The sequence below is a fragment of the Streptomyces brasiliensis genome, assembly GCF_014647875.1.
In the GTDB taxonomy this organism is placed as follows: domain Bacteria; phylum Actinomycetota; class Actinomycetes; order Streptomycetales; family Streptomycetaceae; genus Streptomyces; species Streptomyces brasiliensis.
The window spans coordinates 56,740-111,131 of the sequence record NZ_BMQA01000009.1; the positions used below are offsets into that span (position 1 = coordinate 56,740).

Annotated in this window: 65 protein-coding genes and 1 pseudogene (2 of these 66 only partly in view); 52 read left to right on the forward strand and 14 right to left on the reverse strand. The window is 69.0% G+C overall.

Translation table 11 applies throughout. The features are described from left to right. The 32 genes from IEZ19_RS16295 to truA form a co-directional block, all read left to right on the forward strand. A protein-coding gene (locus IEZ19_RS16295) for a hypothetical protein (protein WP_189311914.1) crosses the window boundary here: on the forward strand, positions 1-187 show its 3' end. The gene continues 281 nt to the left of window position 1, outside the view; only the last 187 of its 468 coding nucleotides appear in the window; its start codon lies off the left edge, out of view; it ends in the stop codon at positions 185-187. A gap of 610 nt (positions 188-797) precedes the next feature. Further along, positions 798-1,106: a 30S ribosomal protein S10 gene (gene rpsJ / locus IEZ19_RS16300; protein ID WP_003948644.1), complete on the forward strand. Its 309-nt coding sequence runs from the start codon at positions 798-800 to the stop codon at positions 1,104-1,106. Positions 1,107-1,123: 17 nt separating this feature from the next. Further along, entirely contained in the window at positions 1,124-1,768 is a 645-nt protein-coding gene (gene rplC / locus IEZ19_RS16305; protein ID WP_062706771.1) for a 50S ribosomal protein L3, read from the forward strand. A gap of 8 nt (positions 1,769-1,776) precedes the next feature. Continuing rightward, positions 1,777-2,433: a 50S ribosomal protein L4 gene (gene rplD / locus IEZ19_RS16310; RefSeq protein WP_189311915.1), complete on the forward strand. Its 657-nt coding sequence runs from the start codon at positions 1,777-1,779 to the stop codon at positions 2,431-2,433. Further along, the gene (gene rplW, locus IEZ19_RS16315) at positions 2,433-2,852 is read left to right on the forward strand and encodes a 50S ribosomal protein L23 (protein ID WP_189311916.1); all 420 of its coding nucleotides are present in this window, start codon (positions 2,433-2,435) and stop codon (positions 2,850-2,852) included. The genes rplD and rplW overlap by 1 nt, the downstream gene beginning before the upstream one ends. Positions 2,853-2,890: 38 nt before the next feature. Then, positions 2,891-3,727 (forward strand): 50S ribosomal protein L2, encoded by an 837-nt coding sequence (rplB, locus tag IEZ19_RS16320; protein WP_189311917.1) that lies wholly within the window; start codon positions 2,891-2,893, stop codon positions 3,725-3,727. 12 nt (positions 3,728-3,739) lie between these two features. After that, positions 3,740-4,021, forward strand: coding sequence for a 30S ribosomal protein S19 (gene rpsS, locus IEZ19_RS16325; protein ID WP_033528345.1), 282 nt, complete (start codon positions 3,740-3,742; stop codon positions 4,019-4,021). Between the two features lie 44 nt (positions 4,022-4,065). Then, positions 4,066-4,413, forward strand: coding sequence for a 50S ribosomal protein L22 (gene rplV, locus IEZ19_RS16330; protein WP_006130776.1), 348 nt, complete (start codon positions 4,066-4,068; stop codon positions 4,411-4,413). Then, on the forward strand, positions 4,413-5,234 hold the full coding sequence (gene rpsC / locus IEZ19_RS16335; RefSeq protein WP_014674374.1) for a 30S ribosomal protein S3: 822 nt from the start codon (positions 4,413-4,415) through the stop codon (positions 5,232-5,234). Before rplV ends, rpsC begins: the two co-directional genes overlap by 1 nt. A gap of 5 nt (positions 5,235-5,239) precedes the next feature. Continuing rightward, positions 5,240-5,659 (forward strand): 50S ribosomal protein L16, encoded by a 420-nt coding sequence (gene rplP, locus IEZ19_RS16340; RefSeq protein ID WP_007494765.1) that lies wholly within the window; start codon positions 5,240-5,242, stop codon positions 5,657-5,659. Beyond that, positions 5,659-5,883, forward strand: a complete 225-nt coding sequence (gene rpmC, locus IEZ19_RS16345) for a 50S ribosomal protein L29 (protein WP_007494763.1) — start codon at positions 5,659-5,661, stop codon at positions 5,881-5,883. Before rplP ends, rpmC begins: the two co-directional genes overlap by 1 nt. Beyond that, positions 5,883-6,161 carry a 30S ribosomal protein S17 gene (gene rpsQ / locus IEZ19_RS16350; protein ID WP_189311918.1) on the forward strand — a complete coding sequence of 93 codons (279 nt, stop codon included), beginning with the start codon at positions 5,883-5,885 and terminating at the stop codon, positions 6,159-6,161. Before rpmC ends, rpsQ begins: the two co-directional genes overlap by 1 nt. A 111-nt stretch (positions 6,162-6,272) precedes the next feature. Next, complete coding sequence (gene rplN / locus IEZ19_RS16355; RefSeq protein ID WP_003998823.1) at positions 6,273-6,641, forward strand: 50S ribosomal protein L14; 369 nt, start codon at positions 6,273-6,275, stop codon at positions 6,639-6,641. Between the two features lie 2 nt (positions 6,642-6,643). Beyond that, complete coding sequence (gene rplX, locus IEZ19_RS16360) at positions 6,644-6,967, forward strand: 50S ribosomal protein L24 (RefSeq protein WP_030685463.1); 324 nt, start codon at positions 6,644-6,646, stop codon at positions 6,965-6,967. Beyond that, positions 6,967-7,524, forward strand: a complete 558-nt coding sequence (rplE, locus tag IEZ19_RS16365; protein WP_189311919.1) for a 50S ribosomal protein L5 — start codon at positions 6,967-6,969, stop codon at positions 7,522-7,524. Before rplX ends, rplE begins: the two co-directional genes overlap by 1 nt. Before the next feature lie 5 nt (positions 7,525-7,529). Further along, positions 7,530-7,715: a type Z 30S ribosomal protein S14 gene (locus IEZ19_RS16370; RefSeq protein ID WP_003956452.1), complete on the forward strand. Its 186-nt coding sequence runs from the start codon at positions 7,530-7,532 to the stop codon at positions 7,713-7,715. Positions 7,716-7,931: 216 nt separating this feature from the next. Continuing rightward, positions 7,932-8,330: a 30S ribosomal protein S8 gene (rpsH, locus tag IEZ19_RS16375; RefSeq protein WP_004984520.1), complete on the forward strand. Its 399-nt coding sequence runs from the start codon at positions 7,932-7,934 to the stop codon at positions 8,328-8,330. Between the two features lie 24 nt (positions 8,331-8,354). Further along, positions 8,355-8,894: a 50S ribosomal protein L6 gene (rplF, locus tag IEZ19_RS16380; protein ID WP_189311920.1), complete on the forward strand. Its 540-nt coding sequence runs from the start codon at positions 8,355-8,357 to the stop codon at positions 8,892-8,894. 3 nt (positions 8,895-8,897) lie between these two features. Then, a complete protein-coding gene (gene rplR / locus IEZ19_RS16385; protein WP_189311921.1) occupies positions 8,898-9,281 on the forward strand; it encodes a 50S ribosomal protein L18 in 384 nt (127 codons plus the stop codon). A gap of 37 nt (positions 9,282-9,318) precedes the next feature. Continuing rightward, complete coding sequence (rpsE, locus tag IEZ19_RS16390; protein WP_015658456.1) at positions 9,319-9,924, forward strand: 30S ribosomal protein S5; 606 nt, start codon at positions 9,319-9,321, stop codon at positions 9,922-9,924. Continuing rightward, entirely contained in the window at positions 9,924-10,106 is a 183-nt protein-coding gene (gene rpmD, locus IEZ19_RS16395; protein WP_095748087.1) for a 50S ribosomal protein L30, read from the forward strand. The genes rpsE and rpmD overlap by 1 nt, the downstream gene beginning before the upstream one ends. A 2-nt stretch (positions 10,107-10,108) precedes the next feature. After that, the gene (rplO, locus tag IEZ19_RS16400; RefSeq protein WP_189311922.1) at positions 10,109-10,564 is read left to right on the forward strand and encodes a 50S ribosomal protein L15; all 456 of its coding nucleotides are present in this window, start codon (positions 10,109-10,111) and stop codon (positions 10,562-10,564) included. 176 nt (positions 10,565-10,740) lie between these two features. Next, positions 10,741-12,054, forward strand: coding sequence for a preprotein translocase subunit SecY (gene secY, locus IEZ19_RS16405; RefSeq protein ID WP_189311923.1), 1,314 nt, complete (start codon positions 10,741-10,743; stop codon positions 12,052-12,054). Beyond that, a complete protein-coding gene (locus tag IEZ19_RS16410; protein WP_189311924.1) occupies positions 12,054-12,719 on the forward strand; it encodes an adenylate kinase in 666 nt (221 codons plus the stop codon). The genes secY and IEZ19_RS16410 overlap by 1 nt, the downstream gene beginning before the upstream one ends. Before the next feature lie 98 nt (positions 12,720-12,817). Further along, positions 12,818-13,654, forward strand: coding sequence for a type I methionyl aminopeptidase (gene map / locus IEZ19_RS16415; protein ID WP_189311925.1), 837 nt, complete (start codon positions 12,818-12,820; stop codon positions 13,652-13,654). 151 nt (positions 13,655-13,805) lie between these two features. Next, entirely contained in the window at positions 13,806-14,027 is a 222-nt protein-coding gene (gene infA, locus IEZ19_RS16420) for a translation initiation factor IF-1 (protein ID WP_003948620.1), read from the forward strand. Between the two features lie 61 nt (positions 14,028-14,088). Further along, positions 14,089-14,202, forward strand: coding sequence for a 50S ribosomal protein L36 (rpmJ, locus tag IEZ19_RS16425; protein ID WP_003998809.1), 114 nt, complete (start codon positions 14,089-14,091; stop codon positions 14,200-14,202). Between the two features lie 190 nt (positions 14,203-14,392). Continuing rightward, positions 14,393-14,773, forward strand: coding sequence for a 30S ribosomal protein S13 (rpsM, locus tag IEZ19_RS16430; protein WP_020135802.1), 381 nt, complete (start codon positions 14,393-14,395; stop codon positions 14,771-14,773). A gap of 65 nt (positions 14,774-14,838) precedes the next feature. Further along, positions 14,839-15,243 carry a 30S ribosomal protein S11 gene (rpsK, locus tag IEZ19_RS16435; protein WP_003956432.1) on the forward strand — a complete coding sequence of 135 codons (405 nt, stop codon included), beginning with the start codon at positions 14,839-14,841 and terminating at the stop codon, positions 15,241-15,243. Positions 15,244-15,389: 146 nt separating this feature from the next. Beyond that, on the forward strand, positions 15,390-16,412 hold the full coding sequence (locus IEZ19_RS16440) for a DNA-directed RNA polymerase subunit alpha (protein ID WP_003966937.1): 1,023 nt from the start codon (positions 15,390-15,392) through the stop codon (positions 16,410-16,412). Between the two features lie 207 nt (positions 16,413-16,619). Beyond that, positions 16,620-17,129, forward strand: coding sequence for a 50S ribosomal protein L17 (gene rplQ, locus IEZ19_RS16445; RefSeq protein ID WP_189311926.1), 510 nt, complete (start codon positions 16,620-16,622; stop codon positions 17,127-17,129). A gap of 89 nt (positions 17,130-17,218) precedes the next feature. Then, positions 17,219-18,064: a tRNA pseudouridine(38-40) synthase TruA gene (gene truA / locus IEZ19_RS16450; protein ID WP_189311927.1), complete on the forward strand. Its 846-nt coding sequence runs from the start codon at positions 17,219-17,221 to the stop codon at positions 18,062-18,064. 6 nt (positions 18,065-18,070) lie between these two features. Here truA and IEZ19_RS16455 read toward each other — a convergent pair whose 3' ends face one another. From IEZ19_RS16455 to IEZ19_RS16480, 6 genes are all read right to left on the reverse strand, one after another. Beyond that, positions 18,071-20,155, reverse strand: coding sequence for an acyltransferase family protein (locus tag IEZ19_RS16455; RefSeq protein WP_229840378.1), 2,085 nt, complete (start codon positions 20,153-20,155; stop codon positions 18,071-18,073). A 35-nt stretch (positions 20,156-20,190) separates the two neighbouring features. Continuing rightward, a complete protein-coding gene (gene manB, locus IEZ19_RS16460; protein ID WP_189311929.1) occupies positions 20,191-21,288 on the reverse strand; it encodes a mannose-1-phosphate guanylyltransferase in 1,098 nt (365 codons plus the stop codon). 15 nt (positions 21,289-21,303) lie between these two features. Next, positions 21,304-22,533 (reverse strand): glycoside hydrolase family 113, encoded by a 1,230-nt coding sequence (locus IEZ19_RS16465; RefSeq protein ID WP_189311930.1) that lies wholly within the window; start codon positions 22,531-22,533, stop codon positions 21,304-21,306. Between the two features lie 19 nt (positions 22,534-22,552). Then, positions 22,553-24,004: a glycosyltransferase family 2 protein gene (locus tag IEZ19_RS16470; RefSeq protein ID WP_229840380.1), complete on the reverse strand. Its 1,452-nt coding sequence runs from the start codon at positions 24,002-24,004 to the stop codon at positions 22,553-22,555. Positions 24,005-24,247: 243 nt separating this feature from the next. Further along, positions 24,248-25,618, reverse strand: coding sequence for a glycosyl hydrolase (locus IEZ19_RS16475; RefSeq protein ID WP_189311931.1), 1,371 nt, complete (start codon positions 25,616-25,618; stop codon positions 24,248-24,250). Positions 25,619-25,701: 83 nt separating this feature from the next. Further along, positions 25,702-26,583, reverse strand: coding sequence for a hypothetical protein (locus IEZ19_RS16480; protein ID WP_189311932.1), 882 nt, complete (start codon positions 26,581-26,583; stop codon positions 25,702-25,704). Positions 26,584-26,936: 353 nt separating this feature from the next. On the opposite strand from IEZ19_RS16480, the gene rplM reads away from it, so the two are divergent. The 3 genes from rplM (at position 26,937) to glmM (ending at position 29,462) form a co-directional block, all read left to right on the forward strand. Next, entirely contained in the window at positions 26,937-27,380 is a 444-nt protein-coding gene (gene rplM / locus IEZ19_RS16485) for a 50S ribosomal protein L13 (RefSeq protein ID WP_189311933.1), read from the forward strand. 42 nt (positions 27,381-27,422) lie between these two features. Continuing rightward, positions 27,423-27,935: a 30S ribosomal protein S9 gene (rpsI, locus tag IEZ19_RS16490; protein ID WP_093905249.1), complete on the forward strand. Its 513-nt coding sequence runs from the start codon at positions 27,423-27,425 to the stop codon at positions 27,933-27,935. A gap of 168 nt (positions 27,936-28,103) precedes the next feature. Continuing rightward, positions 28,104-29,462: a phosphoglucosamine mutase gene (gene glmM, locus IEZ19_RS16495; protein WP_189311934.1), complete on the forward strand. Its 1,359-nt coding sequence runs from the start codon at positions 28,104-28,106 to the stop codon at positions 29,460-29,462. A 151-nt stretch (positions 29,463-29,613) separates the two neighbouring features. On the opposite strand, the gene coaA is transcribed toward glmM, so the two are convergent. Further along, the gene (coaA, locus tag IEZ19_RS16500) at positions 29,614-30,582 is read right to left on the reverse strand and encodes a type I pantothenate kinase (protein WP_189312129.1); all 969 of its coding nucleotides are present in this window, start codon (positions 30,580-30,582) and stop codon (positions 29,614-29,616) included. 211 nt (positions 30,583-30,793) lie between these two features. On the opposite strand from coaA, the gene glmS reads away from it, so the two are divergent. Then, positions 30,794-32,641, forward strand: coding sequence for a glutamine--fructose-6-phosphate transaminase (isomerizing) (gene glmS / locus IEZ19_RS16505; protein ID WP_189311935.1), 1,848 nt, complete (start codon positions 30,794-30,796; stop codon positions 32,639-32,641). Here glmS and IEZ19_RS16510 read toward each other — a convergent pair. Both IEZ19_RS16510 and IEZ19_RS16515 read right to left on the reverse strand, forming a co-directional pair. After that, positions 32,602-32,823 (reverse strand): DUF397 domain-containing protein, encoded by a 222-nt coding sequence (locus tag IEZ19_RS16510; RefSeq protein ID WP_189311936.1) that lies wholly within the window; start codon positions 32,821-32,823, stop codon positions 32,602-32,604. The two genes, glmS and IEZ19_RS16510, sit on opposite strands and share 40 nt — an antisense overlap. A 7-nt stretch (positions 32,824-32,830) precedes the next feature. Next, positions 32,831-33,675 (reverse strand): annotated as a pseudogene (locus IEZ19_RS16515) (helix-turn-helix domain-containing protein). A 137-nt stretch (positions 33,676-33,812) separates the two neighbouring features. On the opposite strand from IEZ19_RS16515, the gene IEZ19_RS16520 reads away from it, so the two are divergent. From IEZ19_RS16520 to IEZ19_RS16550, 7 genes are all read left to right on the forward strand, one after another. Continuing rightward, positions 33,813-34,226 (forward strand): ATP-binding protein, encoded by a 414-nt coding sequence (locus tag IEZ19_RS16520; protein ID WP_189311937.1) that lies wholly within the window; start codon positions 33,813-33,815, stop codon positions 34,224-34,226. Positions 34,227-34,259: 33 nt separating this feature from the next. Further along, a complete protein-coding gene (locus IEZ19_RS16525; protein WP_189311938.1) occupies positions 34,260-34,631 on the forward strand; it encodes a holo-ACP synthase in 372 nt (123 codons plus the stop codon). A gap of 16 nt (positions 34,632-34,647) precedes the next feature. Further along, positions 34,648-36,096 (forward strand): NAD(P)H-hydrate dehydratase, encoded by a 1,449-nt coding sequence (locus IEZ19_RS16530; RefSeq protein ID WP_189311939.1) that lies wholly within the window; start codon positions 34,648-34,650, stop codon positions 36,094-36,096. Between the two features lie 32 nt (positions 36,097-36,128). Beyond that, positions 36,129-37,310 carry an alanine racemase gene (gene alr, locus IEZ19_RS16535; RefSeq protein ID WP_189311940.1) on the forward strand — a complete coding sequence of 394 codons (1,182 nt, stop codon included), beginning with the start codon at positions 36,129-36,131 and terminating at the stop codon, positions 37,308-37,310. A 100-nt stretch (positions 37,311-37,410) separates the two neighbouring features. Then, the gene (locus tag IEZ19_RS16540; protein WP_189311941.1) at positions 37,411-38,646 is read left to right on the forward strand and encodes an alpha/beta fold hydrolase; all 1,236 of its coding nucleotides are present in this window, start codon (positions 37,411-37,413) and stop codon (positions 38,644-38,646) included. An 87-nt stretch (positions 38,647-38,733) separates the two neighbouring features. After that, entirely contained in the window at positions 38,734-39,246 is a 513-nt protein-coding gene (gene tsaE / locus IEZ19_RS16545) for a tRNA (adenosine(37)-N6)-threonylcarbamoyltransferase complex ATPase subunit type 1 TsaE (RefSeq protein ID WP_189311942.1), read from the forward strand. Between the two features lie 135 nt (positions 39,247-39,381). Further along, the gene (locus IEZ19_RS16550) at positions 39,382-39,555 is read left to right on the forward strand and encodes a hypothetical protein (protein WP_189311943.1); all 174 of its coding nucleotides are present in this window, start codon (positions 39,382-39,384) and stop codon (positions 39,553-39,555) included. Positions 39,556-39,573: 18 nt separating this feature from the next. Here IEZ19_RS16550 and IEZ19_RS16555 read toward each other — a convergent pair whose 3' ends face one another. Then, positions 39,574-40,134, reverse strand: coding sequence for a hypothetical protein (locus IEZ19_RS16555; protein ID WP_189311944.1), 561 nt, complete (start codon positions 40,132-40,134; stop codon positions 39,574-39,576). A gap of 113 nt (positions 40,135-40,247) precedes the next feature. Here IEZ19_RS16555 and tsaB point away from each other — a divergent pair, with 113 nt between their 5' ends. The 4 genes from tsaB to IEZ19_RS16575 are packed head-to-tail and all read left to right on the forward strand — an operon-like array spanning position 40,248 to position 42,751. Further along, the gene (gene tsaB, locus IEZ19_RS16560; protein ID WP_189311945.1) at positions 40,248-40,904 is read left to right on the forward strand and encodes a tRNA (adenosine(37)-N6)-threonylcarbamoyltransferase complex dimerization subunit type 1 TsaB; all 657 of its coding nucleotides are present in this window, start codon (positions 40,248-40,250) and stop codon (positions 40,902-40,904) included. Then, the gene (gene rimI, locus IEZ19_RS16565) at positions 40,901-41,407 is read left to right on the forward strand and encodes a ribosomal protein S18-alanine N-acetyltransferase (protein WP_189311946.1); all 507 of its coding nucleotides are present in this window, start codon (positions 40,901-40,903) and stop codon (positions 41,405-41,407) included. The genes tsaB and rimI overlap by 4 nt, the downstream gene beginning before the upstream one ends. After that, positions 41,400-42,497, forward strand: coding sequence for a tRNA (adenosine(37)-N6)-threonylcarbamoyltransferase complex transferase subunit TsaD (tsaD, locus tag IEZ19_RS16570; RefSeq protein ID WP_189311947.1), 1,098 nt, complete (start codon positions 41,400-41,402; stop codon positions 42,495-42,497). The genes rimI and tsaD overlap by 8 nt, the downstream gene beginning before the upstream one ends. Further along, positions 42,494-42,751 carry a hypothetical protein gene (locus IEZ19_RS16575; protein WP_189311948.1) on the forward strand — a complete coding sequence of 86 codons (258 nt, stop codon included), beginning with the start codon at positions 42,494-42,496 and terminating at the stop codon, positions 42,749-42,751. Before tsaD ends, IEZ19_RS16575 begins: the two co-directional genes overlap by 4 nt. 3 nt (positions 42,752-42,754) lie before the next feature. Here IEZ19_RS16575 and IEZ19_RS16580 read toward each other — a convergent pair whose 3' ends face one another. The 4 genes from IEZ19_RS16580 to IEZ19_RS16595 all read right to left on the reverse strand — a co-directional run bounded on the left by IEZ19_RS16580 (position 42,755) and on the right by IEZ19_RS16595 (position 48,249). Beyond that, positions 42,755-45,052 (reverse strand): beta-xylosidase/alpha-l-arabinosidase, encoded by a 2,298-nt coding sequence (locus IEZ19_RS16580; RefSeq protein ID WP_189311949.1) that lies wholly within the window; start codon positions 45,050-45,052, stop codon positions 42,755-42,757. Positions 45,053-45,102: 50 nt separating this feature from the next. Continuing rightward, the gene (locus IEZ19_RS16585; RefSeq protein ID WP_189311950.1) at positions 45,103-46,002 is read right to left on the reverse strand and encodes a carbohydrate ABC transporter permease; all 900 of its coding nucleotides are present in this window, start codon (positions 46,000-46,002) and stop codon (positions 45,103-45,105) included. A gap of 4 nt (positions 46,003-46,006) precedes the next feature. Beyond that, on the reverse strand, positions 46,007-46,822 hold the full coding sequence (locus tag IEZ19_RS16590; protein ID WP_373296992.1) for a carbohydrate ABC transporter permease: 816 nt from the start codon (positions 46,820-46,822) through the stop codon (positions 46,007-46,009). Between the two features lie 95 nt (positions 46,823-46,917). After that, positions 46,918-48,249, reverse strand: a complete 1,332-nt coding sequence (locus IEZ19_RS16595) for an ABC transporter substrate-binding protein (RefSeq protein WP_189311951.1) — start codon at positions 48,247-48,249, stop codon at positions 46,918-46,920. A gap of 106 nt (positions 48,250-48,355) precedes the next feature. Between IEZ19_RS16595 and IEZ19_RS16600 the strand changes: the two genes are divergently transcribed. The 5 genes from IEZ19_RS16600 to IEZ19_RS16620 all read left to right on the forward strand — a co-directional run. Further along, a complete protein-coding gene (locus tag IEZ19_RS16600) occupies positions 48,356-49,387 on the forward strand; it encodes a LacI family DNA-binding transcriptional regulator (RefSeq protein WP_189311952.1) in 1,032 nt (343 codons plus the stop codon). Between the two features lie 272 nt (positions 49,388-49,659). Continuing rightward, entirely contained in the window at positions 49,660-50,721 is a 1,062-nt protein-coding gene (locus tag IEZ19_RS16605; protein WP_189311953.1) for an LCP family protein, read from the forward strand. Between the two features lie 145 nt (positions 50,722-50,866). Beyond that, positions 50,867-51,223 (forward strand): YciI family protein, encoded by a 357-nt coding sequence (locus tag IEZ19_RS16610; RefSeq protein WP_189311954.1) that lies wholly within the window; start codon positions 50,867-50,869, stop codon positions 51,221-51,223. A gap of 43 nt (positions 51,224-51,266) precedes the next feature. After that, positions 51,267-52,517, forward strand: a complete 1,251-nt coding sequence (locus tag IEZ19_RS16615) for an RNA polymerase sigma factor (RefSeq protein WP_189311955.1) — start codon at positions 51,267-51,269, stop codon at positions 52,515-52,517. A gap of 176 nt (positions 52,518-52,693) precedes the next feature. Then, positions 52,694-54,392, forward strand: partial view of a cell wall-binding repeat-containing protein gene (locus IEZ19_RS16620; RefSeq protein WP_229840384.1) — the 5' portion only. The gene runs 335 nt beyond the window's last position; 1,699 of the gene's 2,034 nt are visible here — the first part of the coding sequence; the start codon lies at positions 52,694-52,696; its stop codon lies off the right edge, out of view.

Sequence of the window (54,392 nt, forward strand, 5' to 3'; positions counted from 1 at the left end):
CCCCGAGGGTGTCGCCGGGGACGCCATCGACGACACGCTGACGTTCGTACCGTTCCGCGATCTGCCGCCGTGGTTCAAGTGGAGGTGGGTGCTCAGCACCGTGCGGAACACGCCGGAGGGCTGGTGGCTGCGTTCCGGGGACGCTGTCGCGGGTGCCTGGCGGGCCCTGCGCGGCCGGCGCTCGTGAAGCGGGCACCGTATTGTGGTCCGCGGATACAGAGCTGTGCGATGTGACCTGACCGGGCCGGCGGCATCTTCCGCTGCCGGCGGCACCCGGACGGCACCTGGAACCGAGGCGCCGGGAAGACCGGGTCCGCGGCTTCCCAGAGCCGGTGGCGACACCCTGGCGGCCGGCCCCGTGCCGAGGTCACTTGGGCCATGTGTTTGGCCTGTGTCACGCCCGGGGTAATCTCTACGGCCCGATTGGCCAGCCCCCCGCCCCCTGTGGCAGACTGTCCGAGTTGCTCGGTCGAGTGTTGATGCTGCGCGCCTCCCGCCGGGGGGACCGGAAGCGAGTCCCACAGTACTCGTCGTCCTAACTGCCACCACGGCAGCACTGGGGCGGACGTACGGGAATCTTCCGGGAAGTGTCAGCGCAGCACCGGCCAGGCACCCGGTGGGCCTTCCGCCCCCGGCCTGCGGTTCCACCAGGGCCGTGCGCATTCCCCGCAGGGATGTTCGAGCAAGGGACATTCATGTCAGCGGGGGCGCGACACGCCCGACCGCGTGGGTCGGAGAACGAGAACATGGAACACCGGGTTCCGGAGCGTGAGAAGAGACAGGACTACGGAGTAGCCATGGCGGGACAGAAGATCCGCATCCGGCTCAAGGCCTACGACCACGAGGTCATCGACTCCTCGGCGAAGAAGATCGTCGAGACGGTGACCCGCACTGGTGCGTCGGTCGCGGGCCCGGTGCCGCTGCCCACTGAGAAGAACGTGTACTGCGTCATCAAGTCGCCGCACAAGTACAAGGACTCGCGCGAGCACTTCGAGATGCGCACGCACAAGCGCCTGATCGACATCCTCGACCCGACGCCCAAGACCGTTGACTCTCTGATGCGACTCGACCTCCCGGCCGGTGTCGACATCGAGATCAAGCTCTGAGGGCCGGTGATCTGAGAATGGCTAAGCAGATCAAGGGCATCCTGGGCGAGAAGCTCGGCATGACGCAGGTGTGGGACGAGAACAACCGTGTTGTTCCGGTCACCGTCGTCAAGGCCGGCCCCAACGTCGTGACCCAGGTTCGCACCAACGACGTCGACGGCTACGAGTCGGTCCAGATCGCCTTCGGCGAGATCGACCCGCGCAAGGTGAACAAGCCCCTCAAGGGCCACTTCGCCAAGGCCGATGTCACCCCCCGTCGTCACCTCGTCGAGATCCGCACCGCTGACGCCTCCGAGTACACGCTCGGCCAGGAAGTCACGGCTGAGGTCTTCGAGGCCGGCGTGAAGGTCGACGTCACCGGCAAGAGCAAGGGCAAGGGCTTCGCCGGTGTCATGAAGCGTCACAACTTCAAGGGCCTCGGCGCCGGACACGGCACCCAGCGCAAGCACCGCTCTCCCGGTTCCATCGGTGGCTGCGCCACCCCGGGCCGCGTGTTCAAGGGCCTCCGCATGGCGGGTCGCATGGGCAACGAGCGGGTCACCACCCAGAACCTGACCGTCCACGCCGTTGACGCGGAGAAGGGTCTGCTGCTCATCAAGGGCGCGGTTCCCGGTCCGAACGGCGGCCTCGTCCTGGTCCGCACCGCGGCCAAGGGGGCCTGAGGTAACCGATGAGCACTGTTGACATCCTTTCGCCGCTGGGCGACAAGGCCGGTTCCGTCGAGCTCCCCGCGGAGATCTTCGACGTCGAGAAGATCAGCATCCCGCTGATCCACCAGGTCGTCGTCGCGCAGCTGGCCGCTGCCCGCCAGGGCACGCACAAGACGAAGACCCGTGGCGAGGTCCGTGGTGGCGGCAAGAAGCCGTACCGCCAGAAGGGCACCGGTCGCGCCCGTCAGGGTTCGACCCGCGCGCCGCAGTTCGCCGGTGGTGGCGTCGTGCACGGTCCCGTGCCGCGCGACTACTCGCAGCGCACCCCGAAGAAGATGAAGGCCGCGGCCCTGCGCCACGCCCTCACCGACCGGGCGCGTCACAACCGCATCCACGTCGTCTCCGGCGTGGTCGAGGGCGAGAACCCCAGCACCAAGGCCGCCAAGAGCCTGTTCGGCAAGATCAGCGAGCGCAAGAACCTGCTCCTGGTCGTCGAGCGCGCCGACGAGGCCGCGTGGCTGTCCGCCCGCAACCTGCCCCAGGTCCACATCCTGGAGCCGGGCCAGCTGAACACGTACGACGTTCTCGTCTCGGACGACGTGGTCTTCACCCAGGCCGCGTTCGAGTCCTTCGTGTCCGGCCCGAAGGCCAATGACACCGAAGGGAGCGAGGCCTGATGGCTGTCCGTCACCCGAGCATCGCCTCGAAGGCGGCGAAGGCCGCCAAGGCCGCCCGCCTCGCCAAGGCGAAGCGTCACGCCACCGAGGGCAAGAACACCGTCGAGACCCCGCTGAGCAAGTCGTACACGGACCCCCGTGACGTGCTGCTGAAGCCGGTCGTCTCGGAGAAGAGCTACGCGCTCCTGGACGAGAACAAGTACACGTTCATCGTCGACCCGAACGCCAACAAGACCCAGATCAAGCAGGCCGTCCAGGCGGTCTTCTCGGTCAAGGTCACCGGGGTCAACACGATCAACCGCCAGGGCAAGCGCAAGCGGACCCGCACCGGCTTCGGCCAGCGTGCGGCGACCAAGCGCGCGATCGTGACCCTCGCCGAGGGCGACCGTATCGACATCTTCGGCGGTCCGACCGCGTAAGCGGGTCGGATCGTCCGATATCGGACGAGGACTGAGAAATGGGAATCCGCAAGTACAAGCCGACTACGCCGGGCCGTCGTGGCGCCAGCGTCGCCGACTTCGTCGAGGTCACGCGGTCCACGCCGGAGAAGTCGCTGGTCCGCCCCCTGCACAGCAAGGGCGGCCGTAACAACGCCGGTCGTGTGACCGTTCGCCACCAGGGTGGCGGACACAAGCGCGCCTACCGCGTGATCGACTTCCGTCGTCACGACAAGGACGGCGTGCCGGCGAAGGTCGCGCACATCGAGTACGACCCCAACCGCACCGCGCGCATCGCGCTGCTGCACTACGCCGACGGCGAGAAGCGCTACATCCTCGCGCCGCGCGGCCTGTCGCAGGGCGACCGCGTCGAGAACGGTCCCGGGGCCGACATCAAGCCGGGCAACAACCTCGCCCTGCGCAACATCCCGGTCGGTACGACGCTGCACGCCATCGAGCTGCGTCCGGGCGGCGGCGCCAAGTTCGCCCGCTCGGCCGGTGCCTCGGTGCAGCTGCTCGCCAAGGAGGGCGCCTACGCCCACCTGCGCATGCCGTCCGGTGAGATCCGCCTGGTCGACGTCCGCTGCCGCGCCACTGTCGGCGAGGTCGGCAACGCCGAGCAGAGCAACATCAACTGGGGCAAGGCGGGTCGCAAGCGGTGGCTGGGCGTTCGCCCGTCCGTCCGTGGTGTGGTCATGAACCCGGTTGACCACCCGCACGGTGGTGGTGAGGGCCGGACCTCCGGTGGTCGCCACCCTGTGTCCCCGTGGGGCAAGAAGGAAGGCCGTACTCGTTCGCCCAAGAAGGCGTCGAACAAGTACATCGTCCGCCGCCGCAAGACGAACAAGAAGCGCTAAGGACGGGTTGAGATGCCTCGTAGCTTGAAGAAGGGACCCTTCGTCGACGACCACCTGATCAAGAAGGTGGACGCGCAGAACGAAGCCGGTACCAAGAACGTCATCAAGACCTGGTCCCGCCGCTCGATGATCATCCCGGCCATGCTCGGCCACACGATTGCGGTGCACAACGGCAAGACCCACATCCCGGTGTTTGTCACCGAGTCGATGGTCGGCCACAAGCTCGGCGAGTTCTCGCCGACGCGCACCTTCCGGGGTCACGTCAAGGACGACCGGAAGTCGAAGCGCCGCTAGTCAGCGGGGTGTGAAAGATCATGACAAACACTGAAGGGACAACCATGGAAGCCAGGGCCCAGGCGCGGTACATCCGCGTCACGCCCATGAAGGCCCGCCGTGTGGTGGACCTCATCCGTGGCATGGACGCCACGGAGGCTCAGGCGGTCCTGCGTTTCGCCCCGCAGGCCGCGAGCGTGCCGGTCGGCAAGGTGCTGGACAGCGCCATCGCCAACGCCGCGCACAACTACGACCACACCGACGTCGACAGCCTCTTCATTTCCGAGGCCTACGTCGACGAGGGCCCGACCCTGAAGCGGTTCCGTCCGCGTGCCCAGGGCCGTGCCTACCGGATCCGCAAGCGGACCAGCCACATCACCGTGGTCGTCAGCAGCAAGGAAGGAACCCGGTAATGGGCCAGAAGGTAAACCCGCACGGGTTCCGGCTCGGTGTCACCACGGACTTCAAGTCCCGGTGGTACGCCGACAAGCTGTACAAGGACTACGTCAAGGAAGACGTCGCCATCCGTCGGATGATGACGTCCGGCATGGAGCGCGCCGGCATCTCCAAGGTCGAGATCGAGCGCACCCGTGACCGCGTGCGTGTGGACATCCACACCGCTCGTCCGGGCATCGTCATCGGCCGCCGTGGCGCCGAGGCCGACCGCATCCGCGGTGACCTCGAGAAGCTCACGGGCAAGCAGGTCCAGCTGAACATCCTCGAGGTCAAGAACCCCGAGACCGACGCTCAGCTGGTTGCCCAGGCCGTTGCCGAGCAGCTCTCCTCCCGCGTCTCCTTCCGTCGGGCCATGCGCAAGAGCATGCAGTCCGCCATGAAGGCCGGCGCCAAGGGCATCAAGATCCAGTGCGGTGGCCGCCTCGGCGGCGCCGAGATGTCCCGCTCGGAGTTCTACCGCGAGGGCCGTGTGCCCCTGCACACGCTCCGCGCGAACGTGGACTACGGCTTCTTCGAGGCCAAGACGACCTTCGGCCGTATCGGTGTGAAGGTCTGGATCTACAAGGGCGACGTCAAGAACATCGCCGAGGTCCGCGCCGAGAACGCTGCCGCCCGTGCGGGCAACCGCCCGGCCCGCGGTGGCGCCGACCGCCCGGCCCGTGGTGGCCGCGGTGGCGAGCGGCGCGGTCGCAAGCCGCAGCAGGCTGCCGGCGCCGAGGCCCCCAAGGCCGAGGCTCCCGCTGCCGCTCCGGCTGAGAGCACCGGAACGGAGGCCTGACCGTCATGCTGATCCCCCGTAGGGTCAAGCACCGCAAGCAGCACCACCCGGGACGCAGCGGCGCTGCCAAGGGTGGCACCACGGTTGCGTTCGGCGAGTACGGCATCCAGGCGCTCACTCCGGCGTATGTGACGAACCGTCAGATCGAGGCCGCTCGTATCGCCATGACGCGTCACATCAAGCGTGGTGGCAAGGTCTGGATCAACATCTACCCGGACCGTCCGCTCACCAAGAAGCCCGCCGAGACCCGCATGGGTTCCGGTAAGGGTTCTCCGGAGTGGTGGATCGCCAACGTCAAGCCCGGACGCGTCATGTTCGAGCTGTCGTACCCCAACGAGAAGATCGCCCGTGAGGCGCTGACCCGTGCGGCCCACAAGCTGCCGATGAAGTGCCGGATCGTCAAGCGCGAGGCAGGTGAAGCGTGATGTCGGCCGGTACCAAGGCGTCCGAGCTGCGCGAGCTGGGCAACGAGGAGCTTCTGGCGAAGCTCCGCGAGGCCAAGGAAGAGCTGTTCAACCTCCGCTTCCAGGCGGCGACCGGTCAGCTCGAGAACCATGGCCGTCTGAAGGCGGTCCGCAAGGACATCGCGCGGATCTACACCCTGATGCGCGAGCGTGAGCTGGGCATCGAAACGGTGGAGAACGCCTGATGAGCGAGAAGAACGTGACTGAGACCGAGCGCAACGCACGGAAGACCCGTGAGGGTCTGGTCGTCAGCGACAAGATGGACAAGACCGTCGTCGTCGCCGTCGAGGACCGCGTGAAGCACGCCCTGTACGGCAAGGTCATCCGCCGTACGAACAAGCTCAAGGCGCACGACGAGCAGAACGCTGCCGGTGTCGGCGACCGCGTCCTCCTGATGGAGACCCGGAAGCTGTCCGCCAGCAAGCACTGGCGCGTCGTCGAGATCCTCGAGAAGGCCAAGTAGCAATTCCTGCGGGGCAGTTGCCTCGCAGGACAGTTCCGCCAGGCTCGGCAGGGGCTCCCCTCGGACAGAGGCGGCCCCTGCCGGGAACCGGCAGACAAACAGGAGATAGACGTGATCCAGCAGGAGTCGCGACTGCGTGTCGCCGACAACACTGGTGCGAAGGAGATCCTTTGCATCCGTGTGCTCGGTGGCTCCGGTCGCCGCTACGCGGGCATCGGTGACGTCATCGTCGCCACCGTCAAGGACGCGATCCCCGGTGGCAACGTGAAGAAGGGTGACGTCGTCAAGGCGGTCATCGTTCGCACCGTCAAGGAGCGCCGCCGTCCGGACGGCTCGTACATCCGCTTCGACGAGAACGCCGCCGTCATTCTGAAGAACGACGGCGACCCTCGCGGCACCCGCATCTTCGGCCCGGTCGGCCGTGAGCTGCGCGAGAAGAAGTTCATGAAGATCATCTCGCTCGCGCCGGAGGTGCTGTAAGCATGAAGATCAAGAAGGGCGACCTGGTCCAGGTCATCACCGGCAAGGACAAGGGCAAGCAGGGCAAGGTCATTGCCGCTTACCCGCGCGAGGAGCGTGTCCTGGTCGAGGGTGTCAACCGGGTCAAGAAGCACACCAAGGCCGGCCCGACCGCCAGCGGTTCTCAGGCCGGTGGCATCGTGACCACCGAGGCCCCCGTCCACGTGTCCAACGTTCAGCTGGTCGTGGAGAAGGACGGCAACAAGGTCGTCACGCGTGTCGGTTACCGCTTCGACGACGAAGGCAACAAGATCCGCGTTGCCAAGCGGACGGGTGAGGACATCTGATGGCTACCACCACGACTCCGCGTCTGAAGCAGAAGTACCGCGAGGAGATCGCGGGCAAGCTGCGTGACGAGTTCAAGTACGAGAACGTCATGCAGATCCCCGGCCTCGTCAAGATCGTGGTCAACATGGGTGTCGGCGACGCCGCCCGTGACTCGAAGCTCATGGACGGTGCCGTCCGTGACCTGACCACCATCACCGGTCAGAAGCCGGCCATCACCAAGGCCCGCAAGTCCATCGCGCAGTTCAAGCTGCGTGAGGGTCAGCCGATCGGTGCCCACGTCACGCTTCGTGGCGACCGCATGTGGGAGTTCCTGGACCGCACCCTGTCGCTTGCGCTCCCGCGCATCCGCGACTTCCGCGGCCTGTCCCCCAAGCAGTTCGACGGCCGTGGCAACTACACCTTCGGTCTCACGGAGCAGGTCATGTTCCACGAGATCGACCAGGACAAGATCGACCGCGTCCGGGGTATGGACATCACCGTGGTCACCACGGCGACCAACGACGCTGAGGGCCGCGCGCTCCTTCGTCACCTCGGCTTCCCGTTCAAGGAGGCGTGAGCGAGATGGCGAAGAAGGCTCTTATCGCTAAGGCTGCTCGCAAGCCCAAGTTCGGTGTGCGCGCGTACACCCGCTGCCAGCGCTGCGGCCGTCCGCACTCCGTGTACCGCAAGTTCGGCCTGTGCCGCGTGTGCCTTCGTGAGATGGCTCACCGTGGCGAGCTGCCGGGCGTGACCAAGAGCTCCTGGTAATCCCCGAATCAGGGATTGCTGGGTCTCTCGGTAAGCAACCCGGGTCGGCAGGGGCCCCTCCATCCATGCCTTAGGCTAGGAGGGTTGGGCCTCTGCCGCCCTGGATCGACTTACTACGCCGTAGGTCCCCGCACCGCACCCGTCCCGTCTGCAGAAGTACGGGGAGAGGGATGGCGCATATAGGAAACCCCGGCGAGAAAGGCCACAGGCCAATTCATGACCATGACTGATCCGATCGCAGACATGTTGACGCGTCTGCGGAACGCGAACTCGGCGTACCACGACTCCGTGGCGATGCCGCACTCGAAGATCAAGTCCCACATCGCGGAGATCCTCCAGCAGGAGGGCTTCATCACGGGCTGGAAGGTCGAGGACGCCGAGGTCGGCAAGAACCTCGTCCTCGAGCTGAAGTTCGGCCCGAACCGTGAGCGCTCCATCGCGGGCATCAAGCGGATCTCCAAGCCCGGTCTCCGGGTGTACGCGAAGTCCACCAACCTGCCGAAGGTGCTCGGCGGCCTCGGCGTGGCGATCATCTCCACGTCCCACGGGCTCCTCACCGACAAGCAGGCCGGCAAGAAGGGCGTGGGTGGGGAAGTCCTCGCCTACGTCTGGTAGCGGAAGGGAACGGAGGAAACAGCTATGTCGCGCATCGGCAAGCTCCCCATCGCGGTTCCCGCCGGCGTGGACGTCACCATCGACGGCCGTACGGTCGCGGTCAAGGGCCCCAAGGGTTCGCTGACCCACACCGTCGCGGCGCCGATCGAGGTCGCCAAGGGCGAGGACGGCACCCTGCTCGTGACCCGCCCGAACGACGAGCGTCAGAACAAGGCCCTGCACGGCCTGTCCCGCACGCTGGTGGCGAACATGATCACCGGCGTGACCCAGGGTTACGTGAAGAAGCTCGAGATCAGCGGTGTCGGTTACCGCGTGACCGCCAAGGGCTCGAACCTCGAGTTCGCGCTCGGCTACAGCCACCCGATCACCGTCGAGGCGCCCGAGGGCATCACCTTCAAGGTGGAGGCCCCGACCCGTTTCTCGGTCGAGGGCATCGACAAGCAGAAGGTCGGCGAGGTTGCGGCCAACATCCGCAAGCTGCGCAAGCCCGACCCGTACAAGGCCAAGGGCGTCAAGTACGAGGGCGAAGTCATCCGCCGCAAGGTCGGAAAGGCGGGTAAGTAGGCCATGGCATACGGACAGAAGATCCTCAAGGGCGACGCCTACAAGCGCGCCGCGATCAAGCGCCGGCACATCCGGATCCGCAAGCGGATCGCGGGTACGGCCGAGCGTCCCCGCCTGGTGGTGACCCGCTCGAACCGTCACATCGTGGCTCAGGTGATCGACGACCTCAAGGGTCACACCCTTGCGTCGGCGTCCACCCTGGACACCTCGATCCGCGGTGGCGAGGGCGACAAGTCCGCGCAGGCCAAGCAGGTCGGCGCCCTGGTCGCCGAGCGCGCCAAGGCCGCGGGCGTCGAGGCTGTCGTATTCGACCGTGGTGGCAACCAGTACGCCGGGCGCATCGCCGCCCTGGCGGACGCCGCCCGCGAGGCCGGGCTCAGGTTCTGAGCCGCCGTAGCTAGCGGAAAAGAGAGAGGTAAATCCAATGGCTGGACCCCAGCGCCGCGGTGGCGGTGCCGGTGGCGGCGAGCGGCGGGACCGGAAGGGCCGTGACGGCGGCGCTGCTGCCGCCGAGAAGACCGCGTACGTCGAGCGCGTCGTCGCGATCAACCGCGTCGCCAAGGTTGTGAAGGGTGGTCGTCGCTTCAGCTTCACCGCGCTGGTCGTGGTGGGCGACGGTGACGGCACCGTGGGTGTCGGATACGGCAAGGCCAAGGAGGTGCCGGCCGCCATCGCCAAGGGCGTTGAGGAGGCCAAGAAGCACTTCTTCAAGGTCCCCCGGATCCAGGGCACCATCCCTCACCCCATCCAGGGTGAGAAGGCCGCCGGCGTCGTGCTGCTCAAGCCCGCGTCCCCCGGTACCGGTGTTATCGCCGGTGGTCCGGTGCGCGCTGTGCTCGAGTGCGCCGGTATCCACGACATCCTGTCGAAGTCGCTCGGCTCCGACAACGCGATCAACATCGTGCACGCGACCGTGGAGGCCCTGAAGGGTCTGCAGCGCCCCGAGGAGGTCGCGGCCCGCCGCGGTCTGCCGCTCGAGGACGTCGCCCCCGCGGCTCTGCTGCGTGCGCGTGCCGGGGCTGGTGCGTAATGGCGCAGCTCAAGATCACGCAGACGAAGTCGTACATCGGCAGCAAGCAGAACCACCGTGACACCCTGCGGTCGCTTGGTCTCAAGGGGATCAACACCGTGGTCGTCAAGGAGGACCGCCCCGAGTTCCGCGGCATGGTGCACACCGTCCGCCACCTCGTGACGGTCGAGGAGGTCGACTGATCATGGCGGAGCAGAACCCGCTGAAGATCCACAACCTCCGTCCCGCCCCGGGCGCCAAGACCGCCAAGACCCGTGTCGGTCGTGGTGAGGCGTCGAAGGGTAAGACGGCCGGTCGTGGTACCAAGGGCACCAAGGCCCGTTACCAGGTTCCGGAGCGCTTCGAGGGTGGCCAGATGCCGCTCCACATGCGCCTCCCGAAGCTGAAGGGCTTCAAGAACCCGTTCAAGACCGAGTACCAGGTCGTGAACCTCGACAAGCTGGCCGCGCTCTACCCCGAGGGTGGCGAGGTCACGGTCGAGGGGCTGGTGGCCAAGGGTGCCGTTCGCAAGAACAGCCTCGTCAAGGTCCTCGGCCAGGGTGAGCTCTCCGTGGCGGTGCAGGTGACGGTCGACGCCGTCTCCGGCTCCGCCAAGGAAAAGATCACCGCAGCCGGCGGCACCGTCACCGAGCTCATCTGAGTTCCGTGGCGTAGACGATCCCGACCGGGGATACCTCACAATGAGGTATCCCCGGTTGGTCGTTCCGGGGGAGGCATGGTCGCCGGTAAGGTGGCCTCCACTGTTCCTTTTCTGTATCCGTCGAACCTCAAGACCGTCACCCTTGACGCAGTTGCGTGGGGGTCGCAGGAGGCACCGTGCTCACCGCGTTCGCCCGGGCGTTCAGGACGCCCGACCTGCGCAAGAAGCTGCTCTTCACGCTGGGCATCATCGTGGTGTACCGGGTCGGTACGCACATTCCGATCCCGGGCGTCAACTACAAGGCCGTCCAGCAGTGCGTGAACGAGGCGTCGGGGAACCAGGGCCTCTTCGGTCTCGTCAACATGTTCAGTGGTGGCGCACTGCTGCAGATCACGGTGTTCGCGCTCGGCATCCTGCCGTACATCACTGCGAGCATCATTCTTCAGCTGCTGACCGTCGTCATCCCGCGTCTGGAAGCCCTCAAGAAGGAGGGCCAGGCCGGTACGGCGAAGATCACGCAGTACACCCGCTACCTGACCCTGGCCCTGGCCATCCTGCAGGGCACCGGCCTCGTGGCCACGGCTCGCAGCGGCGCGCTCTTCTCCGGCTGCACGGTCGCTTCGAGCATCGTTCCGGACCAGGCCATCTTCACCACCATCACCATGGTCGTCACCATGACCGCCGGTACCACCGTCGTCATGTGGCTCGGTGAGCTGATCACCGACCGCGGTATCGGCAACGGCATGTCCATCCTGATGTTCATCTCGATCGCCGCGAGCTTCCCGTCCGCGCTGTGGGCCATCAAGAAGCAGGGCACCCTCGCCGGCGGCTGGATCGAGTTCGGCACCGTCCTGGTCGTCGGTCTGGTCATGGTCGCGCTGGTCGTCTTCGTCGAGCAGGCCCAGCGCCGTATCCCCGTGCAGTACGCGAAGCGCATGATCGGCCGTCGTTCCTACGGCGGTACGTCGACGTACATCCCGCTGAAGGTGAACCAGGCGGGTGTGATCCCCGTCATCTTCGCCTCGTCGCTGCTCTACATCCCGGCACTGATCGCCCAGTTCTCCGGAGGCAACTCGGGCTGGAAGGCCTGGGTCCAGCAGAACCTCACCAAGGGTGACCACCCGATCTACATCACCGCGTACTTCCTGCTCATTGTTTTCTTCGCGTTCTTCTATGTGGCGATCTCCTTCAACCCCGAGGAAGTCGCCGACAACATGAAGAAGTATGGTGGCTTCATCCCGGGCATCCGGGCTGGCCGACCGACCGCTGAGTACCTGTCGTACGTACTCAACCGGATCACCTGGCCGGGTTCGCTGTATCTGGGCCTGATCGCTCTCGTACCGACATTGGCGTTGGTTGGCTTCGGGGCAAGCCAGAACTTCCCGTTCGGTGGCACCAGCATCCTGATCATCGTGGGTGTGGGTCTCGAGACGGTGAAGCAGATCGAGAGCCAGCTCCAGCAGCGCAATTACGAAGGGTTCCTCCGCTGATGCGAATCGTCCTCGTCGGGCCGCCAGGTGCCGGTAAGGGAACGCAGGCCGTGCGCCTAGCCGAGACGCTGCACATCCCGCACATCTCCACGGGCGACCTGTTCCGCGCAAACATCAGCCAGCAGACGGAGCTCGGGAAGCTCGCGAAGTCCTACATGGACGCCGGCAACCTCGTCCCCGACGAGGTCACCATCGCGATGGCCAAGGACCGCATGGAGCAGCCGGACGCCGAGAACGGCTTCCTGCTGGACGGCTTCCCGCGCAACGTCTCGCAGGCCGAGGCCCTGGATGAACTGCTCGAGACCGAGGGCATCAAGCTCGACGCCGTGCTGGACCTCGAAGTCCCCGAGGACGAGGTGGTCAAGCGCATCGCCGGCCGCCGTATCTGCCGCAAGGACTCCAGCCACGTCTTCCACGTGACGTACAGCCCGCCGAAGAAGGAAGGCGTCTGTGACGTCTGCGGCGGCGAGCTGTACCAGCGTGACGACGACTCCGAGGACACCGTCCGCAAGCGGCTCGAGGTCTACCACACGCAGACCGAGCCGATCATCGACTACTACAAGGCGCAGGGCCTGGTCGTCACGATCTCCTCCCTGGGTCCGGTGGACGAGATCACGCGGCGGGCGCTGGAAGCTCTGAAGCGCGACGAGGATACCGAGAAGTAGTTCTCGGGCCGTTCCGGCCGCGGTGCCCTCGTGGGGCGCCGCGGCCGTACTGTTGTGTAAGTCCGACCGACGTGAGTGACGGAGAGCGCAGGCCCCCCATGGTGCAGATCAAGACCGCCGAGCAGATCGCGAAGATGCGTGAGGCGGGGCTGGTCGTCGCCGCCATCCACGCGGCGACCCGGGAGGCCGCGGTGCCGGGTGCCACGACGAAGGATCTGGACCAGGTGGCCCGCAAGGTCCTCGCCGAGCACGACGCCAAGCCGAACTTCCTCGGGTACGGCGGCTTCCCGGCCACCATCTGCACGTCGGTCAACGAGGTCGTCGTCCACGGCATCCCCTCGGACGAGGTCGTCCTGAAGAACGGCGACATCATCTCCATCGACTGCGGCGCGATCGTCGACGGCTGGCACGGCGACGCCGCGTACACCGCCTTCGTGGGCTCCGGTCACGCTCCCGAGCTGATCGAGCTGTCCCGGGTGACCGAAGAGTCCATGTGGGCCGGTATCGCCGCGATGAAGCAGGGCAACCGCCTCGTGGACGTCTCCCACGCCATCGAGACGTACATCCGCCGCCAGCCGAAGCCCGGCGGAGGTCGCTACGGGATCATCGAGGACTACGGCGGTCACGGCATCGGCACCGAGATGCACATGGACCCGCACCTGCTGAACTACGTCGAGCGCCGCCGCGGCAAGGGGCCCAAGCTGGTGCCCGGCTTCTGCCTCGCGATCGAGCCGATGGTCTCCCTGGGCACGCCGAAGACCGAGGTCCTCCAGGACGAGTGGACGGTCATCACGACGGACGGCACCTGGTCCTCGCACTGGGAGCACTCCGTCGCTCTGACGGAGGAGGGCCCGCTGGTCCTCACTGCACCCGACGGCGGCAAGGCGAAGCTTGCGGAGCACGGCATCACGGCCGCTCCGGACCCGCTGGCTTAATGATCTGCCCCGTTGGGCAGGATTCCTCGATTCGTCTTTCCGGGTGCGCTGACGTAGACTGACTCGTCGGCTCTCGTGCACCCGCATGTCCGCATGCGCCCGCAAGGGACGCGAGGAAGTCGATCAAGGTAGTCGATTCGAAGGGCGAAGCGTGGCCAAGAAGCAAGGTGCCATCGAGATCGAGGGCACTGTCGTCGAGTCTCTTCCGAACGCCATGTTCAAGGTCGAGCTCCAGAACGGCCACCAGGTCCTGGCACACATCAGCGGCAAGATGCGTATGCACTACATCCGCATCCTCCCTGACGACCGGGTCGTGGTGGAGCTGTCTCCGTACGACCTGACGCGTGGCCGGATCGTCTACCGCTACAAGTAGATCTTGCCCAGGCCCCGCGCGAGCGGGACCGCCGGCAACTGACCCGGAGAACCTCAATCCCATGAAGGTCAAGCCGAGCGTCAAGAAGATCTGCGACAAGTGCAGGGTGATCCGCCGTCACGGTCGGGTCATGGTCATCTGCGAGAACCCGCGCCACAAGCAGCGCCAGGGCTGACGCACGACCGATCCCTCTGCACCAACCGCAGAGATTCGCGCGACGCAAGCTGAATATGTTCATACGCAGGACCCGAGCCGATCATGGCTCGACACCCCCGGTTCGGAGGCCGGGGACCCAGTTCGTACCTGGTACGGCGGCTGGGAGCCGGTTCTGCGGAAGACCTCCGAAGATCACCAGGAGCCATTGAATGGCACGCGTTTCCGGTGTTGACATCCCGCGCGAAAAGCGCGTGGAGGTCGCCCTCACCTACGTGTTCGGCATCGGCCGAACCCTCTCCCAGCAGACGCTGGCCGAGACCGGCATCGACCCGAACACCCGCGTTCGCGACCTCTCCGAGGAGCAGCTCGTCGCGATCCGCGAGTACGTCGACAACAACATCAAGACCGAGGGTGACCTCCGTCGCGAGATCCAGGCCGACATCCGCCGCAAGGTCGAGATCGGCTGCTACCAGGGTCTGCGTCACCGTCGTGGTCTGCCCGTCCGCGGTCAGCGCACCAGCACCAACGCTCGCACCCGCAAGGGCCCGCGTCGCGCCATTGCCGGCAAGAAGAAGCCGGGCAAGAAGTAGTCCGCAGCGGACCTCTGTCCACGGTCTTCGCTGTAGGACCGACCACCTCCCGTAGGAGTTAGTAGATGCCCCCCAAGGGTCGTCAGGGCGCTGCCAAGAAGGTGCGCCGCAAGGAAAAGAAGAACGTCGCTCACGGCCACGCGCACATCAAGAGCACGTTCAACAACACGATCGTCTCCATCACGGACCCGTCGGGCAACGTGATCTCCTGGGCCTCCGCCGGCCACGTCGGCTTCAAGGGCTCCCGGAAGTCCACGCCGTTCGCCGCGCAGATGGCCGCCGAGTCGGCTGCCCGCCGCGCCCAGGAGCACGGCATGCGCAAGGTCGACGTGTTCGTGAAGGGCCCGGGTTCCGGTCGTGAGACCGCGATCCGCTCCCTGCAGGCCACGGGCCTCGAGGTCGGCTCCATCCAGGACGTCACCCCGACCCCGCACAACGGCTGCCGTCCGCCGAAGCGCCGCCGCGTCTGAGGCACGGCGGATCTGGGTATTCGGGCGGTACCTCCCCGGAAGGGGTCGTACCGCCCGTACCCTTGCAGTACCCGCGCTGTGCAAGCGGCGCGGTTCCGTCGGACGTCAAATAGCGGGCGTCCACGAAAGAAGGATCTGATCCACACATGCTGATCGCTCAGCGTCCCTCGTTGACCGAAGAGGTCGTCGACGAGTTCCGCTCCCGGTTCGTGATCGAGCCGCTGGAGCCGGGCTTCGGCTACACCCTCGGCAACTCCCTGCGCCGCACCCTCCTGTCGTCGATCCCCGGCGCTGCTGTCACCAGCATCCGCATCGACGGCGTCCTGCACGAGTTCACCACCGTGCCGGGCGTCAAGGAGGACGTCACCGACCTGATCCTCAACATCAAGCAGCTGGTCGTCTCCTCGGAGCACGACGAGCCGGTCGTGATGTACCTGCGCAAGCAGGGCCCGGGTCTGGTCACCGCCGCCGACATCGCGCCCCCGGCCGGTGTCGAGGTGCACAACCCCGACCTGGTCCTCGCCACGCTCAACGGCAAGGGCAAGCTCGAGATGGAGCTGACCGTCGAGCGCGGTCGCGGCTACGTCTCCGCCGTGCAGAACAAGCAGGTGGGCCAGGAGATCGGCCGTATCCCGGTCGACTCCATCTACAGCCCCGTGCTCAAGGTCACGTACAAGGTCGAGGCCACGCGTGTCGAGCAGCGCACCGACTTCGACAAGCTGATCGTCGACGTCGAGACCAAGCAGGCGATGCGGCCGCGCGACGCCATGGCGTCCGCCGGCAAGACCCTGGTCGAGCTGTTCGGTCTCGCCCGCGAGCTGAACATCGACGCCGAGGGCATCGACATGGGCCCGTCCCCCACGGACGCCGCCCTTGCCGCCGACCTCGCCCTGCCGATCGAGGAGCTGGAACTCACCGTCCGCTCCTACAACTGCCTCAAGCGCGAGGGCATCCACTCCGTGGGTGAGCTCGTCGCCCGCTCCGAGGCGGACCTCCTGGACATCCGCAACTTCGGTGCGAAGTCGATCGACGAGGTCAAGGCGAAGCTGGCCGGCATGGGCCTGGCCCTGAAGGACAGCCCGCCCGGATTCGACCCGACCGCCGCCGCCGACGCCTTCGGTGCCGACGACGACGCGGACGCCGGGTTCGTGGAGACGGAGCAGTACTGAGAGCTCGGGCCAGACGGTCCGTGCTCGGTGCGGGTGCGCCGTGCTTGATCGCGCCCCCGCGACGGAGTCGCACATCGACACCGCCCCGCGCCCCTTCCGGGCGACGCCCCTTCGGGGCTGTCGTCCGGATCTCCGACAGACAACCGTCTGCTCGGATACTGACCCCGGTACCTGATACGGCCGGGGCAGACACACAGGAGAAGAACAATGCCGAAGCCCACCAAGGGTGCCCGTCTGGGCGGCAGTGCCGCGCACGAGAAGCTGCTTCTCGCGAACCTCGCGAAGTCGCTGTTCGAGCACGGCCGTATCACCACCACCGAGGCGAAGGCCCGCCGTCTGCGGCCGTACGCCGAGCGTCTGGTCACCAAGGCGAAGAAGGGCGACCTTCACAACCGCCGTCAGGTGCTCCAGGTCATCACGGACAAGAGCGTCGTCCACACGCTCTTCACCGAGATCGGCCCGCGGTACGAGAACCGTCCGGGCGGCTACACCCGCATCACCAAGATCGGTAACCGCCGTGGCGACAACGCGCCCATGGCCGTCATCGAGCTGGTCGAGGCGCTGACGGTGGCCCAGCAGGCGACCGGTGAGGCCGAGGCCGCCACCAAGCGTGCGGTCAAGGAGGCCGAGGAGGCCAAGGTCGAGGAGACCAAGGCCGACGAGGTCGTCGAGGAAGCGGCTCCGGTCGAGGCGGCCGAGGAGTCCAAGGACGCCTGAGGCCATACCTCGCGCTGAGCGGGTCCGCCCTTCGGGGCGGGCCCGCTTTCGCGTATCCGAGAGGATCTCGTACTTGAGAGGATCTCCTTGTGAGTGACGAAGCACAGCCCGGTTATGTACGTGTCCGCCTCGACCTGTCCTACGACGGCTCCGACTTCCACGGCTGGGCCAAGCAGGCCGGCGGCCGGCGGACCGTGCAGGGGGAGATCGAGGACGCGTTGCGCACGGTGACGCGGACGAGGGACACGACGTACGAGCTGACCGTGGCCGGCCGGACGGATGCCGGAGTGCACGCCCGCGGCCAGGTCGCGCACGTCGACCTGCCCGAGGAACTGTGGGCAGGGCACGGAGAGAAGCTGCTCAAGCGCCTCGCCGGGCGGCTGCCGAAGGACGTGCGGGTGTGGGCGCTCACTCAGGCGCCGGAGGGGTTCAACGCACGGTTCGCGGCCCTGTGGCGACGCTACGTCTACCGGGTCGGCGACCAGCCCGGGGGAGTCGACCCGCTGCTGCGCAACCATGTGCTCTGGCACGACTGGGAGTTGGACGTCGCCCTGATGGACGCCGCCGCCAAGTCCCTCGTCGGGGAGCACGACTTCGCGGCGTACGCGAAGAAGCGTGAGGGAGCGACGACGATCCGCGAGATCTTCGATTTCGGGGTGCGCCGGAGCGTGGACGGCATCGTCGAGATCGAGGTCCGCGCCGACGCGTTCTGCCACAACCAGGTGCGGTCCATGGTGGGAGCGTTGCTGTTCGTGGGGGACGGGCACCGGGGGGTGGAGTGGCCCAGGGCTGTGCTGGATGCCGGTGTGAGGGACAGTGCCGTGCATGTCGTACGGCCGCATGGGCTCACGCTGGAGGAGGTCGCGTACCCGGCGGACGAGCTGCTGCTGGAGAGGCAGCGGCAGGCCCGCCGGGTGCGGGTGCGTACGGCCTGAGCGCGGTCAGCCGGCGAGGACCGTCTTGAACCTCGGCTCCAGGTACGGCTCCAGGGACGTGGAATAGCTGCCGGTCATGTGGCTGTAGTCCCAGTAGACGACGTGTCCGCCGATCACGGCCGGGCAGTAGCCGTCGGCGCAGAAGGCGGGGATCGTGTCGATGACCTTGAACCCGTACTTCTCCGCCGTCTCCCGTTCCAAGAGGCGGTACTCGGCGCGGTCGATCACTTCCGTGGACTTGGGGCTACAGGTACCGATTTCGGCGCCCTTGGTGGCCAGGCAGTCCGGTATGGAGCGGTTCGGGTACGGCGTGTCCGTGAGGTAGACCAGTTTCGCGCCGGTGGCCTTCAGCCGCTCGAAGGTCTGGTCCGCGCCCTGACGGGTGGCGGTCGCCTGGGCGCGGTTGGCGACGACGAGCACGTCCGGGTGGAGCTGGTCGATCTTGTCGAGGGCCGTCTTCCGCCAGCTCGTGCACTCGGTGTAGTCGCGTCCGAGATCCTCGCGGGTGATCTTGTACACCTCGGGGCTGCAGCCACTCTTGATCACGGTGATGACCTTGACGTGCAGCTTCTTGCCGAGCTTGTCGAACGCGTTGCCCCACTGGTAGGCGTGCGAGTCGCCCAGCAGCACCATCGTCCGCTTGGACGTGGTGTCGCCGATGACGCACTTGTCCTGGAGTGAGTAGCCGGTGATGAGCAGATCGTCGATGCAGCCATGGTCGCCGCGGTCGTGCGGGGCCTTGAGCAGGGCATCCTCGCTGATCCGGGGGTGGTCGCGCTCCTTCACGGCCTGCTCGACGGAGGCGATGCCCCCGAAGCCGTTCGCCGCGGCGCCGGCGGCCGTGGTGACCGACAGGTTGAGCGGTACCACCCGTATGGCGAGGGTCATGGCGACGGCCGCGGTGGCGGTCAGGGTCAGACCGGTCAGGATGCCGCGCCACGGGATCTGCACGAGCCTGACGTTGGCCTTCAGGCGCCGTTCGATCACATAGTGCCCGGCGACGGCCAGCACGAAGGAGCCCGCGGCGACGCGGAAGCGGTCGGAGTAGGTGATTTCGTGGCCGACGATGTCCGACCAGAGGATCAGCATCGGCCAGTGCCAGAGGTACCAGCCGTAGCTCGCGTTGCCGACGAAGTTGAAGACGGGGTTGTCGAGGAGCCGCTCGGCGCCGAGGCGGGGGTTGGCACAGCCGGCCGCCATGATCAGGGTGGCGCCCAGCACGGGGCCGCCAACGGCGTAACCGGGCAGGGGGGTCTGCTCGGTGATGAGGGACGCGGTGACCAGTATGGTGCCGAGTCCGACCCAGCCGAGGACGGCTGCGAGGCCCTGGTACATGCGGGACAGGAGCCGGGCGTTGAGGGCGACGAAGACGCCGATGGCCAGTTCCCACACTCGGGTCGGGGTGCCGAAGTAGGCGAGCGGCTGGTTCGTCTGGGTCGTCGTGATCGACAGATAGAGCGAGCCGCTGATCACGGCGGCCAGGAACAGCCCGACCAGGAAGCGGTTGCGGAAGATGGCCCGGCTGAGCCAGGCGACGATGACGAGCGCGATCGGCGCGAGGACGTAGAACTGCTCCTCGATGCTCAGCGACCAGAAGTGCTGGTACGGCGACTGGCTGCCGTCGTCGGCGAAGTAGTCGGTGCCGTTTTCGGCCTGGCGCCAGTTGATGAAGCTGAGCGAGGCGGCGAAGCCGTCCTGCATGTAGCCGCGGAATTTGAACGGGCTGGCGTAGATCCAGGCCACCACGGCCGTCACGACGATGGTGAGGGCGGCCCCCGGTGCCAGCCGCCGGAACCGGCGGGCCCAGAACTTGCCGAGCGACACCTTGCCGGTCTTGTCGATCTCCGCGAGGAGCTGGCTGCCGATGAGGAAGCCGCTGAGCGTGAAGCTGACGTCGACGCCGCCGTGGATGTCGAGGATGCCCGTGTGCACGAAGACGACCATCGTGATCGCGACGGCGCGCAGGCCCTGAAGGTCGGGCCGGTACTTGCGCAGCCGGTCTTCCTTCGGGGCTTTTCGGCGGTGCTGCTCCGGCCGGTGCTCGGGCGGCCGCGTCGGGTCGCCTATCGCGGTGGCTTGATGGGTGGTCACGTCTCTCCCGTGGCTGTCCGGTCGGGCCGGATCTCTCAGTGGACCGTCAGGCAGGCGGTGGCGGTGCCGCTCACCCGCACCCCCAGGGAGGGGATACGGATGCCGCACGCCAGCCGCAGCTGGGCGGGCAGCTCGTTCTCCGCGCCGATGTGTGCGTGGCAGCCGACCACGACCTCGCGCAGGAGGCAGTCGGCGCCGATGGAGGAGTCGTGGTCCACCACGGACTCGTGGATGCCGGCGCCCTCGGCCACGGTCACGCGCGCGCCGACGATGGAGCGGTCGACGACCACACGCGGGCCGATGACGGCGTGCGGGCCGATCGTCGAGCCGCCGGTGACGCGGGCGGTCGTATCGACGACGGCCGTGGGATGGATCAGGGCCTCGGCCGGCTGCTTCACGAGGGGGGAGGTCACGTTGCCGATGACCAGGTCGGCGGAGCCGTGCACGAAGGCCAGCGGCGTACCGAGGTCGCGCCAGTAGTCCTCCGTGGTGTGGCCGAACACGCGCCGCCCCTGGGCGACGAGCTGCGGGAAGGTCTCCTGCTCGACCGAGACCTCCCGGTCGGCCGGGATGGCGTCCAGGACGGACCGGCTGAAGACATAGCAACCGGCGTTGATCTGGTCGGTGACGCACTCCTCGGGCGTCTTGGGCTTCTCGAGGAAGGCCAGCACCCGGTCGGATCCGTCGGTGGGGACCAGACCGAAGGCACGCGGGTCGGGGACCCGGGTGAGATGGAGGGTCACGTCCGCGTCCCGCTCCCGGTGCTGGTGCAGGACGGCGCGCAGGTCGACGCCGGAGAGGATGTCGCCGTTGAGGATCAGGACCGGCGCGCCGGCCGGTCCGCGCAGCAGGCGCCCGGCGTTGCGGATCGCTCCGCCGGTGCCGAGCGGCACCTCCTCGACGGCGTAGGAGATGTCGAGGTCCTGGGCGAAGTCCTTGAACTCCTCCTCGAAGAGGTCGGCGAGGTACGAGGTGGCGAACACCACGTGCCCCACGCCCGCGTCCATCAGCTTGGCCACCTGGTGCCGGATGAAGGAGGTACCCGCGACGTCGAGGAGCGGTTTCGGGGTGTGGTTGGTCAGCGGGCGCAAGCGCGTTCCCTTGCCGCCCACCAGAATAATGGCTTCCTGCATGATTGCCCCGTTCGGTCAGCTCGTGGTGGCGGTCCCGGGACCGGCGTAGTCGGAGGTGAAACAGGCCTTGATGGCCTTCTCGCTCTGGGGGCGCCCGGCGAAGTCGAGGCGAGACTGCTTCTTGTCGTCCGGTGCCTTGTTCGGGTTGTCGTCGAAGTAGATCGACCACCAGTAGACGCCGCTCATCCGGCGCTCCTGGACGACCTGGCAGACCGCGGTGTACCAGGTGGCCTGCACCTTCGGGTTGACGGCCCGCTTGGTGTAGAAGTCGCCGGGGGCGTGGTAGGCGCCGTTCATGGCGGCGATGCCGGCCTCGGCGACGGTGATCTTCGGCAGGGGGCCGGTGGCCTTCTTGTCCAGCCAGTCGTTCCAGCCCTTGACCAGGGTGTTCACCGAGGCGTCGTCACCGACCTTGACGGGGAAGTAGGCGTCGATGCCGAGATGCGTGACCGGCATGGTGATGGGGCCCGCGACGTAGTTGTCCCAGTTGGCGTCGTAGGCGATCTCACCGCCGAACAGCTTCTCCGCGTCGCTCACGAGCGAGTCCCAGTGGGCGTCGCCCTCCAGGGAGTTCAGCTCGGTGGCGATGACGAAGGTGGCCGCCTTCTCCTGGTCGGCGGCCTTCAGATACGGGGTGAGGAACTTCTCGTAGGAGGCGAACCAGGCACCGCGGTCGGCGGGCTTGATGGTGCCGCGCCACTCGAAGTTGTCGATGTCCAGGGTGCCCTCGTCCATGAGGGGCCGCAGGGTGGTGCGCAGCCCCGCCTCGTGGAAGATCCGCAGCACGCGGGCGAGATGGTCGGGGGTCGGCGTCTTGTCCCCGGCGGTGATCTTCGTCGAGGTGATGTCCCCGGTGAAGAACGGGAAGGACAGGCTCACGGAGTTGGCGTGCAGCCCGACCAGGTAGTTGGCCTGCACCCGGGCCTGCTGCTCGACGTACTCCACAGAGTGCTTGGGGTTGTCCTCCCAGTAGAGCTGTACGCCCCACTGGGGCATGCCCTTCTTCCATTCCTTGTCCACCCTGGCGACCTCGGCGGTCCGCGAGGGTGTCGCAGAAGTCCCGTTGCCGCCGATCTTGGAGCCGTCGGGCTGGGTGTGCTCCTTGCCGTCCAGCACCAAGTGGGGCACGAGGGAGCCGGAGGCCCACTGCAGCGGGTGGTCGCCGATCACGAAGGGGACCGCGACCACGAAGGAGATGACGGTGATGGGGAGCACGGCGAGCATGGGCAGGCGTGCGCGCTTCATGGAGTGAGGTCTCTTCCGGTCAGGCGGGCTTGGCGATGACGACGAACTTGTTCTCCTCGCGGCGGATGAACTTCCACAGGCCCTTGATGCCGCCCATCCCCTCGATGAGGGAGAAGTAGGGCAGCAGAACGAGGACGGCCATGGGTTCCCACCACTTGCGCTTGCCGTTCACCGAGGCGATCGCGTTGAGCCGCAGTCCTTCCCAGTACGCCCAGATCACATAGGCGAAGCTGATCGACCACAGGATGACGACGGACTGGGTCACGGGAGAGGTGTTCATGTCGCCGATGAACCAGGCCACGAACACGATCGTGCCGACGTGCTGCAGCGGGCCGAGGATCCAGCTGGTCACACAGATGGTCAGGAACCAGCGGTAGCGCAGCGGCACCTTGCGGTTGAAGCAGAGGGCGACCAGGCCCCAGGCCCAGCGCTCGCGCTGCTTGATGAAGTCCTTGGTATTGACCGGCGAGGCGCCGTAGCAGCGGCCGTTGAACCAGTCGCTGCGGCCCGGGTAGAGGCGGCAGAAGGTGAGGGCCAGCCGGGCGTCCTCGACGATCTCCTTGGGGCCGAAGTCCCAGCCGATCTCGGCTTCGATGGAGGCGCGGATGACGAGGAGTTCGCCGTGCACACCCGCGGCCGGGGTGCCGAGACCGGTGAAGGCACGGAACCGCGCGATGTCATCGGCGGGGCGGATGGCGTCGGCGAACCAGGTGAGCATGCTCACCGCGTTCTCGCGCGGGTAGGTCAGGATGCCCTGCGCCATGTGCTTGACCTCTTCCGGGGTCGCACGGCGCTGACGGTTGATGAACTGGGCGAGGGATGCCGCGGTGTCGGGGCCGACACCGGTGTCGTCGTCCATGTGCAGGACCCACACATAGTCGAGGGCCTCGCCCTCCTCGATGCGCAGCTCGTGGGCGTAGTTGTTGGCGCGGGCCTTGAAACGGGTGCCGTTCTCGGTCTCGTAGGCCTTCGGGACCGTGACCACGCGGATCAGCGGGCTGGTCGCCGCCAGGGCGTCGATCCGCTCGGCAGCCTCGCACCCCTCCTCGGTGAGGACGTCCACGCGCATGTACGGGAACCACTCGGGGAGGTGCTCCACATAGGAGAGGACGGAGCGCTCCAGGGCCGGATAGGTGTCGTGGCGCCCGATGGTCGGCACCAGCACGATCATGAAGTCTTCTTCGACCGGGGCCGGCGGGATCATCAGATGAGCCTTGCGTAGCCGGCGGCGGATGAGCAGGAAGCCTTGGACTGACACGAGTACACCGGGCACTGGGAGTGCCCAGCAGATGGTGATCAGCCATGCCAGCGGCGAGTCGCTGGGTGTGTACGACCACAGGCTGAACAGGGTCAGGAGGACAAGCGGAATCAGGAACGGAAGGATTCCCGGCTTCCAAGCGGAGGTGCGCTTCGCCAGTTTCGCGTTGTGTCGCGAATGCGGCACACCCCCGTCGACCAGTGTCGATGCCATGACGACTGCGGAACTCCCCGTGAGATCGGACGGCGCGTCGAGGCAGCAGCGATCTCTGTCGCGGCACGCTCCGCGAGCCGCGGCATTCACTTCGGGTTCCTGCCCCCGACGCCTTCATCGGCGTCTCGGCCACTCACCGCTCAGATGCCCCCCCAGGCGCCCAAACCACTGGCCGAACAGAATCCTGATCCTTACACGTACATGCAAGGTGAGGAAGTGATGAGAGGGATTCGTGTTCAAATTTTAACCATGCAAGTTCTTGTTCGGTGACTTCCAGTCATCGGCGGTCAACACTCGGTCGGATCCGTAGGTCTGCTTCACGTCGTCCGGAGTGTTCCTGTGGCGCGGCTCGGAGATGTTCTCGTACGACAGCGCTTGGCCCCAGACCGTCCACAGCACCCATGGCGTGCGGGTCAGCGTCCGGGGCTGGTGCGCGTTGAGCGGTACGTGGTACGACTCGGCGAGGATCCGGGGCTTCGGGTACCGCTCCAGACCGCGGTACCAGACTTCGGTCCAGGCGCCGTCACCGAACGGCCGGGCCGGGCTCCCGCTGTAGTCGTCGACGCCCACGACGTCGACACGGTCGTCGCCCGGGTAGTAGTCCCAGGGTGGCCGTCCGTAGGAGCCCTCCCAGGAGTTCGGCGCCCAGACGAAGATCAGGTTGTGCAAGCCCCGGCGGCCCACCAGGAAGTCGTACGTCAGCCGCCACAGCTTCCGGTACGCGGCCGGATCCTGCCCCGCCCACCAGAACCCGTGCCCGGGCGCCGCGTTCATCTCGTGGTACGGCCGCAGCAGCACCGGTACGCCCCGGTCGGCCAGGTAGCCCAGGTGGTCCGCGAGAAACCCCAGGTCGTGCAGTAGCGCCCCGTGCTCCGCCGTGCCCTCGGTGACCACCCGGCCGAACCAGCCGGGGTCCTGCGCGGCGGGTGAGTTGTGCCACAGGGTCTGCGCGAAGCCCTTGACGGCGCTGCCCGGATAGGGCTGGTGGAAGGAGAACCCGACGAAGCCGGCCGGGGCGCCGCCGTTGTGCGGCAGGGCGACCTCGGTGCCCGACGCGCAGTCCGTGTGCGTGCCGGAAGGGTGGTACGAGCCGTCGGCCGGCCTGGGCAGCCCCGCCCACACGCCCACGGCGAGGTCCACGGCGTCGTCGACGTAACCCCACATGCGCCGGCAGCTCGGCCAGGCGCGGGAGTAGGACCGTGCCTCGCCCACCGCCCAGCCCGGCTGCCCGTAGCCCGGCCCCAGATCGAGTTCGACGAAGGCGGGCAGGCGCCCGGTGATGTCGCGGGCCTTGCGGTAGTAATAGCCCGGCGGCTTGGTGCCGCGGTAGTCGCCGTACGCCGCGTTGTACCGCTCGTTCTGCAGCTCCACGTGCTGCCCGATCACCGTCCGGCTCGGCCGGCCCCGGCGTGCGTCGTTCTCCAGTGCGGCCAGCAGCGCGTAGACCTCGCGTGCGGCGGGCGTCGCTTCCGGGTCCCGCTCGCGCAGGTCGGTGGGGACGTGCCGCGGTGTCTGTGGGGAGTCCTCGGGCCAGAGCGCCCACAGCGCCGCCGGGCCCAGCAGCGCGGCCGTCGCGCCCGCCCCGATGAGCCGAAGCCGCCCTCGCATGCGCATACGTCGGTCCCCTCCCTCGCACCCCGTGCAGTGATTCCGCCCCGGTGACGCCTGTACCGGGGCGTTCGAGGGGGCCGGTACGCCTAGCCGTTCGCGGCGGCCGAAGCCTGTGCCTCGCCCCGGCGCCTGATCTGCCGGAACGCGAACTCCGCCAGGTCGTCGCCGGTCGAGAAGACCCGCGTGTCCTTGGTCGTCACGTCCTTGCCGCTGGTGAAGCCCGTGATGGTGAAGTAGGCGTAGCGGCCGTAGGAGTTGGTCGTCGAGCGGCAGATCGCGGAGTCGCAGAAAGCCTTGATCCCCTTGCCTGCGAGCGACTTCACGATGCTCTTCTTGTCGGCCTTGAGCTTGGCCGCGGTCGCCTTGGCCTCGGTGTCGAAGACGGCGACGCCGACGGTCACCGCCACTCCGTCCTTGATGTAGCTGACGCGCAGCAGCCGTGTGCAGCCGTTGGAGGTGAGGACCTTCGGGAGGGTGCCCTGGGCGACCGAGGCGCAGTTACGGGTGTCGGCCGTCGCACCCTTCTTGTAGACGGTCTCGCCCATGGTCAGCTGGGTGCCCGGGAAGAGGGTCTCGGCACTGAGCGGTGCCGTGTCCTTCGTCGCACTGGATATGAAGTCCTTCGGGTCCAGCGGCGGCGGCGCGCTGGTCGGCTCGAAGGACGGCACCGGGTCGGAGGAGTCGCCGGGGATGGATGCGGTCGCGGGCAGGTTGCTCGGATCGCCCGAGGCGTTGTTGTCGCCGTTCGCCGAGACCACGGCGAAGGCGACGGCCGCGCCGATCGCCAGCGTGGCGAGCGCGCCGCCGCCGATGAACAGCAGCCGGCGCCGCCTGTTGCGCGTCTCCGAGGCCTCGGCCAGCGCGGCCCAGTCGGGGGTCTGGCTCCCGCCGCCGCCGTTCCAGGGCTGCTGGGAGTTCGGTTTCCAGGGATCCCACTGGGACTGGGGTCCCCCCTGCCCATAGCTCATGGGGCGCATCTTAGACGGGGCCGGAGGACCGCCGGTGCGCTCCTACTAGGGGCGATAGGGGGCCTAACCGGCGCAGCCCGCCCCAATCCCGACCGCTACACTCGCAGGTACGAAGCGGTAGATCCCGGCACCCGGCAGCTCGTTTTGACCTGCCCGTGGCGCCGCAGGTACTCTGCTTATTCGTTGTGTATTGGCTTGGCTCTTCTCACGGACCCGGCCCTTACACCGGTCCACCGGGCCGATGACCAGCGACCAGCACGCGGTTTGCGTCACCGCAGTGCGGTCAGGGCTGTCGTGATCGTCTTCGGTGACCTTGTCAGGACCATTCACTGAAGAAGCGAAGGCTACGAACCGTGCGTACGTACAGCCCCAAGCCCGGCGATGTGACGCGCCAGTGGCACGTCATCGACGCTCAGGACGTCGTCCTGGGCCGTCTCGCCACCACCGCAGCGACCCTCCTCCGGGGCAAGCACAAGCCGATCTACGCCCCCCACGTCGACGCTGGTGACTTCGTCATCATCATCAACGCCGACAAGGTGCACCTCTCCGGCAACAAGCGGACCCAGAAGATGGCGTACCGCCACTCCGGCTACCCGGGCGGTCTGCGCTCCGTCCGCTACGACGAGCTGCTGGACAAGAACCCGGAGAAGGCCATCGAGAAGGCCGTCAAGGGCATGCTCCCCAAGAACTCCCTGGGCCGTCAGATGCTCACGAAGCTGAAGGTCTACAAGGGTGACCAGCACCCGCACGGCGCCCAGCAGCCGGTGCCGTTCGAGATCACCCAGGTCGCGCAGTAAGTCCGGCCACCCCCTAAGACTGAAGAGAATCTGAGGAGCATCGTGGCCGAGACCACTGCCGAGCAGCCGCTCGAAGAGCTTGACATCGACAGCTACACCACCGAGTCCGAGGTCCCCGTCGAGGGCGAGTACACCTCGGAGTCCCTGGCCTCCCGCTTCGGCGAGCCCCAGCCGGCCGCCGGCCTGGGCCGCCGCAAGAACGCCATCGCCCGCGTCCGGATCGTCCCGGGCTCCGGCAAGTGGAAGATCAACGGTCGTACCCTCGAGGACTACTTCCCGAACAAGGTGCACCAGCAGGAAGTCAACGAGCCCTTCAAGGTGCTCGAGCTCGAGGGCCGCTACGACGTCATCGCCCGCATCGCGGGTGGCGGTGTCTCCGGGCAGGCCGGTGCGCTCCGTCTCGGTGTCGCCCGCGCGCTGAACGAGGCGGACGTCGACAACAACCGCGGCCCGCTGAAGAAGGCCGGCTTCCTCAAGCGCGACGACCGTGCGGTCGAGCGCAAGAAGGCCGGTCTGAAGAAGGCCCGCAAGGCCCCGCAGTACAGCAAGCGTTAATCCGCAGCTGCCTGTACGTACTCCGAACGCCCCGGCGGCACGCCACAGTGCCGCCGGGGCGTTCGTTTATCACAGTCCAAGGGCGTATAACGACACAAGATGCTCAAAGGCCAGTGTTTATCGCAGGTTGACGCGCCCGCCGCAACTGACGCTTCCTCAGGAGGACAAGTGGGACGACTCTTCGGCACGGACGGCGTGCGCGGTGTCGCCAACGCGGACCTGACGGCCGAGATGGCGCTCGGCCTCTCCGTCGCGGCGGCCCACGTGCTGGCCGAGGCGGGCACCTTCGAGGGCCACAAGCCGACGGCGGTGGTCGGACGGGACCCGCGCGCGTCCGGGGAGTTCCTGGAGGCCGCCATGGTCGCCGGCCTCGCCAGCGCGGGCGTGGACGTCCTGCGCGTCGGTGTGCTTCCGACGCCCGCCGTGGCGTACCTCACGGGCGCGCTCGGCGCGGACCTCGGCGTGATGCTCTCCGCCAGCCACAACGCCATGCCGGACAACGGCATCAAGTTCTTCGCCCGCGGCGGCCACAAGCTCGCCGACGAGCTGGAGGACCGCATCGAGGCCGTGTACGAGTCCCACCGGCACGGCGAGCCCTGGGAGCGCCCCACGGGCGCGGGCGTCGGGCGTGTCCGGTCGTACGACGAGGGCTTCGAGCAGTACGTCACCCACCTCCTCGGCGTCCTGCCGAACCGGCTCGACGGGCTGAAGATCGTCCTCGACGAGGCGCACGGCGCGGCCTCGGGGGTCTCGCCGGAGGCGTTCTCGCGGGCCGGCGCCGAGGTCGTCACCATCGGTGCCGAGCCGGACGGCCTCAACATCAACGACGGCTGCGGCTCCACCCACCTGGACCGGCTGAAGGCCGCCGTCGTCGAGCACGGCGCCGGCCTCGGCATCGCGCACGACGGCGACGCCGACCGCTGCCTCGCCGTCGACCACACCGGTGTCGAGGTGGACGGCGACCAGATCCTGGCCGTGCTCGCGCTGGCGATGCGGGAGCGTTCCGCACTGCGCTCCGACACCGTCGTCGCGACCGTGATGTCCAACCTGGGCTTCAAACTGGCCATGGAGCGCGAGGGCATCCACCTCGTGCAGACCGCCGTCGGCGACCGGTACGTCCTGGAGGAGATGAAGGAGCACGGCTACGCCCTCGGCGGCGAGCAGTCCGGACACGTGATCGTCCTGGACCACGCCACCACGGGTGACGGCACGCTCACCGGTCTGCTGCTGGCGGCCCGGGTCGCTCAGACCGGCCGTACGCTGCGCGACCTCGCGTCGGTCATGGAGCGGCTGCCGCAGGTGCTCATCAACGTGCCGGACGTGGACAAGTCGCGGGTGAAGACGTCGGCGGATCTGGCGGCGGCCGTGAGCGAGGCGGAGCGGGAGCTGGGGACGACCGGACGGGTACTGCTCCGGCCCTCGGGGACCGAGCCGCTGGTACGGGTGATGGTCGAGGCGCAGGACATCGAGCAGGCCCGGTCGGTTGCGGGGCGGTTGGCCGACGCCGTGAAGTCGGCCCTCGGCTGACCGAGTTCGGGAGCACGGCGAAGAGCACGCCCGCACTGCCACGCCCAGAACCACTTCTGGGCGCGGCAGCGTGAGTGTGACCGCCAGGACGATGCCGCCCGGGGCCGCCGGCCTGATCAGGTGCAGATGCAGCATCCCCGCAGGGTGGCGGTCATAGTTTGCGCAGTCTCAGCCGCTGCACCTTGTGGTCCGGGCCCTTGCGGAGGATCAGGGTGGCGCGGCCCCGGGTGGGGGCGATGTTCTCCACCAGGTTGGGCTTGTTGATGGTCCGCCAGAGCGTCCGGGCGTAGTCCAGAGCCTCCTCCTCGGAGACCTGGGTGTACTTGCGGAAGTACGAGGCCGGGTTCTGGAAGGCGGTCTGGCGCAGCTTCTTGAACCGGCTGAGATACCAGCGCTCGATGTCCTCGCCGCTCGCGTCGACGTACACACTGAAGTCGAAGTAGTCGGCGAGCCCGACGCGGGTGCGGCCGTCCTTGCCGGGAAGGGCGGGCTGGAGGACGTTCAGGCCCTCCACGATCAGGATGTCGGGCCGCCGTACGGTGAGCCGCTGGTCGGGGACGATGTCGTAGATGAGGTGGGAGTAGACGGGCGCCGTCACCTCGTCCTTGCCGGCCTTGATGTCGGCGACGAAGCGGGTGAGCGCCCGGCGGTCGTACGACTCGGGGAAGCCCTTGCGGGACATCAGCCCGCGGGCCTCCAGTTCCTTGGTGGGCAGCAGGAAGCCGTCGGTGGTCACCCGCTCCACGCGCGGATGCTCGGGCCAGCGCGAGAGCAGAGCCTGCAGCAGCCGGGCCACCGTGGACTTGCCGACCGCCACCGAACCGGCGACACCTATGACGAAGGGCGTGCCCGACTGGGAGCCCTTCTCGCCGAGGAAGGTGTTCAGGGCACCGCGGAGCCCGTCGGTGGCGCCGACGTAGAGGTTGAGCAGCCGGGACAGCGGGAGGTAGACGTCCCGCACCTCGTCGAGGTCGATGACGTCGCCGAGGCCACGCAGCTTCTCGACCTCCTCCGCGGTGAGCGGCAGCGGCGTCTTGTCGCGCAGCGCACTCCACTCGGCACGGGTGAGGTCGACGTAGGGAGTCGCCTCCGGCTTGTGCCGGTGGGCGCTCCGGGGCATCGAGGAGACCGGAGAGATCACATTCCATTGTTAACGGAGTTTGAACAGGGCGGAGGGTGGGGTCGGTCACGTACGGCTGTGGCTGGAGCGAGGGTCACTGTCCGCCCAGGACCGTACCGCTGTCCAGATGGGGTCGTACGACGGTGGGAATTTCCGATTTCGGGCACGCGAAGCCCCTTTCGCGCGCCGCTCGGCCCGTAGGCTGCGGCGCATGTGCGGAATCGTGGGATATGTGGGGTCGCAGTCGGCGCTAGAGGTCGTCATGGCCGGCCTGAAGCGGCTGGAATACCGGGGGTACGACTCGGCCGGCGTCGCCGTGCCGGCGGACGGCGGGCTGGCCGCCGCGAAGAAGGCCGGGAAGCTGGTCAACCTGGAGAAGGAGCTGCTCGAGCGGCCGCTGCCGACCGGTTCCACCGGCATCGGGCACACGCGCTGGGCCACCCACGGCGGCCCGACGGACGCCAACGCGCATCCGCACCTCGACAACGCGGGCCGGGTCGCCGTCGTCCACAACGGGATCATCGAGAACTTCGCCGCGCTGCGCGCCGAGCTGGCCGAGCGCGGCCACGAACTGGCGTCCGAGACCGACACCGAGGTGGTCGCGCATCTGCTGGCCGAGGAGTTCTCCGCGACGGCGGACCTCGCGGGATCGATGCGGCTGGTGTGCCGCCGCCTGGAGGGCGCGTTCACGCTGGTAGCGGTGCACGCGGACGCGCCGGACGTGGTGGTCGGCGCCCGGCGGAACTCCCCGCTCGTGGTGGGCGTCGGCGAGGGCGAGGCGTTCCTCGCCTCGGACGTCGCCGCGTTCATCGAGCACACGCGGTCGGCGATCGAGCTGGGCCAGGACCAAGTGGTGGAGCTGCGCCGCGACGGCGTCACGGTCACGGGCTTCGACGGCCGCCCGGCGGAGGTCCACTCGTACCACGTCGACTGGGACGCGTCGGCCGCGGAGAAGGGCGGCTACGACTACTTCATGCTCAAGGAGATCGCCGAGCAGCCCAAGGCGGTCGCCGACACGCTGCTGGGCCGTATCGACGCGGGCGGTTCGCTGACGCTGGACGAGGTCCGGATCTCCGCGTCCGAACTGCGCGAGCTGGACAAGGTCGTCATCGTCGCGTGCGGTACGGCCTTCCACGCGGGCCTGATCGCCAAGTACGCCATCGAGCACTGGACGCGGATCCCCTGCGAGGTGGAGCTGGCGAGCGAGTTCCGTTACCGCGATCCGATCCTGGACGCCCAGTCCCTGGTCATCGCCATCTCCCAGTCCGGCGAGACCATGGACACCCTGATGGCCCTGCGCCACGCCCGCGAGCAGGGTTCCAAGGTGCTGGCGATCTGCAACACCAACGGCTCGACGATCCCGCGTGAGTCGGACGCGGTGCTGTACACGCACGCGGGCCCGGAGGTCGCCGTCGCGTCCACGAAGGCGTTCCTGACGCAGCTGGTGGCCTGCTACCTGGTCGCCCTGTACCTGGGTCAGGTGCGCGGGACGAAGTGGGGCGACGAGATCGGTGCGGTCATCCGCGATCTGTCGCGCATCTCGGGAGCGGTCGAGCAGGTCCTGGAGACGATGGAGCCGGTACGGGCCCTGGCCCGCTCCCTGGCCGACAAGAAGACGGTGCTGTTCCTGGGCCGGCACGTCGGCTATCCGGTGGCCCTGGAGGGCGCGCTCAAGCTGAAGGAACTGGCGTACATGCACGCCGAGGGTTTTGCGGCGGGCGAGTTGAAGCACGGCCCGATCGCGCTGATCGAGGAGGACCTCCCGGTGGTCGTGGTCGTCCCCTCGCCCCGGGGCCGGTCGATCCTCCACGACAAGATCGTCTCCAACATCCAGGAGATCCGGGCGAGGGGTGCGCGGACGATCGTGATCGCGGAGGAGGGCGACGAGGCGGTGGCCCCGTACGCCGACCACCTGATCCGCATCCCGGCGACACCGACACTGCTCCAGCCGCTGGTGGCGACAGTGCCGTTGCAGGTCTTCGCCTGCGAGCTGGCCACCGCCCGGGGCAACGAGGTGGATCAGCCGCGGAACCTGGCGAAGTCGGTGACGGTGGAGTGAGCGGGCTTCAGGGCGGCGACGAAGGTGACGAAGGCTTCGGTGGGGAAGGTGAGGGTTGCTTGGGCTGGGGTTTTTGAGTCGCGTATGGCGACGTGGGTGGGGGAGTTAGCTATCTCCACGCAGGAGTCGCCGTCACCGGGGCCGGAGTAGGACGACTTCCGCCAGTTGCCGGGGGTGTCCATGGGTGCCTCACAGCTCCTTCGCCAGTCCGTGGATGAAGTCGCGCGACCGCTCGGGGTCGAGGGAATCAGCCTCCACTTTACGGAAGAGCGTTCGAAAGGCGCCGAGTTGGGCTTCGGAGTCGACGAAGGCCGCGCCTGAGGTGCGTCGCGTACGACGGTGTCCAGCTTCGGCACGGGACCTCCCGCGTACGTCATCGTGCTCGCGGCGCCTGCGAACCCCTCCAGGGCGAAGGGGATGACGCGCACCGTGACATGGTCCGCCTCGGAGAGTTCGAGAAGCGCGGCGAGCTGGGTTCGTGAGGACGCGCGGTCGCCGACCATGATGCGCAGGGCCGCTTCGTGGACGACCGCCTCGTAGGGGGTGGGGGTTTCCAGGATCACCTTGCGTTGCATGCGGTGGCGGACGCGCAACGCCAGCTCCTCGCAGGGGAGTTCGGGGACGCGGTGGGCGAAGACGGCGCGTGCGTAGTCCTCCGTCTGGAGCGGGCCCGGGATGAACAGGAACTGCACCTCGCGGAGGAACGTGGCGTGGTGCTCCAGTTCGGCGAGGTCGAGGAACGGCGTGGGCAGCAGGCCTCGGTACTCCTCCCACCAACCGCGTGTGCGATCGGTCGCCATGGTGACCAGGGCGTCGATGAGTCCGGGGTCCGTGCAGGCGTAGTTCGAGGTGAGGCGGCGCAGGCGCTTCTCGCTCACGCCCGTCAGGCCGGCCTCGATCTGGCTGATCTGTACGGAACTCACCCCGAGCAGCGCGGCTGACTCGCGAGCGCTCAGGCCTGCGGCGTCCCGGAGTCTGCGCAGTTCGACTGCCAGCCGCAACTGACGTGCCGTTGGTTCGCGCCTCGTCGACATGGTGCTCGCTCCCTGGGTCCAACACGCCTGCGCATGCGACTCGTTCGGGGTTACGTTACGCGATCGGCTTGCTACACCGAAACTTTCAGGTCTACCGTCGGTGACGTAACGCACACACTGCGGAACGGAGTTGACGCATGCCCGAAGCCGGGAACGAGCCGTGGGAGTACTGCCTGTACATCCCGAATGACCTCCGTGCGGTTACGGTGAGCCGCCACACCCTGCGCCTCATCCTGACCCTGCACGGTCTGATCGGTCTGGTGGATGTCGCGGAGCTGCTCGCGGCGGAGCTGCTGTCGAATGCGGTGCGGCACACGAAGCGGCCGGCGGCGCTCAGGGTGCGGTGGGGGTCGGGGGTGTTGCGGATCGGGGCGTGGGATGCGGATCCGGAGCCGCCGGGGCCGCCGTTGGATTGGGAGGAGGTGGGGGAGGCGGAGGAGGGGCGGGGTCTGGCGCTGGTGCGGGCTTGTGCTGACGTGTGGGGTTGGCAGCCGCTGACCAGGAACGGGAACCGGGGGAAGGTGGTGTGGTGTGAGCTGGCGGTGGCGTGAGGGGTGGGCCGTCAACCCCCGTAAGGTGCCCCCATGAGCATCATCGGCGTAGGTATCGATGTGGCCGAGATCGATCGGTTCCGGGCGTCCCTGGACCGTACGCCCGGACTGGCCGATCGGCTGTTTCTGAAGAGTGAGTTGTTGCTGCCCAGCGGTGAGCGGCGCGGTATCGCATCGCTCGCCGCCCGCTTCGCCGCCAAGGAAGCCCTCGCCAAGGCGCTCGGTGCGCCGTCCGGGCTGCACTGGACGGACGCCGAGGTGTACGTCGAGGAGTCCGGGCAGCCCCGGCTGAGAGTCACCGGGACCGTCGCGACCTGTGCCGCGCAGCTCGGTGTGCGGTCCTGGCACGTGTCGCTCAGCCATGACGCCGGCGTCGCGTCGGCAGTGGTCGTCGCCGAAGGGTGACGGCAGACTCGGTCGCATGCGTACCGCCTACAGCGTTGAGACAGTCAGGACGGCCGAACGGGAGTTGATGGCGACCCTCCCGGACGGTGCCCTCATGCAACGTGCCGCCGCCGGGCTCGCCGCCGCCTGCGCCGACCTGCTCGGGCGCGTCTACGGCCGCCGCGTCGTACTGCTCGTCGGCAGCGGCGACAACGGCGGCGACGCCCTGTACGCCGGGGCACGGCTCGCCCGGCGCGGGGCGGCGGTGACCGCCGTCCTGCTCTCGCCCGAGCGGGCCCACTCCGGTGGCCTCGCCGCGCTCCGCCGGGCGGGTGGACTCGCCGTGAAGGCAGACAGCGGGGACGACGTCATCTCCCGCATCTCTCACGCCGACCTTGTTCTCGACGGCATCGTCGGGATCGGGGGGAAGGGGGGACTGCGGCCCGATGCCGCCCGGCTTGCCGGTGCCGCCCACCGCTCCCGTGCCGCCGTCGTCGCCGTCGATCTGCCCAGCGGGGTCGAGGCCGGCAGTGGGGAGGTGCTGGGGGAGGCCGTGCGGGCCGACCTCACCGTCACCTTCGGGACCCACAAGCCCGGGCTGCTCATCGATCCCGCCCGTGAACTCGCCGGGTCCGTGCGGCTCGTCCCGATCGGGCTCGAGCTGCCCGTCGAGCCCGAGTTGGAGGCCCTTCAGCACGCCGACGTGGCCGGCCTGCTGCCCTCGCCCGGTGCGGAGAGCGACAAGTACCGGCGGGGGGTGGTGGGGATCGCCGCCGGGTCCGCTCGGTATCCCGGGGCCGCCGTGCTCGCCGTCGCCGGTGCTCTGCGGGGTGGGGCGGGGGCCGTGCGGTATGTGGGGCCCGCCGATGCCGCCGTGATCTCCCGATTCCCCGAGGCCCTCGTCTCCGACCGGGGGCCCCACAAGGCCGGTCGCGTGCAGGCCTGGGTCACCGGGCCCGGCGCCGGGGACGACGCCGCCACCGTGGCGGAGGTGCTGGCCGAGGACGTGCCCGTGCTGCTCGACGCCGACGGGCTGCGACTGGCCGACCGGGACGCCGTACGGGCCCGTACCGCGCCCACCCTGATGACCCCGCACGCCGGAGAGGCCGCCGCGCTGCTCGGTGTGCAGCGTGCGGAGGTCGAGGGGGCGAGGCTGTCCGCCGTACGCGAGCTGGCCGCCCGTTATGACGCGACCGTCCTGCTCAAGGGCTCGACCACGCTCGTCGCCGACCCGGGCGGCGGTGCCGTACGCGTCAACGCGACCGGGACCGCCTGGCTCGCCACCGCCGGCAGCGGGGACGTCCTGTCGGGGCTGGCCGGGTCGCTGCTGGCGTCCGGGCTGCCGGCGAAGGACGCGGGCAGTGCGGCCGCCTATCTGCACGGGCTCGCCGGGCGGTATGCGGCGGACGGAGCACCGGCCGGGGCTCATGACATCGCCGCCGCGATTCCCGCCGCCTGGCGTGACGTACGCGACGCAGGGGTCTAGCCCGGAGGGGCCTCTGAGAGACTGGGGGCGCGATGAGTACGACAGTCACCACGACAGCACATGCGCCGAGCGCTCCCCTGCGCGCCCGCGCCGAGATCGACCTGGCCGCCCTGCGGGCCAACGTCCGTGCCCTGCGTGCCCTCGCGCCGGGCGCCGCCCTGATGGCCGTGGTGAAGTCCGACGCGTACGGTCACGGGGCCGTTCCGTGTGCCCGCGCCGCCGTACAGGCCGGCGCGACCTGGCTCGGCACCGCCACGCCCGAGGAGGGCCTCGCGCTGCGCGCCGCCGGGCTGCCGGGGCGCATCATGTGCTGGCTGTGGACCCCGGGCGGGCCCTGGCGGGAGGCCATCGAGGCCGACCTGGACGTCTCGGTCAGCGGGATGTGGGCGCTGCGCGAGGTGACGGAGGCGGCCCGGGCGGCCGGCGCGCCCGCGCGCGTGCATCTCAAGGCCGACACCGGCCTCGGGCGCAACGGCTGCCAGCCCGGCGGTGACTGGGAGGAACTGGTCGACGCGGCGCTGCGTGCCGAGGCCGAGGGGCTGCTGCGCGTCACCGGACTGTGGTCGCACTTCGCCTGCGCCGACGAGCCTGGGCATCCCTCCATCGCGGCACAGCTCACCCGCTTCCGCGAGATGGTGGCACACGCCGAGCAGCGGGGCGTACGGCCCGAGGTGCGGCACATGGCCAACTCGCCCGCCACGCTCACGCTCCCCGAGAGCCACTTCGACCTCGTCCGCACGGGCTGCGCGGTGTACGGCATCTCGCCGAGCCCGGAGCTCGGCGTCCCGGCCGACTTCGGACTGCGCCCGGTGATGACGCTGTCGGCGTCGCTGGCCCTCGTGAAGCACGCGCCGCGTGGACACGGCGTCAGTTACGGCCACCACTACGTCACTCCGGGCGAGACCACCCTCGGTCTGGTGCCCGTCGGCTACGCGGACGGCATCCCACGCCATGCCTCAGGGACCGGTCCGGTGCTCGTCGGCGGCAAATGGCGGACGGTCGCCGGGCGGGTCGCGATGGACCAGTTCGTGGTCGACCTCGGCGGCGACGAGCCCGAAATCGGCTCGGAGGCCGTGCTGTTCGGGCCCGGCGACCGCGGTGAGCCCACCGCCGAGGACTGGGCGCAGGCCGCGGGCACGATCGGGTACGAAATCGTGACGCGGATCGGATCGCGTGTACCCCGCGTCTATGTGAACGGGGAACAGGACGGGTAAACCCCGTAGGGGGGTGGTCGTGACGGCGGGGGGTACCCGTCGACCGCACCCGGCACCACCATCACCATGAGTTCGTGACGTCGGCGACAGGAGTGCGTACGTGAGCGAGAGCAGTGCGGAGGCCGTCGCGGACGCCGCCACGGCGGCCGTGGTCTCCGCCGCGGGGGTGGCCGGCAACTGGCGCCGGGCGACCGGCATCGCGGGTGCCGCCATAGGGGTGCTCGCCGCGGGCGCTGCCGCCGGCGTCGCCATAGAGAGGATGACCGTCGGGCGCGGCATGCGCAGGAGGGCCCGGCTGGTGCTGGACTCGGCGGGTCCGTACGGCACGCTGCGCGGCACCCCGGGCACGGCGCACGCCGACGACGGCACCGAGCTGTACTACGAGGTCGACGACGTCGAGCCCGAGGGAGGCTCGGCACCCCGCAGACGCCGGCTCTTCGGCCGCAAGGCACCGGCCCCGGTCACCGTGGTCTTCAGTCACGGCTACTGCCTCAGCCAGGACTCCTGGCACTTCCAGCGCGCGGCGCTGCGCGGTGTCGTACGGACCGTGCACTGGGACCAGCGCAGCCACGGGCGGTCCGGGCGGGGCGTGGCCCAGCACGAGCGCGACGAACCGCTCACCATCGACCAGCTCGGCCGGGACCTGAAGGCCGTGCTCGACGCGGCCGTGCCGGAGGGGCACATCGTGCTGGTCGGCCACTCGATGGGCGGTATGACGGTGATGGCGCTGGCCGACCAGTACCCCGAACTGATCCGCGACCGGGTCGTGGCCACCGCCTTCGTGGGTACGTCGTCCGGGCGGCTCGGCGAGGTCAACTTCGGGTTGCCGCTCGCCGGGGTCAACGCGGTGCGCCGGGTGCTGCCCGGGGTGCTGAAGGCGCTGGGGACACAGGCGGCGCTGGTGGAGAAGGGGCGCCGGGCCACGGCGGACCTGTTCGCCGGGATCATCAAGCGGTACTCGTTCGCGTCCCGGGACGTGGACCCGGCGGTGGAGCGGTTCGCCGAGCGCATGATCGAGTCCACGCCGATCGACGTGGTCGCCGAGTTCTACCCGGCCTTCACCGACCACGACAAGACCGAGGCCCTGACCTTCTTCGAGGACATGCCGGTGCTGGTGCTGGCCGGGGTGCAGGACCTCGTCACACCCAGTGAGCACAGCGAGGCCATCGCCGACCGTTTGCCCGGCGCCGAGTTGGTGCTGGTGCCGGACGCCGGGCATCTGGTCATGCTGGAGCATCCGGAGGTGGTCATAGACCGCCTCGCCGATCTGCTCGCCCGCACTGGTGCGGTGCCACTTGCGGCTACGGTAAGTGGCTGTGACTCCGCCTCCTCCTGAGAGGTGGCTTCCAGTCTGCCGACTGCGGTTCAGCCCGAACCGGTTCCTTGCGGAACGTCACCAGTGTACTACTGCAAGTGAGTGATGATGGAAGCAAGCGCAGCGCCGCACGACCCGGTCGAGACCCAATTGATCATCAACTCCCCCGAGCAGATGCGGGAGTTGGGCCGCAAGCTCGCCAAGCTGCTGCGGGCCGGCGACCTGGTGATGCTCAGCGGGGAGCTGGGCGCGGGCAAGACGACGCTCACGCGCGGGCTCGGCGAGGGGCTCGGGGTGCGCGGTGCGGTGACCTCGCCGACGTTCGTGATCGCCCGGGTGCATCCGTCGCTGGGTGACGGCCCGCCGCTCGTCCACGTGGACGCGTACCGGCTGGGCGGCGGTCTCGGCGAGATGGAGGACCTCGACCTGGACGTCTCGCTGTCCGACTCGGTGATCGTCGTCGAGTGGGGCGAGGGCAAGGTCGAGGAGCTGACCGACGACCGGTTGCAGGTGGTGATCCACCGGGCCGTCGGAGACACCGCGGACGAGGTGCGGCACGTGACGGTCACCGGACTGGGGGAGCGGTGGGCGAGCGTGGACCTCGGAGTGCTGTCCGCCTGAGCGAGTCTGCGCGACAAGATTCCGACAGGCCGTCGGCAAGATATTGCGCCGGCCGTGGCGAGCGTGGTCACATGGTATCCAGATCGTAGTTAGGTCTGCCTAACTACGCCCGCCCCCGCTCGTCAGGAGGCGTCCATGCCCATCCCACAGCCCCCGGCGCAGCCGCGGCCGCACCCGGCCCCCGCGGTCTCGATGCGCGACCTGCTGGCCTCCTGCGCGGCCGCGGACGTGATCTCCAAACCGCCACGGGACCCCGAACCGAAGGCGCCCCGGTCGGACCACCACGGCGAGCACCCTCACGCGGCCTAGCCGTCAGGGCACCCGCAGTCAGCGGATCACCACGATCTTCACCCCGATCGTTGCGAACTGCCACATCGCCTCGCCGTCCTCGCGCGTCTCGCGGATCGCGCCCACCTTCAGGTCCGTGGAGCCGGGGGCCGGTGCCGTGTCCTTCACGGCGGCGCTGAAGCCGACGACCACGCCGTCGACGCTGGTGAAGCGGACGACGTGCTCGACGGGGCGGCCGTCCGTGCCGATGATCGCGTTCGAGCGTGACGTCACGACGTACGAACCCGGGGCCGGGTCGACGTTGCCCGGGGCCACCCGGAACGTGTGCTGGACCTTGCCGCGCCCGCCGACCAGCCAGACCCGGTCGTCGTCCACCGAGTACACGACGCGTTCACCCCTGCCGGAGGCGGCGGGCAGGGCGGTGGGGTCGTTCCGGTCGCGGGGCGCCTTGGAGGCGGCGACCGAGGGGGAGGCGCTGGAGGTGGGGCCGCCGCCGAGGGCGGGCGGGACGTTCGCCGAGGCCTGGTAGGCGAGGACGCCGACCGTGCCGACGGCCGCCGCGGTGAGCCCGGCCACGATTGCCGCGCTGGTGCCTGCCACGTGGGTCCACCTCTGCCTCGCGTCATATGTCCTACTTCGTACAGACCGTAGCAGTCGGTCACCGCCTGTTCCGGGCGGCGATGCATGAGGCGCGGGAGCCGTAGGCTGTTTGCGTGCTCTTGCTCGCTCTGGATACCGCCACCCCCGCCGTGACCGTCGCGCTGCACGACGGTACGGCCGTCCTCGCCTCGTCCAGTCAGGTCGACGCGCGTCGGCACGGTGAGCTGCTGCTGCCCGCCGTCGACCGTGTGCTCACCGAGGCGGGGCTCACGCTGGACGCCGTCACCGGCATCGTCGTCGGCATCGGGCCCGGCCCCTACACCGGGCTGCGCGTCGGACTGATGACCGCCGACACCTTCGGCCTCGCGCTCGGCGTGCCCGTGTACGGCCTGTGCACGCTCGACGGGCTCGCGTACGCGGCCGACATCGAGAAGGGCCCCTTCGTCGTGGCGACCGACGCCCGGCGCAAGGAGGTCTACTGGGCGATGTACGCCGATTCACGCACACGGGTGACGGACCCGGCCGTCGACCGGCCCGCCGACATCACCGAGCGGGTGGCCGGTCTGCCCGCCGTCGGCGCGGGCGCGCTGCTCTACCCGGACACCTTCCCGAGCGCCCACGAGCCCGAGCACGTCTCCGCCGCCGCTCTCGCCTCCCTGGCCGCCGAGAAGCTGGCCGCGGGGGAGGAGCTGCCGGCGCCCCGGCCGCTGTATCTGCGCCGGCCCGACGCGCAGGTCCCCAAGAACTACAAGGTGGTCACCCCCAAGTGACCGAACCCGTGAAGACCGCGCTGCGCGAGATGCGCTGGTGGGACATCGACGCGGTGCTCGAGCTGGAGAAGGACCTCTTCCCCGAGGACGCCTGGTCCCGGGGCATGTTCTGGTCCGAGCTGGCCCACGCCCGCGGCGCCGAGGCCACCCGGCGCTATGTCGTGGCCGCCGAGGGCGAGCGGCTCGTCGGGTACGCGGGCCTGGCGGCGCAGGGCGAGCTGGGCGACATCCAGACGATCGCCGTCGCCCGCGACCACCAGGGCACCGGGCTCGGCGCGCTGCTGCTGACCGAGCTGCTGCGGGCCGCGACCGCCTTCGAGTGCGCCGAGGTGATGCTCGAGTGCCGGGTGGACAACGTCCGCGCGCAGAAGCTGTACGAGCGCTTCGGCTTCGAGCCCATCGGCTTCCGGCGCGGCTACTACCAGCCGGGGAACGTCGACGCCCTGGTGATGCGGCTGACCGACCCTTCCCATTCCGTACGAGGAACCGAGATCAATGGCTGACGAACCCCTGGTCCTGGGGATCGAGACCTCCTGTGACGAGACCGGCGTCGGCATCGTCCGGGGCACCACGCTGCTGGCGGACGCCGTCGCGTCCAGCGTCGACGAGCACGCCCGCTTCGGCGGGGTCGTGCCCGAGGTGGCGTCCCGCGCGCACCTGGAGGCGATGGTCCCGACGATCGACCGCGCGCTGAAGGAGGCGGGGATCGGCGCCAGGGACCTGGACGGGATCGCCGTCACGGCGGGTCCCGGTCTCGCGGGCGCGCTGCTGGTCGGGGTCTCGGCCGCGAAGGCGTACGCCTACGCGCTGGGCAAGCCGCTGTACGGCGTGAACCATCTGGCCTCGCACATCTGCGTGGACCAGCTGGAGCACGGAGCGCTGCCGGAGCCGACGATGGCGCTGCTGGTGTCCGGCGGTCACTCGTCCCTGCTTCTGTCCTCGGACATCACGTCGGACGTACGCCCCATGGGCGCGACGATCGATGACGCGGCGGGCGAGGCCTTCGACAAGATCGCCCGCGTGCTGAACCTGGGCTTCCCCGGCGGGCCGGTCATCGACCGTTACGCGCGCGAGGGCGACCCGGAGGCGATCGCCTTCCCACGCGGTCTGACGGGGCCGCGCGATCCGGCGTACGACTTCTCCTTCTCCGGCCTGAAGACGGCCGTGGCCCGCTGGATCGAGGCGAAGCGGGCTGCGGGCGAGGAGGTGCCGGTGCGGGACGTGGCCGCCTCCTTCCAGGAGGCCGTGGTGGACGTCCTGACCCGCAAGGCGGTGCGGGCCTGCAAGGACGAGGGCGTCGACCACCTGATGATCGGCGGCGGCGTGGCGGCCAACTCCCGGCTGCGGGCCCTGGCCCAGGAACGCTGCGAGGCGGCGGGCATCCGGCTGCGCGTGCCCCGCCCCAAGCTGTGCACGGACAACGGGGCGATGGTGGCGGCACTCGGCGCCGAAATGGTGGCCCGCGGCCGAGCAGCCTCCGACTGGGACCTCTCGGCGGACTCCTCACTCCCGGTGACGGAGTCACACGTGCCGGGCGAGTCCCACACCCACGACCATGTGCACGAGATCAGCAAGGAGAACCTGTACTCGTGACGGTGGCCCTGATGTGGGAGGCGCGTGCCGCGGAGGGCCGGGGCGAGGAGCTGCTCGCGTGGGCACGTGAGCAGGGGCTCCCCGAGCAGCCGCTGCGCCGCGAGACCTTCCGCGCCCCGGAGGACCGGGTCCTCGTCATCACGTGGTGGGACGCGCCGTACGACGCCGAACTCCCCGAACTGCCTGAGCCGTCCGGGGAGTTGGTGACCCGCGCGGTGCACCGCTGGCGGTTCGGGTCGGTGGGCGTCGGCTGAGCCTCAGCTCACCTCGGTCTCACAGCGCAGCCGCCGGTCCGTGCCCACTTCCCGTACCGGGCCCGTCAGGGTCAGGTGGGTCGTGTGCTGCGGGGTCGCGCTCGAGGTGCCCAGGCGGAGTTCCAGCGCGCCCGGTTCCACCACCCGGTGGCCCGCTCGGTCCGTGAAGGACGACAGGTCCGAGTGGAAGTGGAACGTCACCCGGCGGGACTCGCCCGCTGCCAGGTCCACGCGCTGGTAGCCGATCAGGCGGACGTCGGGGCGGGTGACCGAGGCCACCGGGTCGTGCAGGTACAGCTGAACGACCTCCGTGCCCTCCCGGTCGCCGGTGTTGCGGACCGTCACCGAGACGTCGTACGTACCGTCCGTCGTGATCTCCGCGTCCGGGCCCTCGAAGTCCTGCCACTCGAACGTCGTGTACGAGCGGCCGTGGCCGAAGGGGTACAGCGGGGTCGGGTCCAGGTTGCTGACCTCGCCCGCCAGGCCCAGCGGCGGCTGGAGGTAGGTCCACGGCTGGCCGCCGGGGGTGCGCGGCACGCTCACCGGGAGGCGGCCCGAGGGGTTGACCCGGCCGGACAGGACGCCCGCCACCGCGGAGCCGCCCTCCTCGCCCGGGAAGAACGCCTGGACGACGGCGCCGAGCCGGTCCTGCCAGCGGCCCAGCGCGTACGGGCGTCCGGTCAGCAGGACCAGGACCACCGGTACGCCGGTGCCGAGCAGCGCGTCCAGCAAGTCGCCCTGGATGCCGGGCAGGTGCAGGTCCTCCGCGTCGCAGCCCTCACCCGAGGTGCCTCGGCCGAACAGACCGGCCCGGTCGCCCAGGACGGCCACGCACACGTCCGCCTCCGACGCCCGTGCCACCGCCTCCGCGATGCCCGACGGGTCCGGCTCGGACACCCCGCAGCCCTCCGCGAACGTCACCTTGGCGTCCGGGAGTTCGGTGCGCAGGGAGTCCAGGACCGTGGGGATGTCGACGCCCATCGGCACCTCGGGGTGGTGCGTGAGCACGTGGGACGGGAAGGAGTAGCAGCCGAGCATGGCGAGAGCGTCGGCCGCCCGCGGGCCCACCACGGCTATGCGGGTGTCCGGGGTGAGCGGCAGGATGCCGTCCGGGTTGTCGAGGAGGACCACCGACTCCTCGGCCAGGCGGCGCGCCAGGGCGCGGTTGGCCGTCGAGTCCAGGTCGACAGCGCTGCCGGTCTCCGGCTGCCAGTCCTCGTCCAGCAGGCCCAGCTCGCACTTCTGCAGCAGGACCCGGCGCGCGGCGCGGTCCACCAGGGACTCGGGGACCGTCCCCTCCCGTACGGCGGCCACGAGCGGCTTGCCGTAGCACTTCAGCGACGGCAGCTCGACATCGATGCCGGCCTCCAGCGCCGCGTGCGCCGCCTCGGCCGGGTTGCCGGCCACCCGGTGCAGCGTCTCCAGGAAGCCGATGCCGAAGTAGTCGGCGACGACCGTGCCGTCGAACCCCCACTGCTCACGCAGGAGTTCGGTCAGCAGCCGGGGATCGGCCGACGCGGGGACGCCGTCCGTCTCGGTGTACGCCGCCATCACGGAACGGGCGCCGCCCTCGCGCAGCGCCATCTCGAACGGCGGAAGCGTGATGTCCGCGAACTCACGGACGCCCGCCCGCACCGGCGCCAGGTTCCGCGCGCCGGCCGACGACGCGTATCCGGCGAAGTGCTTCAGCGTGGCGACGATCCCGGCGCCCTCGAGGCCCCGTACATACGCCGTGGCGATCGTGCCGACGAGGTACGGGTCCTCGCCGATCGTCTCCTCCACCCGGCCCCAGCGCAGATCGCGGACCACGTCGAGGACGGGCGCCAGGCCCTGGTGGACACCGACCGAGCGCAGGTCGTGACCGATGCGGTCGCCCAGCACCTCGACCAGGTCCGGGTCGAAGGTCGCGCCCCAGGCCAGCGGCACGGGGTAGGCCGTCGCCTGCCAGGCCGTGAAGCCCGCGAGGCACTCTTCGTGCGCGACGGCGGGAATGCCGAAACGGCCCGCGTCAGCGATGCGGCGCTGGGCGCGGGCCAGGGCCTGCGCGCCCAGCGCCGGATCCACGGGCGCGGTGCCGAAGGAGCGGGTCAGCTGGCCGAGTCCCAGCGTGATCAGCTCGTCCCAGTCGTAGTCGGAGCTCATCTCGCGCTGGAGGGGCGCCACTCCGTCGCCGTCCGTGTCGGCGCCCACCCACACGCCGTACAGCTGGGCCGTCTTCTCCTCCAGGGTCATCCGGGAGAGCAGGTCGTCGACGCGGGCGGTGGCGGGCAGGCTGGGGTCGCGCCAGGGGGCGGTGGTCATGGAACTCCTGTCAGGGGGGAGGGGGGTGGGCTGCCCGGGGTGGTGCGGGATCACTTGCCGCCCACGCCCATCAGGCCGCCCACCAGCGCGCGGCGGGCCACCAGGTACACGGCGAAGATGGGGATGCCGGAGAGGACGACCGAGGCGAGCAGGGCGGGGATGTTCACGCCGAACTGGCTCACGTAGTTGAACAGGCCGAGGGTCAGCACGCGCGGGCCGTCGGACTGGGTGAAGATCAGCGGGAAGAGGAAGCCGTTCCACGCCTGCAGCGCGGAGTAGATGACGACGGTGCTGATGCCGCCCTTGGTCATCGGGATGACCAGCTGGAACAGCATGCGCGTGGTCGAGGCGCCGTCCAGGGCCATGGCCTCGTACATCTCCTCCGAGATGTCCCGCAGGGTGCCGGTGAGGATCAGCACCGACACCGGCATCGCGAAGGCGGCCGTCGGCAGGATGATCGCGAGGAGGCTGTCGTACAGGTTCAGCTTGGCGATCATCAGGTAGAGGGGGACCACGACGGCCTGCGCCGGGATCGCCACGCCCATCAGGAACATCCGGAAGGCCGAGCTGGCCCAGATGTTCCGGGTCCGTACGGCGACGTAGGAGAGCGGCACGCACAGGACGAGGACGATCGCCACGACCGCCGCGGCCACGACGATCGTGTTCCACAGGAAGTGGCCGAACCCGTTGTGCAGGACGGTGTTGTAGTTGTCCAGCGTCGGATCGCTCGGAGGCTTCAGGGCGTTGTTGCCCAGCGCCTCGTCCTGCTTGGTGAGCGAGGCCGAGATCATCGCGTAGATCGGGACGATCACGACGACGAGCCAGATGAACGTGCTCACTCCGGCGAAGGGGTTGGCACGCTGGGTCCAGTGCCTGCGGCGGCGCCCGGTGGGCCGCCCGGCGGGCACGTCGGGGGTCTTCACGGGACGAGGCAACGTATCGTGTGACATTTAGTCACATTCCTTCCCGGGTACTGCGCATCGCGCCGAAGCCGGACAGCTTCACCATGAGCAGGGACAGCAGGGTCGCGGCCACCACCAGGAAGGAGGCGATGGCGCTCGCGTAGCCGAAGTCGTAGCTCTTGAAGCCCGCCTCGTACATCAGGTACGGCAGGATCGCCGTGTCGGTGCCGGGGCCGCCCTGGGTCAGGATCAGGACGGTCTCGAAGTAGGTCAGCGAGCCGACGACCATCAGCACGCTGGACGTGGCCACGGTATTGCGCAGCTGGGGCAGGGTGATCGAGAAGAACTGGCGGACGCGTCCCGCGCCGTCGATCGCCGCGGCCTGGTAGAGGACCTCGGGGATCTGCCGTGCACCACCCTGGTAGATCAGGGTGTGGAAGGGGATGAACTGCCAGCCGCCGACGAACACGATCGCCAGGAAGGCGCCGTTGGTCGAGCCGAGGGTGTCGCCGCGGATGATGCCGAAGTTCGGGTCCAGCAGGGCGTAGAAGAGCAGCGAGATCGCCGTCGAGGACAGCAGGAACGGCACGAAGAAGATCGCCGACAGGATCGCGCGGTTCTTCTGCCGGCCCGCCGCCCAGACGCCGAGCAGCAGGGAGATGACGGTCTGGAAGACCCAGCTCACCACGGTCAGCAGCACGGTGACCGTGAGGGACTGGGCGAGCCGGTCGTCGGTCAGCAGCTTCTGCCAGTTGGCGAAGCCCACCGGCTCGGGGTCGCCGAGGCCGTTCCACTTGGTGAAGGACAGGTAGAACGCCAGCACCATGGGGGCGATGGCGAAGAACGCGAAGAACAGAACGGCCGGCAGGGCCAGTGCCGCGTGCGGACGGCCCGCCTTGGCCTGCGAGCCGCGGGGCGGGCGGCCCGCGTCGACGCGCGAGCCGCCCTTCACTGCGGTGGTGCTCACTTCAGACCCTTCAGAGCCGTCACGAACTGGCTCGGCGAGGACTTCCCGACGAACAGCTTGTTGATCTCGGTGAGCATCGGCGTCGAGACGTTCGGGTCGACCGCCTGGTCCCAGCTCAGCGTGAACGCCGGGGCCTGCTGCACCATCTTGTACTGGAACTTGGCGAACTCCGGGTTCGGCGAGGCGTCGAGCAGCTTCTCGGCGTTCGCCGTGGTCGGGATGTCACCGTTGGCGACCAGGTCCTTGGCGTACTGCTCCGAGGCGCACTCGCGCAGGAAGGCCAGCGCCGCGTCCTTGTTGGACGTACGGGCGTTGACCGACCAGTAGTTGGTCGGGTTGCCGACCACGTTGCGGATGTCGCCGGCGCCGCCCTCGATCGAGGGGAACGCGAACCAGCCGAGGTCCTTCTTGGCGAAGTCGGGGAACTTGCCGAGCTGCGTCGAGTACTCCCACGAGCCCATCAGGTGCATCGCGGCCTTGCCCTTGGCGAAGACGGCCGGCGCGCCGCCGTTGGTGTAGGCGACCGAGCTGAAGCCCTTGCCGAAGGCGCCGTCGTCGATGAGCTGCTTGACCGTCTCGGCGGCCTTGAGGACGGCCGGGTCGCCCCAGGCGGAGGCGTCGCCGTTCTTGATCTTTTCGAAGACCTGGGGGCCGCCGATGCGGTCGACCAGGTACTCCAGCCACATCAGCTCGGGCCAGACGTCCGCGCCGCCGAGCGCGAACGGGGTGATCTTCGCCTTCTTGAGCTTGGCGTTGATGTCGAGCAGCTGGTCCCAGGTCGTGGGCGGGGTGAGCTTGTGCTCGGCGAAGAGGGACTTGTTGTAGAAGAGGATCACGGGCTGCATGCCGCGCATGGGTATGCCGTAGTTGTGCCCGCTCAGGCCGCCGGCCGCGAGGACCGAGGGCAGGAAGCCGTCCTTGAGGACCGAGTCCGACTTGATGATGTCGGTGAGGTCGATCAGCTGGTTCGCGTCCTTGTACGCCTTGATCGAGCCGCCGCCCCAGTTGAAGAACACGTCGGGGGCGTTGGGGGAGCCCATCGCGGTGCGCAGCTTGGCCGGGTACTCGGCGCCGGGCACCTTCTCCAGCTTGATCTTGCCCTTGGCCTTCTTGGCGGCGGCCGACGCGTTGAACCGGTCGATGGCCTTGACCTGGACCTTGACCGCGTCGTCGCCGTACACGAACGCGGTGATCGTGCCGCCGCCGCTCCCGGAGCCTCCAGAGGAGCCGCAGGCCGAGAGTCCGGCGGTGAGAAGTGTGGTGGCACCGGCGCCGAGCACCCAGCGCCTGCTGAACGTACGCCCGCCGTTGGACGTGGTGGACTCCATGGACCAGGCCTCTCGCGAATGTTTCGGATTGAGTTACGAATGTTCCGGGAACGTATGGCGGAAGAGGGGGTTCGTCAAGAGGTCTCGCAGGGTTACGATCCCGGGCATGAAGTCTGGGAAGCCCGCAGAAACGCAGACGGCGACGCTCGCCGAAATCGCCCGCGAGGCCGGGGTGTCGGCTCCGACTGTTTCGAAGGTCCTCAACGGCCGCGCCGACGTCGCACCCTCGACCCGCACCCGTGTCGAGGAGCTGCTGCGCTCGTACGGCTATCGGCGGCGGCGTGCCGAGGCTTCCCGTTCGCCCCTGATCGACCTGGTCTTCCACGAGTTGGAGAGCGCGTGGGCGATGGAGGTCATAAGGGGCGTGGAGAACGTGGCCCGGGATGCGGGTCTTAGTGTAGTTCTGTCCGAGTCTGCCGGACGACTCACGCCGGGCCGGACCTGGGCCGACCAGGTCGCCGCGCGCCGTCCGCATGGTGTGGTCCTCGTGCTGTCCGGCCTCGACGAGTCCCAGCGTGCGCTGTTGACGAGCCGGTCGATCCCGTTCGTGGTGATGGACCCGGCGGGCGATCCGGGCACCGATGTGCCGTCGATAGGTGCCACCAACTGGCAGGGCGGTCTCGCCGCGACCCGGCACCTGGTCGAGTTGGGCCACACCCGCATCGGCGCGCTCAGCGGACCGTCCCGGATGATGTGCAGCCGGGCCCGGGTGGACGGATACCGGGCGGCGCTGGAGACGGCCGGGCTGCCGGTCGACCCGTCGCTGATCGGCACAGGTGACTTTCATCACGAGGCCGGCTATCGGCTGGGCCTGGAACTGCTGCGCCGCCCGGACCGCCCCACCGCGATCTTCGCCGGCAACGACCTCCAGGCGCTGGGCCTGTACGAGGCGGCACGCGAACTGGGCCTGCGCATCCCGGAGGACCTGAGCGTGGTCGGCTTCGACGACCTCCCGGTGGCCCGCTGGGTCGGCCCCCCGCTGACGACGGTGCGCCAGCCCCTCACGGAGATGGCCGAGGCAGCGGCCCGCCTGGTGCTGGACCTGGGCCGCGAGGAGGAAACCCCGACGGCGACCCGGGTGGAACTGGCGACGAGCCTGGTGGTCCGCAGCAGCACGGGGGCGCCGCCGGCGGTTTAGCGGGCTTGGGCGAAGGGGCTGTGGGCTGTCGGGCGGGGTGAGTTGGCCCGGCGTGCCGAGTCACTCCTCCGCGGCCAATCGGTTATCAAACCGAAACTTTCGGAGGCGCCTGCGACGACGTACCCGGGAACGGGCCCGTCCCTCGCGGTACTTGACCCCGGCGTCGCGACGCTGCCCGCAGTCACGTTGGAAAGGTGAGATTTTCCGAAGAAAACCGTCTCGCGTGGCTTCCCCTAACAGTCTCCTAATAATTCGGACTTACGTTCCTCACCGTGACCGGACACGAGGAGATCGGCGACGAGGGCAGACGCAGACGGACGGGCCGGCGGTCGGTGGTGCTCAAGACCGCCGGTCTCACCCTCGCGGGCGCGCTGGTGCTCGGCAGCGCGGTTGCGGGCTGGGCGTACTGGCACCTCAACAACAACATCAAGAGCGTCGACATCAACAACGCGCTCGGCGACGACCGTCCGGCGAAGGCGGTGGTCACCCCGTCGGCCTCCGCCTCGGCCACCGAGGCCCCGCTGCCGACCGAGGCCCTGAACATCCTGGTCCTCGGCTCGGATTCGCGCAGCGGCAAGGAGAACAAGGCGCTGGGCGGCGGTGACAGCGGGGGTGCCCGCTCCGACACGGCGATGGTCGTGCACATCGACCCGGGACGCACCACGGCCACCGTCGTCAGCATCCCGCGCGACACCCTCGTCACCCGGCCGTCCTGTCCGCTGCCGTCCGGGGGAGAGACGGCGGTGGCGTACAACGCGATGTTCAACAGCGCCTACTCGGTGGGCGGACCGGTGTGCGCGGTGAAGACGGTCGAGAAGATGACGAACGTCCGCATGGACCACTACATCGAGATCGACTTCTCCGGCTTCGCGAAGCTGGTCGACGCCCTCGGTGGGGTCGACGTCACCACCGGCCAGGACATCGACGACGATCTGAGCCATCTGCATCTGAAGAAGGGCGCCCACCACCTCGACGGCACCCAGGCCCTGGCCCTGGCCCGCACCCGGCACGGCATAGGCGACGGCAGCGACCTCGGCCGGATCGGCCTCCAGCAGAAACTGGTCAAGGCGCTGCTGGAGCAGATGGCCAGGATCAGCCTGCTCACCGACCCTGCCAAGCTCTACCGGGTCGCCGACGCGGCCACGGCCGGCCTGACCACCGACACCGGCCTCGACTCCCTGAACGAACTGATGCGCCTCGGCCAGAGCCTGAAGGGCCTGTCGGCGGACAACGCCAGGACGGTGATGATGCCGGTGCTGCCGGCCCCCTCCGACCACAACCGGGTGGTGGCCCGGGAGCCCGGGGCGAGCACGCTGTGGGAGTCGCTGCGCTGATCCCGGCGGCGTGCGGAAGAGATCTCCGACGAGCCCGGAAAAAAATCTTCGAAGAAGTCCGGCGTGTGTGTCGAACCGCGTCGTCGCCGTTCGACGCAATGGGTGAGAGGCGGGGAGAGACCCCGCCGCCATCCTAGGAGTCACCATGCCGCGCTACCTGTCCATCGTGCGTATCGACGAGACCACCGCCCCGCCGGAGGGCCCGAGCCCCGAGCTGATGGAGCGGATGGGCGCCCTGATCGAGGAGATCACCAAGGCCGGTGTGATGCTCGACACGGCCGGGCTGCTCCCGCAGAGCGAGGGCAGGCGGGTCCACTGGGAGGGCGGCAAGGTCACCGTCACGGACGGGCCGTTCACCGAGTCCAAGGAGGTCATCGGCGGTTACGCCATCACCCAGTGCAAGGATCTCGACGAGGCCGTCGAGTGGACCAAGCGGTTCGTGCAGACCCACGAGGAGTACTGGACGGTCACCTGCGAGGTCCGGGAGATCGGCGAGGGCTGACCTGCCTTGGCGTACGGCCGCCGGGGGTGTTGCATGGTGGGCTGTGGAACAGCAGCCCACCGCCGCCCACGCGATCGAGACCGTCTTCCGCCTGGAGTCCCCGCGCGTCATCGCCGGCGTCGCCCGCATCGTCCGGGACGTCGGCATCGCCGAGGAGCTCGCGCAGGACGCCCTCGTCGCGGCCCTGGAGCAGTGGCCCAGGGACGGCGTGCCCGCGAACCCCGGCGCCTGGCTCATGACGACCGCCCGGCACCGCGCCGTCGACCTGGTCCGGCGCCGGGAGCGCTACGCCCGCAAGCTCGCGGAGATCGGCCGCGAACTGGAGACCACGGCCCCGCCCGAGGAGCCCGCCGACCCGGACGACATCGACGACGACCTGCTCCGCCTGGTCTTCACCGCCTGCCACCCGGTGCTGTCCGCCGAGGCCCGCACCGCCCTCACCCTGCGGCTGCTGGGCGGCCTGACCACGGCGGAGATCGCCCGCGCCTTCCTGGTCCCGGAGCCGACGATCGCCCAGCGCATCGTGCGCGCTAAGCGGACGCTGGCGACGAGGAACGTCGCCTTCGAGGTGCCGTACGGCCCCGACCGTGAGGCCCGTCTCGACTCCGTCCTCGACGTCATCTACCTGATCTTCAACGAGGGTTACGCGGCCACCGCGGGCGACGACTGGCTGCGACCGGGCCTGTGCGAGGACGCCCTGCGCCTGGCCCGGGTCCTCGCCTCGCTCATGCCGAAGGAGCCCGAGGTCCACGCCCTGGCCGCGCTCCTGGAGTTCCAGGCGTCCCGCACCGCGGCCCGCACCGGCCCCGACGGCGCGCCGGTCCTCCTCAAGGACCAGAACCGCCGCCGCTGGAACCGCATGCTCGTCGCCCGCGGTGTCACCGCCCTCACCCGCGCCGACGCCACCGCCACCGGCGCCCCGGGGCCGTACGCCCTCCAGGCGGCGATCGCCGCGTGCCACGCGCACGCGGACACCTACGAGGACACCGACTGGCCGGCCATCGCCACCCTGTACGGCCTGCTCGCCGCCCGGGCCCCGTCCCCCGTGGTCGAGTTGAACCGCGCGGTGGCCGTGTCGATGGCGCGCGGCCCGGCGGAGGCGCTGGAGATGGTCGACGCGCTCGCCGCCGAACCCGCCCTGCGCGACTACCACTTGCTGCCCAGCGTGCGCGGGGACCTGCTGGCACGGCTGGGCCGTACGGCCGAGGCCCGTGCGGAGTTCGCACGGGCGGCCGGGCTGGCGCGCAACGAGCGGGAGCGGGCATTGCTGCTGGCCAGGCAGGGCGAGTTGTAACCGCGAATCAGCCAGCTGTTCACTCGCAAATGCGTTCCCCTCGCGTCTCATTGGCCTCTACAGTGACTTCGCCGCTGTGAACGGCTGTGTGGTCGCCTGGGGGACAGACGCCGACCCGGCCCGTGCGCGGCATTCCGGACACATGCGATGTCATCCGACCGTGGGGGGTCGACATCTTGAGACTGTTCACGCGCCGCCATGCCGCGGCGCTCGCCACTGCTGCCGTGCTCGCGGCGACGGGCACCCTGGCGACCGCGCCGGGCGCCGTGGCCGACGACGCCGGCTCGTGGCCGGGCACCGAGGGCAAGATCCTCGTCGACGGGGGGAAGCTGATCGACCCGGCGACCGGGACGGTCACCACCCTCGCGAACGCCTCCGGCACGTACTCGGCCTGGGCGCCGGACGGCAGCCGCTTCGTCAACAGCGCGGGCCAGATCAGGAGCTACCGGCCCAGCGGCTCGACACCGATCACGCTGCCCCGGGCCGAGGGCGTCCGTTCCAGCGCCGCGTACGAGGACCTGGCCTACGGCTGGGGCGGCCGCTACGTCGTCTTCTCCACCGGTGGCCAGCTCGCCTACGGCCCCTCCGACGGTGCATGGGCGCCGGAGCCGCTGCTGTCGGACGCCCAGGAACCGTCCACCGTGTGCGACACCGACCCGACCGTGAACGACTCGGGCCTGGTCGCCTTCGCGCGCGGGATCTCCAGCTGCTCCGACAACGACGGGGTGTACGTCTACGACGGGTCCGCGAACACGGTCAAGCGGGTCCTCACCGACGCCCGCCAGCCCGCCTGGTCGCCCGACGGCACCAAGCTGGCCTTCGTCCGCGGCGACGCCGACGGCAAGCCCCAGGTCTTCACGGCGAACGCCGACGGCACGGAGGTCAAGCAGGTCACCACCGGACCGGGCTACTACGGCAACCCGTCCTGGTCGCCCACGGGCACCCGCATCGTCTTCGACGCGTACTCCCTGGACAGCAGCGCCGACCTGCACTCCACCCAGTACATCGACCTGGCCACCGGCGAGCTGACCACGGTCGCCGCCAAGGCGCCCGGCAGCAACCCCAGTTGGCAGCCGCTGCGCAAGAACACCACCGGCCGGGTCTGGGGCGCCGACGCCTACGCCACCAACATCGCCTCCTCGCGCTGGAGCTGGAACACCGTCGGCACGAGCCAGCCGGGTCTGCTGGACGCCAAGACCGCCGTGCTGGTCAACCAGGACGACGTGTCGTACGCGCTCACCGCGCCCACGCTGGCCGGCAAGCAGCAGGGCCCGGTGCTGACGACGCCGAAGACCGGGCTGTCGACGGCGGTGAAGAACGAGCTGAAGCGCACGCTGAAGCCGGGGGCCGGCGTCTGGATGCTCGGCGGCACGTCGATCCTCTCCAGCAACGTCGCCGCGCAGCTGAAGGCCCTCGGCTACGTCCCCAAGCGGGTGGCCGGCGCGGACCGCTACGAGACGTCCGTCAAGGTGGCCAAGCTGGTCACCACCGCCCCGAAGTACGTGTTCCTGGCCAGCGGCACCAACTACAAGGCGGCTCTTCCGGCGGCCGCCGCGGCGGGCGCGGACGGCACCGGCAGTGCGGGCAGCCTCGTGCTCACCAGCGGCAACAAGCTGTCCTCGGCGGTGAAGTCGTACCTGAACGGCCTGAACCCCGACAAGACCATGGTCATCGCGGTGGGTTCGGACGCGAAGTACGCGCTGACGCACTCGTCGTTCTCCCGCTGGCCGTCGACGTACTCCTACTACCCGGTCACGGCGAGCACGGACGTCGGCCTCTCGGTGGCCGTCGCCAAGTTCTGGTGGACCACGCCGAGTCAGGTCAGCCTCGCCTACGCCGGCTCCTGGCGCGACGGGGTCTCCGCGGGCTCGGCGA

Bases quoted from the DNA above. Each gene is read 5' to 3' on its own strand.
- IEZ19_RS16585 (WP_189311950.1), bottom strand. From the start codon at position 46,002: ATGTCACACGATACGTTGCCTCGTCCCGTGAAGACCCCCGACGTGCCC.
- rpmD (WP_095748087.1), top strand. From the start codon at position 9,924: ATGGCGCAGCTCAAGATCACGCAGACGAAGTCGTACATCGGCAGCAAG.
- map (WP_189311925.1), top strand. From the start codon at position 12,818: ATGGTGCAGATCAAGACCGCCGAGCAGATCGCGAAGATGCGTGAGGCG.
- rplD (WP_189311915.1), top strand. From the start codon at position 1,777: ATGAGCACTGTTGACATCCTTTCGCCGCTGGGCGACAAGGCCGGTTCC.
- rpsJ (WP_003948644.1), top strand. From the start codon at position 798: ATGGCGGGACAGAAGATCCGCATCCGGCTCAAGGCCTACGACCACGAG.
- IEZ19_RS16470 (WP_229840380.1), bottom strand. From the start codon at position 24,004: ATGGCATCGACACTGGTCGACGGGGGTGTGCCGCATTCGCGACACAAC.
- IEZ19_RS16550 (WP_189311943.1), top strand. From the start codon at position 39,382: ATGCCCATCCCACAGCCCCCGGCGCAGCCGCGGCCGCACCCGGCCCCC.
- IEZ19_RS16595 (WP_189311951.1), bottom strand. From the start codon at position 48,249: ATGGAGTCCACCACGTCCAACGGCGGGCGTACGTTCAGCAGGCGCTGG.
- rplQ (WP_189311926.1), top strand. From the start codon at position 16,620: ATGCCGAAGCCCACCAAGGGTGCCCGTCTGGGCGGCAGTGCCGCGCAC.
- IEZ19_RS16475 (WP_189311931.1), bottom strand. From the start codon at position 25,618: ATGCGCATGCGAGGGCGGCTTCGGCTCATCGGGGCGGGCGCGACGGCC.
- rplC (WP_062706771.1), top strand. From the start codon at position 1,124: ATGGCTAAGCAGATCAAGGGCATCCTGGGCGAGAAGCTCGGCATGACG.
- rpsS (WP_033528345.1), top strand. From the start codon at position 3,740: ATGCCTCGTAGCTTGAAGAAGGGACCCTTCGTCGACGACCACCTGATC.
- rplB (WP_189311917.1), top strand. From the start codon at position 2,891: ATGGGAATCCGCAAGTACAAGCCGACTACGCCGGGCCGTCGTGGCGCC.
- rplW (WP_189311916.1), top strand. From the start codon at position 2,433: ATGGCTGTCCGTCACCCGAGCATCGCCTCGAAGGCGGCGAAGGCCGCC.
- IEZ19_RS16610 (WP_189311954.1), top strand. From the start codon at position 50,867: ATGCCGCGCTACCTGTCCATCGTGCGTATCGACGAGACCACCGCCCCG.
- tsaE (WP_189311942.1), top strand. From the start codon at position 38,734: ATGGAAGCAAGCGCAGCGCCGCACGACCCGGTCGAGACCCAATTGATC.
- glmS (WP_189311935.1), top strand. From the start codon at position 30,794: ATGTGCGGAATCGTGGGATATGTGGGGTCGCAGTCGGCGCTAGAGGTC.
- rpsE (WP_015658456.1), top strand. From the start codon at position 9,319: ATGGCTGGACCCCAGCGCCGCGGTGGCGGTGCCGGTGGCGGCGAGCGG.
- rpmC (WP_007494763.1), top strand. From the start codon at position 5,659: ATGTCGGCCGGTACCAAGGCGTCCGAGCTGCGCGAGCTGGGCAACGAG.
- IEZ19_RS16510 (WP_189311936.1), bottom strand. From the start codon at position 32,823: ATGGACACCCCCGGCAACTGGCGGAAGTCGTCCTACTCCGGCCCCGGT.
- IEZ19_RS16525 (WP_189311938.1), top strand. From the start codon at position 34,260: ATGAGCATCATCGGCGTAGGTATCGATGTGGCCGAGATCGATCGGTTC.
- rplX (WP_030685463.1), top strand. From the start codon at position 6,644: ATGAAGATCAAGAAGGGCGACCTGGTCCAGGTCATCACCGGCAAGGAC.
- rpsQ (WP_189311918.1), top strand. From the start codon at position 5,883: ATGAGCGAGAAGAACGTGACTGAGACCGAGCGCAACGCACGGAAGACC.
- rplO (WP_189311922.1), top strand. From the start codon at position 10,109: ATGGCGGAGCAGAACCCGCTGAAGATCCACAACCTCCGTCCCGCCCCG.
- IEZ19_RS16465 (WP_189311930.1), bottom strand. From the start codon at position 22,533: ATGAAGCGCGCACGCCTGCCCATGCTCGCCGTGCTCCCCATCACCGTC.
- rplF (WP_189311920.1), top strand. From the start codon at position 8,355: ATGTCGCGCATCGGCAAGCTCCCCATCGCGGTTCCCGCCGGCGTGGAC.
- rpsH (WP_004984520.1), top strand. From the start codon at position 7,932: ATGACCATGACTGATCCGATCGCAGACATGTTGACGCGTCTGCGGAAC.
- IEZ19_RS16440 (WP_003966937.1), top strand. From the start codon at position 15,390: ATGCTGATCGCTCAGCGTCCCTCGTTGACCGAAGAGGTCGTCGACGAG.
- IEZ19_RS16530 (WP_189311939.1), top strand. From the start codon at position 34,648: ATGCGTACCGCCTACAGCGTTGAGACAGTCAGGACGGCCGAACGGGAG.
- tsaD (WP_189311947.1), top strand. From the start codon at position 41,400: ATGGCTGACGAACCCCTGGTCCTGGGGATCGAGACCTCCTGTGACGAG.
- rplP (WP_007494765.1), top strand. From the start codon at position 5,240: ATGCTGATCCCCCGTAGGGTCAAGCACCGCAAGCAGCACCACCCGGGA.
- rplE (WP_189311919.1), top strand. From the start codon at position 6,967: ATGGCTACCACCACGACTCCGCGTCTGAAGCAGAAGTACCGCGAGGAG.
- rpsM (WP_020135802.1), top strand. From the start codon at position 14,393: ATGGCACGCGTTTCCGGTGTTGACATCCCGCGCGAAAAGCGCGTGGAG.
- IEZ19_RS16410 (WP_189311924.1), top strand. From the start codon at position 12,054: ATGCGAATCGTCCTCGTCGGGCCGCCAGGTGCCGGTAAGGGAACGCAG.
- rplV (WP_006130776.1), top strand. From the start codon at position 4,066: ATGGAAGCCAGGGCCCAGGCGCGGTACATCCGCGTCACGCCCATGAAG.
- alr (WP_189311940.1), top strand. From the start codon at position 36,129: ATGAGTACGACAGTCACCACGACAGCACATGCGCCGAGCGCTCCCCTG.
- IEZ19_RS16520 (WP_189311937.1), top strand. From the start codon at position 33,813: ATGCCCGAAGCCGGGAACGAGCCGTGGGAGTACTGCCTGTACATCCCG.
- manB (WP_189311929.1), bottom strand. From the start codon at position 21,288: ATGCAGGAAGCCATTATTCTGGTGGGCGGCAAGGGAACGCGCTTGCGC.
- rplR (WP_189311921.1), top strand. From the start codon at position 8,898: ATGGCATACGGACAGAAGATCCTCAAGGGCGACGCCTACAAGCGCGCC.
- IEZ19_RS16580 (WP_189311949.1), bottom strand. From the start codon at position 45,052: ATGACCACCGCCCCCTGGCGCGACCCCAGCCTGCCCGCCACCGCCCGC.
- rpsC (WP_014674374.1), top strand. From the start codon at position 4,413: ATGGGCCAGAAGGTAAACCCGCACGGGTTCCGGCTCGGTGTCACCACG.
- rpsK (WP_003956432.1), top strand. From the start codon at position 14,839: ATGCCCCCCAAGGGTCGTCAGGGCGCTGCCAAGAAGGTGCGCCGCAAG.
- IEZ19_RS16370 (WP_003956452.1), top strand. From the start codon at position 7,530: ATGGCGAAGAAGGCTCTTATCGCTAAGGCTGCTCGCAAGCCCAAGTTC.
- IEZ19_RS16480 (WP_189311932.1), bottom strand. From the start codon at position 26,583: ATGAGCTATGGGCAGGGGGGACCCCAGTCCCAGTGGGATCCCTGGAAA.
- rpmJ (WP_003998809.1), top strand. From the start codon at position 14,089: ATGAAGGTCAAGCCGAGCGTCAAGAAGATCTGCGACAAGTGCAGGGTG.
- IEZ19_RS16600 (WP_189311952.1), top strand. From the start codon at position 48,356: ATGAAGTCTGGGAAGCCCGCAGAAACGCAGACGGCGACGCTCGCCGAA.
- coaA (WP_189312129.1), bottom strand. From the start codon at position 30,582: ATGCCCCGGAGCGCCCACCGGCACAAGCCGGAGGCGACTCCCTACGTC.